Origin of the sequence: Paenibacillus sp. MER 180 (assembly GCF_023713665.1) — a bacterium.
Lineage (GTDB): Bacteria > Bacillota > Bacilli > Paenibacillales > Paenibacillaceae > Paenibacillus_B > Paenibacillus_B suaedae.
This window is the reverse complement of sequence record NZ_JAMAVT010000011.1, coordinates 173,014-221,241: the sequence shown is the minus strand read 5'-3', so window position 1 is coordinate 221,241 and position 48,228 is coordinate 173,014. Positions and strand designations below refer to the sequence as shown.

At 47.9% G+C, this 48,228-nt stretch carries 49 protein-coding genes, 1 rRNA gene and 1 pseudogene (1 of these 51 only partly in view); 12 read left to right on the top strand and 39 right to left on the bottom strand.

Annotated features, from left to right (window positions below; all coding sequences use genetic code 11):
* Positions 1 to 88 (bottom strand): 16S ribosomal RNA (locus M3661_RS19120); the annotation flags it as partial.
* 376 nt (positions 89 to 464) lie between these two features.
* Entirely contained in the window at positions 465 to 1,355 is an 891-nt protein-coding gene (locus M3661_RS19115) for a hypothetical protein (protein WP_072730179.1), read from the bottom strand.
* Between the two features lie 120 nt (positions 1,356 to 1,475).
* On the opposite strand from M3661_RS19115, the gene M3661_RS19110 reads away from it, so the two are divergent.
* Positions 1,476 to 1,877, top strand: a complete 402-nt coding sequence (locus M3661_RS19110) for a DUF2614 family zinc ribbon-containing protein (RefSeq protein ID WP_065291873.1) — start codon at positions 1,476 to 1,478, stop codon at positions 1,875 to 1,877.
* Positions 1,878 to 2,072: 195 nt separating this feature from the next.
* On the opposite strand, the gene M3661_RS19105 is transcribed toward M3661_RS19110, so the two are convergent.
* From M3661_RS19105 to uptA, 15 genes are all read right to left on the bottom strand, one after another.
* The gene (locus M3661_RS19105) at positions 2,073 to 3,827 is read right to left on the bottom strand and encodes a glycosyl hydrolase family 18 protein (protein WP_251487599.1); all 1,755 of its coding nucleotides are present in this window, start codon (positions 3,825 to 3,827) and stop codon (positions 2,073 to 2,075) included.
* Positions 3,828 to 3,945: 118 nt separating this feature from the next.
* Positions 3,946 to 4,386 carry a peroxide-responsive transcriptional repressor PerR gene (gene perR / locus M3661_RS19100; protein ID WP_065291871.1) on the bottom strand — a complete coding sequence of 147 codons (441 nt, stop codon included), beginning with the start codon at positions 4,384 to 4,386 and terminating at the stop codon, positions 3,946 to 3,948.
* A 146-nt stretch (positions 4,387 to 4,532) separates the two neighbouring features.
* On the bottom strand, positions 4,533 to 5,729 hold the full coding sequence (locus M3661_RS19095) for a DUF4097 family beta strand repeat-containing protein (RefSeq protein ID WP_065291870.1): 1,197 nt from the start codon (positions 5,727 to 5,729) through the stop codon (positions 4,533 to 4,535).
* 26 nt (positions 5,730 to 5,755) lie between these two features.
* The gene (locus tag M3661_RS19090) at positions 5,756 to 6,436 is read right to left on the bottom strand and encodes a DUF6677 family protein (RefSeq protein WP_072730175.1); all 681 of its coding nucleotides are present in this window, start codon (positions 6,434 to 6,436) and stop codon (positions 5,756 to 5,758) included.
* Between the two features lie 12 nt (positions 6,437 to 6,448).
* Entirely contained in the window at positions 6,449 to 7,039 is a 591-nt protein-coding gene (locus M3661_RS19085; protein WP_065291868.1) for an RNA polymerase sigma factor, read from the bottom strand.
* Positions 7,040 to 7,197: 158 nt separating this feature from the next.
* Positions 7,198 to 7,929 carry an MgtC/SapB family protein gene (locus tag M3661_RS19080; RefSeq protein ID WP_065291867.1) on the bottom strand — a complete coding sequence of 244 codons (732 nt, stop codon included), beginning with the start codon at positions 7,927 to 7,929 and terminating at the stop codon, positions 7,198 to 7,200.
* A 6-nt stretch (positions 7,930 to 7,935) separates the two neighbouring features.
* Positions 7,936 to 8,388: a GNAT family N-acetyltransferase gene (locus M3661_RS19075; RefSeq protein ID WP_021255270.1), complete on the bottom strand. Its 453-nt coding sequence runs from the start codon at positions 8,386 to 8,388 to the stop codon at positions 7,936 to 7,938.
* 175 nt (positions 8,389 to 8,563) lie between these two features.
* The gene (gene gatB, locus M3661_RS19070; protein ID WP_072730172.1) at positions 8,564 to 10,006 is read right to left on the bottom strand and encodes an Asp-tRNA(Asn)/Glu-tRNA(Gln) amidotransferase subunit GatB; all 1,443 of its coding nucleotides are present in this window, start codon (positions 10,004 to 10,006) and stop codon (positions 8,564 to 8,566) included.
* 17 nt (positions 10,007 to 10,023) lie between these two features.
* A complete protein-coding gene (gene gatA, locus M3661_RS19065; protein ID WP_174809435.1) occupies positions 10,024 to 11,466 on the bottom strand; it encodes an Asp-tRNA(Asn)/Glu-tRNA(Gln) amidotransferase subunit GatA in 1,443 nt (480 codons plus the stop codon).
* Positions 11,467 to 11,505: 39 nt separating this feature from the next.
* Positions 11,506 to 11,793, bottom strand: a complete 288-nt coding sequence (gatC, locus tag M3661_RS19060) for an Asp-tRNA(Asn)/Glu-tRNA(Gln) amidotransferase subunit GatC (protein WP_021255273.1) — start codon at positions 11,791 to 11,793, stop codon at positions 11,506 to 11,508.
* Positions 11,794 to 11,943: 150 nt separating this feature from the next.
* Entirely contained in the window at positions 11,944 to 12,324 is a 381-nt protein-coding gene (locus M3661_RS19055; RefSeq protein ID WP_021255274.1) for a hypothetical protein, read from the bottom strand.
* 159 nt (positions 12,325 to 12,483) lie between these two features.
* The gene (locus tag M3661_RS19050; RefSeq protein WP_251487595.1) at positions 12,484 to 13,707 is read right to left on the bottom strand and encodes a M24 family metallopeptidase; all 1,224 of its coding nucleotides are present in this window, start codon (positions 13,705 to 13,707) and stop codon (positions 12,484 to 12,486) included.
* A 259-nt stretch (positions 13,708 to 13,966) separates the two neighbouring features.
* Positions 13,967 to 14,590 carry an MBL fold metallo-hydrolase gene (locus M3661_RS19045; protein ID WP_251487593.1) on the bottom strand — a complete coding sequence of 208 codons (624 nt, stop codon included), beginning with the start codon at positions 14,588 to 14,590 and terminating at the stop codon, positions 13,967 to 13,969.
* Between the two features lie 23 nt (positions 14,591 to 14,613).
* A complete protein-coding gene (locus tag M3661_RS19040; protein WP_251487591.1) occupies positions 14,614 to 15,180 on the bottom strand; it encodes a thioredoxin family protein in 567 nt (188 codons plus the stop codon).
* Positions 15,177 to 15,794: an undecaprenyl phosphate transporter UptA gene (gene uptA / locus M3661_RS19035; protein ID WP_251487588.1), complete on the bottom strand. Its 618-nt coding sequence runs from the start codon at positions 15,792 to 15,794 to the stop codon at positions 15,177 to 15,179. Before uptA ends, M3661_RS19040 begins: the two co-directional genes overlap by 4 nt.
* A gap of 264 nt (positions 15,795 to 16,058) precedes the next feature.
* Between uptA and M3661_RS19030 the strand changes: the two genes are divergently transcribed.
* From M3661_RS19030 to M3661_RS19010, 5 genes are all read left to right on the top strand, one after another.
* Complete coding sequence (locus M3661_RS19030) at positions 16,059 to 16,517, top strand: cupredoxin domain-containing protein (protein WP_065291862.1); 459 nt, start codon at positions 16,059 to 16,061, stop codon at positions 16,515 to 16,517.
* Between the two features lie 50 nt (positions 16,518 to 16,567).
* Positions 16,568 to 16,903, top strand: a complete 336-nt coding sequence (locus tag M3661_RS19025; RefSeq protein ID WP_370510431.1) for a dehydrogenase — start codon at positions 16,568 to 16,570, stop codon at positions 16,901 to 16,903.
* Between the two features lie 143 nt (positions 16,904 to 17,046).
* On the top strand, positions 17,047 to 18,000 hold the full coding sequence (locus M3661_RS19020; protein WP_251487585.1) for a D-2-hydroxyacid dehydrogenase: 954 nt from the start codon (positions 17,047 to 17,049) through the stop codon (positions 17,998 to 18,000).
* A 2-nt stretch (positions 18,001 to 18,002) separates the two neighbouring features.
* Positions 18,003 to 19,172, top strand: coding sequence for a winged helix-turn-helix domain-containing protein (locus tag M3661_RS19015; RefSeq protein ID WP_251487582.1), 1,170 nt, complete (start codon positions 18,003 to 18,005; stop codon positions 19,170 to 19,172).
* Between the two features lie 61 nt (positions 19,173 to 19,233).
* Positions 19,234 to 20,541, top strand: a complete 1,308-nt coding sequence (locus M3661_RS19010) for an MFS transporter (RefSeq protein ID WP_251487579.1) — start codon at positions 19,234 to 19,236, stop codon at positions 20,539 to 20,541.
* A gap of 587 nt (positions 20,542 to 21,128) precedes the next feature.
* Here M3661_RS19010 and M3661_RS19005 read toward each other — a convergent pair.
* The 9 genes from M3661_RS19005 to yyaC form a co-directional block, all read right to left on the bottom strand.
* Positions 21,129 to 23,225, bottom strand: coding sequence for an O-antigen ligase family protein (locus M3661_RS19005; protein ID WP_251487577.1), 2,097 nt, complete (start codon positions 23,223 to 23,225; stop codon positions 21,129 to 21,131).
* Positions 23,226 to 23,329: 104 nt separating this feature from the next.
* Positions 23,330 to 24,769: a hypothetical protein gene (locus tag M3661_RS19000; protein WP_251487574.1), complete on the bottom strand. Its 1,440-nt coding sequence runs from the start codon at positions 24,767 to 24,769 to the stop codon at positions 23,330 to 23,332.
* A 75-nt stretch (positions 24,770 to 24,844) separates the two neighbouring features.
* Positions 24,845 to 25,522, bottom strand: a complete 678-nt coding sequence (locus tag M3661_RS18995; protein ID WP_021255287.1) for a PilZ domain-containing protein — start codon at positions 25,520 to 25,522, stop codon at positions 24,845 to 24,847.
* A gap of 376 nt (positions 25,523 to 25,898) precedes the next feature.
* Positions 25,899 to 27,101: a class I SAM-dependent methyltransferase gene (locus M3661_RS18990; protein ID WP_251487572.1), complete on the bottom strand. Its 1,203-nt coding sequence runs from the start codon at positions 27,099 to 27,101 to the stop codon at positions 25,899 to 25,901.
* Between the two features lie 13 nt (positions 27,102 to 27,114).
* Positions 27,115 to 27,882: a DUF6483 family protein gene (locus tag M3661_RS18985; RefSeq protein ID WP_251487571.1), complete on the bottom strand. Its 768-nt coding sequence runs from the start codon at positions 27,880 to 27,882 to the stop codon at positions 27,115 to 27,117.
* Between the two features lie 5 nt (positions 27,883 to 27,887).
* The gene (locus M3661_RS18980) at positions 27,888 to 28,559 is read right to left on the bottom strand and encodes an SdpI family protein (RefSeq protein WP_251487569.1); all 672 of its coding nucleotides are present in this window, start codon (positions 28,557 to 28,559) and stop codon (positions 27,888 to 27,890) included.
* Positions 28,559 to 28,840, bottom strand: coding sequence for an autorepressor SdpR family transcription factor (locus M3661_RS18975; RefSeq protein WP_021255291.1), 282 nt, complete (start codon positions 28,838 to 28,840; stop codon positions 28,559 to 28,561). Before M3661_RS18975 ends, M3661_RS18980 begins: the two co-directional genes overlap by 1 nt.
* A gap of 159 nt (positions 28,841 to 28,999) precedes the next feature.
* Positions 29,000 to 29,794 carry an alpha/beta fold hydrolase gene (locus M3661_RS18970; protein WP_065291853.1) on the bottom strand — a complete coding sequence of 265 codons (795 nt, stop codon included), beginning with the start codon at positions 29,792 to 29,794 and terminating at the stop codon, positions 29,000 to 29,002.
* Between the two features lie 473 nt (positions 29,795 to 30,267).
* Positions 30,268 to 30,825, bottom strand: coding sequence for a spore protease YyaC (gene yyaC / locus M3661_RS18965; protein WP_251487567.1), 558 nt, complete (start codon positions 30,823 to 30,825; stop codon positions 30,268 to 30,270).
* A gap of 271 nt (positions 30,826 to 31,096) precedes the next feature.
* Between yyaC and M3661_RS18960 the strand changes: the two genes are divergently transcribed.
* Complete coding sequence (locus tag M3661_RS18960; protein ID WP_021255294.1) at positions 31,097 to 31,321, top strand: DUF1128 family protein; 225 nt, start codon at positions 31,097 to 31,099, stop codon at positions 31,319 to 31,321.
* Positions 31,322 to 31,414: 93 nt separating this feature from the next.
* On the opposite strand, the gene M3661_RS18955 is transcribed toward M3661_RS18960, so the two are convergent.
* Positions 31,415 to 32,119: a copper homeostasis protein CutC gene (locus tag M3661_RS18955; RefSeq protein ID WP_251487565.1), complete on the bottom strand. Its 705-nt coding sequence runs from the start codon at positions 32,117 to 32,119 to the stop codon at positions 31,415 to 31,417.
* Between the two features lie 53 nt (positions 32,120 to 32,172).
* Entirely contained in the window at positions 32,173 to 33,180 is a 1,008-nt protein-coding gene (locus M3661_RS18950; RefSeq protein ID WP_251487563.1) for an asparaginase, read from the bottom strand.
* Positions 33,181 to 33,335: 155 nt separating this feature from the next.
* Between M3661_RS18950 and M3661_RS18945 the strand changes: the two genes are divergently transcribed.
* Positions 33,336 to 34,025 (top strand): phosphatase PAP2 family protein, encoded by a 690-nt coding sequence (locus M3661_RS18945; RefSeq protein WP_251487560.1) that lies wholly within the window; start codon positions 33,336 to 33,338, stop codon positions 34,023 to 34,025.
* Positions 34,026 to 34,116: 91 nt separating this feature from the next.
* The gene (locus M3661_RS18940; RefSeq protein ID WP_021255298.1) at positions 34,117 to 34,500 is read left to right on the top strand and encodes a YtxH domain-containing protein; all 384 of its coding nucleotides are present in this window, start codon (positions 34,117 to 34,119) and stop codon (positions 34,498 to 34,500) included.
* Between the two features lie 95 nt (positions 34,501 to 34,595).
* Here the strand turns inward: M3661_RS18940 and M3661_RS18935 are convergent, their stop codons facing one another.
* The 8 genes and pseudogenes from M3661_RS18935 to M3661_RS18900 all read right to left on the bottom strand — a co-directional run bounded on the left by M3661_RS18935 (position 34,596) and on the right by M3661_RS18900 (position 43,731).
* Positions 34,596 to 35,366, bottom strand: coding sequence for a sigma-70 family RNA polymerase sigma factor (locus M3661_RS18935; RefSeq protein WP_028532007.1), 771 nt, complete (start codon positions 35,364 to 35,366; stop codon positions 34,596 to 34,598).
* Positions 35,363 to 35,821 (bottom strand): anti-sigma B factor RsbW, encoded by a 459-nt coding sequence (gene rsbW / locus M3661_RS18930; protein WP_251487558.1) that lies wholly within the window; start codon positions 35,819 to 35,821, stop codon positions 35,363 to 35,365. The genes M3661_RS18935 and rsbW overlap by 4 nt, the downstream gene beginning before the upstream one ends.
* A 33-nt stretch (positions 35,822 to 35,854) precedes the next feature.
* The gene (locus M3661_RS18925) at positions 35,855 to 36,175 is read right to left on the bottom strand and encodes an STAS domain-containing protein (RefSeq protein WP_397376533.1); all 321 of its coding nucleotides are present in this window, start codon (positions 36,173 to 36,175) and stop codon (positions 35,855 to 35,857) included.
* A 117-nt stretch (positions 36,176 to 36,292) separates the two neighbouring features.
* Positions 36,293 to 37,483: pseudogene (locus M3661_RS18920) on the bottom strand (response regulator); the annotation flags it as partial.
* A gap of 11 nt (positions 37,484 to 37,494) precedes the next feature.
* Positions 37,495 to 38,361: a CheR family methyltransferase gene (locus M3661_RS18915; protein WP_065291846.1), complete on the bottom strand. Its 867-nt coding sequence runs from the start codon at positions 38,359 to 38,361 to the stop codon at positions 37,495 to 37,497.
* 48 nt (positions 38,362 to 38,409) lie between these two features.
* Positions 38,410 to 41,796 carry a response regulator gene (locus M3661_RS18910; RefSeq protein ID WP_251487553.1) on the bottom strand — a complete coding sequence of 1,129 codons (3,387 nt, stop codon included), beginning with the start codon at positions 41,794 to 41,796 and terminating at the stop codon, positions 38,410 to 38,412.
* A gap of 20 nt (positions 41,797 to 41,816) precedes the next feature.
* Positions 41,817 to 42,959: a SpoIIE family protein phosphatase gene (locus tag M3661_RS18905; RefSeq protein ID WP_251487612.1), complete on the bottom strand. Its 1,143-nt coding sequence runs from the start codon at positions 42,957 to 42,959 to the stop codon at positions 41,817 to 41,819.
* A 175-nt stretch (positions 42,960 to 43,134) separates the two neighbouring features.
* A complete protein-coding gene (locus tag M3661_RS18900; RefSeq protein ID WP_251487550.1) occupies positions 43,135 to 43,731 on the bottom strand; it encodes a DUF948 domain-containing protein in 597 nt (198 codons plus the stop codon).
* Positions 43,732 to 43,954: 223 nt separating this feature from the next.
* Between M3661_RS18900 and M3661_RS18895 the strand changes: the two genes are divergently transcribed.
* Positions 43,955 to 44,116 (top strand): DUF1328 domain-containing protein, encoded by a 162-nt coding sequence (locus M3661_RS18895; RefSeq protein ID WP_083189240.1) that lies wholly within the window; start codon positions 43,955 to 43,957, stop codon positions 44,114 to 44,116.
* Between the two features lie 97 nt (positions 44,117 to 44,213).
* Here M3661_RS18895 and M3661_RS18890 read toward each other — a convergent pair whose 3' ends face one another.
* The 3 genes from M3661_RS18890 to M3661_RS18880 form a co-directional block, all read right to left on the bottom strand.
* Positions 44,214 to 45,620 carry an L-cystine transporter gene (locus M3661_RS18890; RefSeq protein WP_251487547.1) on the bottom strand — a complete coding sequence of 469 codons (1,407 nt, stop codon included), beginning with the start codon at positions 45,618 to 45,620 and terminating at the stop codon, positions 44,214 to 44,216.
* A 73-nt stretch (positions 45,621 to 45,693) separates the two neighbouring features.
* Complete coding sequence (locus M3661_RS18885) at positions 45,694 to 46,149, bottom strand: MarR family winged helix-turn-helix transcriptional regulator (protein ID WP_051614034.1); 456 nt, start codon at positions 46,147 to 46,149, stop codon at positions 45,694 to 45,696.
* A gap of 91 nt (positions 46,150 to 46,240) precedes the next feature.
* Complete coding sequence (locus tag M3661_RS18880; protein ID WP_021255310.1) at positions 46,241 to 46,813, bottom strand: hypothetical protein; 573 nt, start codon at positions 46,811 to 46,813, stop codon at positions 46,241 to 46,243.
* Positions 46,814 to 47,062: 249 nt separating this feature from the next.
* On the opposite strand from M3661_RS18880, the gene M3661_RS18875 reads away from it, so the two are divergent.
* Both M3661_RS18875 and M3661_RS18870 read left to right on the top strand, forming a co-directional pair.
* Positions 47,063 to 47,710: a hypothetical protein gene (locus tag M3661_RS18875; RefSeq protein WP_251487544.1), complete on the top strand. Its 648-nt coding sequence runs from the start codon at positions 47,063 to 47,065 to the stop codon at positions 47,708 to 47,710.
* Between the two features lie 163 nt (positions 47,711 to 47,873).
* A protein-coding gene (locus tag M3661_RS18870) for an MFS transporter (protein WP_251487541.1) crosses the window boundary here: on the top strand, positions 47,874 to 48,228 show its beginning. The gene runs 1,094 nt beyond the window's last position; the window shows 355 of its 1,449 coding nt (coding positions 1-355); the start codon lies at positions 47,874 to 47,876; its stop codon lies off the right edge, out of view.

The following is a 48,228-nucleotide window of genomic DNA, read 5'->3' as shown; positions in this document are numbered from 1 at the left end:
TGCAAGCACTCCTTCAAGCCCGCTCGACTTGCATGTATTAGGCACGCCGCCAGCGTTCGTCCTGAGCCAGGATCAAACTCTCCGTTAAAGTTAAGTTTGAACTGCTCATATCTTTTGACGAGGTATTTCTACCTCATTCACAAACGTTGCTCGTTGTTCAGTTTTCAAAGAACAATCTTAGTCAGTAACCAATCTCTTAGTTACTTTCTTTTTCTCACCGCTTTGTCGGCGGCGACTTTTATAATATATCATGTTCACTTCTTAGAGTCAAGCACTTTTTTTAAATTCTTTTTTCGAGCTTCCGAATGATTGCTTATTCAGCTTTCGTTCGAAGTGCTTCTCTCGAAGAGGCGAGTATTAATGTATCATATATTTCAAACCCAAGTCAACACTTTATTTAAAAAAAGTTAAAACGCTGCATGAGCTGTCATGCAGCGACTCAACTTTCTGTGATTGTGCAGCCGTCAACCAGCCCATTCATAGGCCCGAGTATACCCTAGCTTGCCATATGGACTAGCATGCTCAATCAAACGTTCCTTCACACAACCGCGATGTGTAAGCTTATTTAGTAGAGCTGGCATATAACCGGCCATCCACTTGAATTCTTGGTGCTGCATAATATCCGATATCGGAACTGGCCCCTTCGCTTGCTTCAGCCAATTCAGCAATGGAGCGCAGCATTCTACACTCTTCGATGAGAGAGAGAACTCGCAAGCAAGCAACGCAAGTTCAATTCGCTGCGGCATCGTCTCAGAGCTTGCAGTGAATTCTTCGTACATCTTATAGACACCTAGATTTAACTTCTTCACTTGCTGCCATAACGCTTGTCTAGGCATCTCTCCTTGCTCCATTATGGCAAGCGACGCCCAATAATAGAATGCGAAATCCACACATCGATAAGCGTCTAGCATGTATTCCAGCTTCCGTAAATGCTTCGCTTGATTATATGCCTCCAAAAACAGCGCATATGTCTTCATGTATTGCATCTGGTTCGGAGTCTTCTCTTCTTGAATCAATCTTTCCTGCCAACTTGCAAGCAATCCATCGCGATCAACGCGAATATTGCCACGCCCGTAAAACGGAAGCAGTGACCTCGCCTCATCCGAAACGATCCATTCCTCCCACCTATCTGGGTGGATGCAAATCCAGCGTGCAACTGAGCTGTCATCGGCCGATACTTCCATCGACTCAAAAGGATGGGACGGACACGCTTCATCAACAACCAGCACATAGCGATCCCAATCAATATATTGGTGCATATCAGCATCCAATTGGCTGCGATCCAATATATAAAGACCGCTGACTGTAGTCGCACCAATTAATTGATCTATGGAGTTATCCAATACATGTTTCATTCTCGACCCCACGCTTTTTTGGCTTTCTTTTACATCAAATGATAGTTTATAATTCTACATAGAAACTCTCTTTCCTTCTTCCTTCGAAAACATTTTCAATCTTGAAATGGAGAGGCTGCGATGAAACAACGTCTTTTTAGAACAAGTAAAATCAATGAGTTTCGATTGTGGGGACTTGTACTTACATTAGCCGGAATGGGAATGATGGTGCTCGGCACATCCGGCATTCTCATGTGGGGCATACAAGGACGCCCCTTCGCTGGAGTATTCATGGTACTGGGAATGATACTCCTCTTGGGAAGTGTCGCGATTTACTTCTGGGCTGGCATGTTGTCCACTAGTGCTGTAATTCTTGAATGTCCAGAGTGTGGTCGCCAGACCAAAATACTCGGCAGAACGGATCGCTGCATGTTCTGTAGAACGATTCTTACCCTTGATCCGGACAAGGCAACCGCAGAAAACATCGCCCCAGAGAGCAACTTAGATCAAGACAGTAAGAAGGATGTTACCGTATCAAAGTGAGGGAAGAATGACTTACAAAGAGATTTCTCACGCATTGACTCGTTGATTCCCACAACACCAAGACCTGACATCTATGTTTTCACGAGCCTCACTCGCAAGAGTGAACCGAATATAACAGACTTAACGAAGAAACCGCCTATCTGATTAGATAGACGGTTTTCTTATTTCTAACTTATAAAAAGTATCATTGCGTGATTAAGAGTTTCGATATCGAAGAACGTTCCATATGCCTTCATTGGCGAAGCTTCGGGCCCATACAGCGACTCCGCCGAGCTTTAGACGTTCTGCCATTTGAATGCGAGATTGAATCGATTGTTTATCCTCGATCCATATTTTCTGAGTTGCGCCTTCCTCCTCATATTCGACATAATGCTGGCCTGCACTCTCCGAATAAACAGGCTTCAACTTACGATCCTGAATCAAATCTTGAACTTTCTGCATACCAACAGCCTTAGAGGATACTTTCACTTCTCCGCCTTCAGTTGTCTCTGTCCATATCCGTGTGTATAGCGGCATTCCAAGCACGAGCTTATGCGGAGGCACATTATCCTCTTCCATAATTCGCTTCATAGCATTCTCTGTCCATGGCAAGGATGCAACAGAACCAGCAGTTGGACTTGTCGCCCAATGTTCATCGTAAGCCATAACCATCATGAAGTCGACGGAACGCGCCAGCTGTTCCCGATCCAAAAATTGCGACCATCTACCGCTCCCAGACTTCGCCGTCACATCAATCGATGCAACAAGACCCTTCGCATGTAGACGAGGAGTAAGTTCTCGTACAAACTGCGTTAAATTATCGCGGTCTTCAACATTTACGTTCTCATAGTCAATATTAATGCCGTCAACTTTGTATTTCTCTGCGAGCTTAACCAATTGTTCTATCGTTCGGTTACGTTTGTCGAAGGTTGCAAGCGAAGCTGTAGTTCGGTCTGGATCAAAGCTGTTGCTGTACAGCGCCCATACCTGCTTCCCATTCTGATGCGCCCATTGTACAAGACGCGGATCTGCCTTCTCATCCACATTTCCCTCGTTATCAGCCAAGCTGAACCACGTAGGGCTTATGACATTCGTCCCCGGCATCGCGGGCAGCTTGGTTGGATCCGGATTACGCGAGTACACAGCTTCCCAAGCCAAGCTTACTGGTCGCTTCTCCTTTACAAACGCAGGAACAGGCGCTGGCGAGATTGAAGGAACTGCTACACTTCCCTTACGCTGAATCTCGTCTTTAGCAACATAACCGACATTGCCGCCTTCCGCCTCAATCCGGAGCCAGTCTCCTTCTTCACCCCAGACCGTGACTTGCGTTCCACTTGCAAGCTTCTCTAAGGAGGGAGCTTGCTTACTAGCATTTTCACGCAAGGCTATTTTGGCATCATCCTTTTGCTGAATGACGATCCCCTGTTGAAGAGTCTGCCCCGGTGTGCTTAGTTGAACCGCACCATTCGAAGTGTACTGCTTCGCACGCAAGCCGTATACTTCCTTCAACGCAGTCATTGGAACATAAATGTCGCCGCCAATTTGTTCAGCAGCAGCTGACCACTGTTTAGCTCGACCATTCAAGCTTCCCGTTGAGTGTCCAAGCGCAACTGAAGCAACGTCCTTAGAACTTGTCATAATGACGGTTGCGGACCTATTCTCATACACAATAGAAAGCTTATCAGACAATGCCTGAACAGGTATGAGCAGATTCTCACCTTTGCCTTTCGTCCCATATCCCGTCCAGGCACCGTCCCAGATCAAGGGCTGATCTACCTGAGAGATCTGGGAGTCAGCCTTATTCTGACCAGGTAACCAATCCCTGATACCATCCCATCCTTTCCACACGCTCGCTGCCAGGATGGCGAGTCCAATCAGAATAAAGAGACATCCTCCTCCCTTCCCTTTTTTACGGTTCTTTCCGCCGGTTCGATAATGCGGAGCACCTCTCCCCACTCCATTGCTTCTCATATAGTCAACTCCTACTTCTTCAGACTCCATCATTGGATTCGATAAAATAAAAAAGCGCGCAAGCATGAACTGCCGCGCGCATTTACATTTCTGCATTGTATTGAATATCGACCATCACCTATTGCTCCTTAGTCGATTCCACACAGGATTGACATACACCATACACTTCCATCCGATGTCCGCGTACGTTAAAACCAGTAGCCTCTGCAGCCGATTTCTCCACCGATTCCATTAATTCAGGAATAGCGAAATCAACAATTTTGCCGCATCGCTCGCAAATGGCATGATAGTGATCTGTTACATTGGCATCAAATCGACTAGAACTGTCCCCATATGTCAACTCATGAACGAGCCCCGCTTCAATAAACAACTTCAAGTTGTTATATACGGTAGCAACGCTCATGCTCGGAAAATCCGGCTCGAGTGCTCGATATATTTCATCTGCTGTCGGATGATTCATCGCATCCATCAAGTAAGCCAATATCGCATGTCTCTGTGGCGTGATGCGTACTCCGGACATTTTCAGATGTCCCAATGCATGTTGAACCCGCGTTTTCATCTTGTCCACCGCCTTCTACGCTCACATTAGTTCTATACGGGTTATCCCAACAAATCGTAGATTGTAACGATTCTCAGAAAATAATCTCTATATGTCCATTGTACGTGGAAGTTTTTTGTTTTGTCAATCCTTAATACGTCGCGCTGTTACCGTTTTCGTATGCTTATGTCACCATTCGTGTCCAAATTGACTTGATACGTAGCATTTCCTATTGTACCCTCTACTTTATTCTTTACGACATGAAAGGGAAATTCCGAATCTATATCGATGTCTCCAAAACGATTCATCGCTTGCAATGTAACATCAGCCCCCTCTGGTATGCCAATGGCGGTATCGCCCGCCATATTCTGCAATTTCCAGTTGCCGCCGATGTTCTCTGACTCAACAAGCATGTCTCCACTCAAGGTCTCTGCTTGGACTGCACCAGCCGATTCATGAATGTCGATATCTCCTGATTTCGTATCCGCCATCGACTTCCCATTGATGTCGTACATCGTAATATCCCCACGCATGGTAGATACTTTGGCATCACCGCGTATATTTTGCACAAAGAGATTACCATTCAGTGTCTCTCCCTGTACTGGGGCTTCAATATTAAGCAGCTTAATATCACCATTGTTGCTCTTCGCCACTGCTTCGGCTTTCATATCATGGATCGCGATATCCCCATTATTCGTCATCACATCCGTCTTCCACATAACATGAGCCGGAATGGTGATGATCATATCAATGCGGATTGGCCGATTCCCTACTGCAAATTTCGAGCCGTTCGCGGTAATCGTCAATGTATGTTCGGAAGGATTATTATCGATGGTTGCTCCAGACTGGTTAGCCAGCGATTGCGCCTGCTCTCTATCCACTCCGCTTACAATTGCACTTAGCTCAACATCCATATTCTCTACATTCCCAGTCTGAATCCGAATCTCCCCATTGTCATTGCGAACAACGAGCTTCGATATATCCCCTGATATCGAATGTTCCAGCTTCGGCAACCGGACATTTATCCCATTATCACCTGCCATCTCCTTCATCATGGAGAAGTCGAACTGAATTCCTCGTACCCAATCCCGGAACAGGGAAGGCTGAGAAATCATGAAGACGGAGACTGCAATAAAAACAGAAACGAACATGCCTAAAAAATCCAAGCGCAGACGACGATTATCCCCCCGCTTGCTGTGGTACACGCCAGTCCAAATATATTCGATCCCCCATATAATAAATAACAAGGGCCACCATGTTAATAACAATCGCAATGTATGATATCCAAACAACTGATCGCTGAGCAGCATGATTCCGACAGCGACAAGCAGCAGCGAAGCAGTAATTCTCCCTACCTTAACCACTGAAGACCATCTCCTTCGGTTGTCCGTCAGCGTCTCTTATTCGATTCCTTCACAAGCAGAAAGATACCGCCACCAATAAGAAGAGCCGCTCCGGCGTAGGATCCCGCATACGTAAAGAACCAACGAAGCCACGCTGGATCTACGGTTAATAGCAGCATAACTATTCCCCCGAACAGAAGAAAAAGCCCTAAGAGCGGCCCTTGTCTGGTCGGCTCTATGCCACCAAACATCGCTTGATGATTGACACGTTCCGTACATTGCAAGGCATCAAACAAATTAAAAAAGTAAATCACCGGCAGCATTAATCCTAACAATACGACAAGCGGTACATTCACTTTGGCATCTATTGCTGTAAAATACACGATAGCTACGATATCCAAGGCCAGCATCATCATAATAAGCAGCCCGCGCTGCATTAACCCTAAGTAGAAATGACCTGCTCCAGGGAAAATGAAGGACAAAAACAAAGAAAGAAACTTGCTCTTCTTCTGCGGCATTGCTCCATACATCGGAGGCGGTGGTATGGGCGCTCCTGGGCCTGGGCCATATCCTTGATGATTCTCATGAGCATGAGACATGCGTTCTCTCCGCGCTAATTGTTCCAGACGCTTGCGCAAAAACTGCTCATCCTGCTCCTTTTTAGCAGACTGCTCACGGAATCCTTGATTGTGAGGTTCATGTAATTGATCATCTTTTCTATCAGCCAAGTCCTTCCCTCCTTACATAGCTCCTAATCCGGCATGTTCCTGCCACGCTCGCTTAAACAGCATCTTAGCACGATATAATCTAGTTTCAACCGTTCTAACTGGCATCTTGAGCATCTGCGCAATTTCTGCGTATGTTCGCTGGCGCATGTGGTACAACTCCATGACCATACGATATTTCTCTGGCAATGCCCGAAGTGCTTGGTGGACCTCTTCACATTTTTCCTTCTTCATCACGCGTTCTTCCGGCATATCAGCGACATCATGAAGCTGAAAGGATGCAATATGGTGCGGCTCAAGCCGTTCTACCTGGCCTTCCTTCCGCTTTTTGCGCAATATATCAATCATCTGGTTCTTCGTTAGCCGATACAGCCATGTCGTAAATTTCGAGTCGCCCCGAAATGAATGAATATGGCGATAAGCCTTCACGAATACCTCTTGGGCGATATCTTCCGCCAAATAACGATCTTGTACCGTCTGACAAATACACGTTATCACAAATGGACGGTGTCTTTCCACTAAAATACGCATTGCTTCCTCGTTACCTTGCTGCACTTGACTGACGATCAGTTCATCCGAAAATTGAGTTGTCTTACGATACACCATAGTCTCTTCCCTTCTCTACCCAGCAAAATTCATTGTGCGAATTCGCTCTACCGTACGTATTAAGCTTATATTCATTGTACGTTGGATACAGAAATGAAAGAAACCTTCCTGAGTCTAGGAAGGTTTCACCGACTTTAGTCTAGGATCGCTTTGGACTCTTACTCTAAGGTAACAGTGCGAACCCCTTGCACTCGCTCGAGTTGCTCTACAAATACGAACATGTCGAACTGTTTGGGGACGCCAAGAACGAGCTGCAATTCTGCTCGCTTCTCCACCATCGGATCGCCAGGTTGATTCAATAAGCGTTGGAACATCATCTTCTTGACGGTAACATCACGGGTTTCCATGAAGACATGGAGCTCATGAAGAAATTCAGAAGTAGAATCCGCATCTAATGTTAAAACGCGAGTGCGCTTGCCACCGAAGTAACGCTGCTCTACCTTGTTGAATCCGAACAAAATGACGATGACTAGGATTGTCGTCACCACAGCTGCATATTGGAACCCAGCACCTACCGCTAGTCCAATCGCCGCAACTACCCATAGGGAAGCCGCTGTCGTAAGTCCTGCGATTGATTTGCCCGTAAAAATAATTGTTCCTGCGCCAAGAAAGCCAATGCCTGTAATTACTGCTGTAGCGAGACGAGCAGGATCCACACGGACATTTCCTTCGTACACGAAGCTGGAGAAGCCATAAATGGACAACAGCATGATAAGTGCCGAACCAACGCAAACCAAAATATGTGTTCGCAACCCCGCTGGATGATTCGCCTGTTCTCGCTCCAATCCGATCAATCCACCGAGAAGCATCGCAAGCAGCAATCTAAGCGTTAATGAAAAATCATCAATTACCCACGGACTATTTGCAGGTATCTCCGCGAGCAATTCCATATCCGACTACCTCCTTCTTTCCAGGTGACGCAGCGATATGCCCGGCGCAATCTCCTCGTCGCGCACATATCGGAAGCCTTCGCGTTCATACAGTGTCAGCGCAGGAAGATTGCGAGCTCCCGTTGCAATACGGTGCGTATGAACATCTGGCATATGCAGTACATGACCTAACAAACTTGCACCGATCCCTCTCCGAAAATAATCCGGCCGAACCATCAATCTGCAAATCTCCATAATTACAGGCCCTGTCATTTCGATGGATACCGCTCCAGCCAACTGATTCTCATCCCACCACCCATAGAATGTTTCCGTGGTATTATGCAGGTCTTCTACCGTTTCCATCAGAGGGGGGATCTTGTCAAAGCCAATCATGTCCGCCTCAATCCGGTATGCCGCCTGTTGCAGGTTCCAGAGTTGATCCAATGTTGCAACATCATTCATATCCAACTGACGTATCATGTCTTTCACTACCCTTTCGGAATAACAGAGTATACGACTACATGAAAATAACTTGAATCTACACGAAAAGCGGAGATTTACTCCGCTTCCATGCCTGGCTCCAACGTTCAGATATGTTACCCATCCGTCCTACGGAGCCCTAATCGATTCTTCATTTTTTATCTATAGCTTACATTTACAGCTCGCTCAAGCACTGAACAAGCAATTCGTTCACAAGACCCGGGTTGGCCTTACCCTTCGTCTCCTTCATAACTTGTCCAACAAGGAAGCCGATTGCCTTCTGCTTGCCTGCGCGGTAATCCTCCACCGACTGCGGATTGTTCGCGATTACCTGCTCGACGACAGATTTAATGGCGCCTTCATCACTAATTTGGACAAGTCCCTTCTCTTCAACAATAGCCTGAGGAGCTTTGCCCGTCTCCAGCATCTCTTTGAAGACCGTCTTGGCGATTTTGGAACTGATCGTGCCTTTCTCAATCAAGCCGATCATTTCGCCCAAGCCTTGGCCTGTAACTTTTGAAGCATCCGCTTCAAGGCCATTCGCGTTCAAGTATCCGAGTAAGTCACCCATAATCCAGTTGGCTACTGCCTTGGCATCCTTCGTATATTGAAGACTCTCCTCGAACAGGTCAGCCAGCTTCTTCGATGCCGTAATGACTTCTGCATCGTAGCTTGTTAAGCCATATTCGCTCGTATAACGTGCCTTGCGCGCATCCGGCAACTCCGGAATCGATGCCCGCACACTCTCTCTCCACTCGTCATCAATAATGAGTGTAACGAGATCTGGATCCGGGAAGTAGCGATAGTCATGCGCCTCTTCCTTGCTGCGCATCGTGAGCGTACGCCCTTGCGCTTCATCCCAGCGGCGAGTTTCCTGAACAACCTTACCGCCTTCATCCAGGATGTCAGCTTGGCGCTCCTCTTCATATTCAAGACCACGTTGAACGCCGCGGAAGGAGTTCATATTTTTCAATTCTGCCCTCGTACCCAGTTCTTTCTGGCCAATCGGGCGTATGCTGATGTTCGCATCACAGCGAAGGGAGCCTTCTTCCATCTTCACATCGGATACGTCGCAATATTGCATAATTGCCTTCAGCTTTTCCAAATAAGCCTTCGCTTCTTCTGGTGAATGAAGCTCGGGTTCAGATACAATCTCAACGAGCGGAGTGCCGACACGGTTGAAATCGACGAGAGAAGCATAACCGCCATCTACGTGCGTTAGCTTGCCTGCATCTTCTTCCAAGTGCAGTCGGTTAATGCCGATCCGCTTCGTTTCTCCGTTCACTTCAATATCAATCCAGCCGTTCTGCCCAATTGGCTGATCGTTCTGAGAGATTTGATATGCTTTCGGAGAGTCTGGGTAGAAATAGTTTTTCCGGTCAAACTTGCTTACCGGAGCAATTTCACAGTTCAACGCCATAGCAGCCTTCATTGCATATTCTACCGCTTGGTGGTTTAATACCGGCAGTACGCCGGGATGCCCTAAGCAAATCGGGCAAGTATGCGTATTAGGCGGTGCTCCGAATTCGGTAGAGCAACCGCAAAAGATTTTCGAGTTGGTGTGCAGCTCAACGTGCACTTCCAAGCCAATGACCGTTTCATATTTCGTACTTGGCATGTCGTAAGCCTCCTCAATTACAACTGCGGACGCAGCTTATGGAACTCCGTGCGTTGTTCGAACGCATGGGCTGCACGAAGCACAGTCGCTTCGTCGAACGCCTTGCCAATCAATTGCAAGCCAACCGGCAATCCATCCGCCAACCCGCATGGTACGCTAATTGCTGGAACGCCAGCCAAGCTGACCGGAATCGTCAATATATCATTCAAGTACATCGCTAATGGATCATCAATTTGCTCGCCGATACGGAACGCCGTTGTCGGTGCTGTCGGCCCGAGCAAAATATCGAACTTGTTAAATGCTTCGTCAAAGTCACGCTTAATCAAGGTGCGGACTTTCTGCGCCTTCAAGTAATAGGCATCATAGTAGCCTGAGCTTAGTGCATACGTACCCAGCATAATGCGGCGCTTCACTTCTTGTCCAAAGCCTTCACTGCGAGAACGATGATACAGATCCAGCAGATTGTCAGGGTTGTCCGCACGCACGCCGTAGCGAACTCCATCGAAGCGCGCCAAGTTGGAGGAAGCTTCCGAGGAAGCAAGCAGGTAGTAGGTCGCTACTGCATATTCGGTATGCGGCATCGATACTTCTTCCCATGTCGCACCCATATCCTCGAATACTTTCAAGGCAGCGAGCACAGCTTCCTTCACCTTCGGATCGACACCTTGTCCAATATATTCAGAAGGCACGCCAATGCGCAGACCAGCCACATCGCCTGTCAGCTGTGCTGCATAATCCGGAATTTCTACCTTCGCCGAAGTGGAATCCATCTTATCGTGGCCTGCAATCGCTTGGAGCACGAGGGCTGCATCTTCCACATTTCTCGTAATTGGACCGATTTGATCCAACGAAGATGCGAATGCAACCAAGCCGAAGCGAGAAACGAGACCGTATGTCGGCTTCAAGCCAACGACTCCACAATAGGAAGCTGGCTGACGGATTGATCCGCCTGTATCAGAGCCTAGCGCGAATGCAACTTGTCCAGCTGCTACGGAAGCCGCGGAACCACCGCTAGATCCGCCCGGAACACGTTCCAAATCCCACGGGTTGCGAGTCGTGCGATAAGCAGAGTTCTCATTGGATCCGCCCATTGCGAATTCGTCCATGTTCAGCTTACCGATTGTAATTGCCCCCGCTTCCTTCAGCTTGCGGGATACCGTACCATCATATACAGGTACGAAATTATCAAGGAATTTACTTGCACATGTTGTGCGCATTCCTTCCGTTACGATGTTATCCTTAACCCCTGCAGGGATACCAGCCAATAAGCCGATCTGTTCTCCTGCCGAGATGCGCTTGTCGATTGCGGCTGCCTCGTTACGGGCACCCTCTTCATTCATAGTAAGAAATGCTTGCACTTGCTCATCCGTGCTGGCAATGCGTCGGAATGACGCGTCCACCAATTCAGAGACGGAGAGCTTGCGCTCTTGTATTGCTTGTCTTGCTTCCGTTAATGACATCTCAAGTGGTGTCAATGCGGGCATCCTCCCTTATTCGCTTTATTCCAGAACGGCCGGTACTTTGAACTGACCATCTTCTTCTTCCGGTGCGTTAGCCATTACCTTCTCTATCGGCAGTGAAGGACGCGCTTCATCCTCACGCATCACGTTCCGTATAGGTAGAACATGAGTCGTTGGCGTGACGTCATCGGTATTCAATTCATTTAATTTTTCTGCATATTTTAGAATTGCGTTCAGCTGTTCCGTGTAACGCTCTTTCTCTTCATTGCTCAAGTCGAGTCTTGCCAACTTAGCAACGTGCTCGACGTCTTGTACGTGAATGCTCATCGGCAGCCTGTTCCTCCTTGCGCCATCAAGGCCAAATTCATCCCCTTATTATAGCTTAGAAGCGGAATCAACTCAACGCGTCATTCTGATAAAGTAATGGATGCAAAAAAAACACCGAAGCACCGGAATGACCGGTGATCGGCGTCTTCTTTAAATCCAAGCTCTTAAATTCACTTGGCGAATGAACTCTTCTTGTGACATTGCTCCGTCCTGTTCGCTCTCTTCGCTATCAGGCTCTGCGTCTGCGTTCATAATTCGACGGAATAATGATTCATTATGGGTCGCCAGTGCATAATCGATAAGTGCTTCCCGTTCGATGCGGTCCGCTTCCTGCTGCAGCAACCGTTCCTCTTGATCGACATCGGATGCTGGCACGAAAAAGTTGCGGTTTGCTCTCGGAACTCGGATGACATAGTCGAATGCGTTGTCTGCATTGCGGTCATAGGCAATAATATAGCCGTATTCCCCGATAGGCAAATGTTGTTCGAAACGGTCGGCAACAATGACTACTTTCTCTCCCAAAGGCAGCATTGTCCATGCCTCCCATCCGTTAGATGTATTCTATATGGTACTAGAATTTATGGTTCCTGTAAATGTATACGTACGAGTATCGCAATTGGTCACAAAAAGAAGCCTCTCTATCCTGCATACGATAAAAGCTGTACATCCGACTCTAGCTATTGTCTATGTTCACAAAGAAATGATTCGCAATCCTTCCTCCGCAGTCGTTAGCTTCTCATATCCATCAGCAGTAATCAGGTATGTATTCTCTATACCTACGACACCGCGTCCCGGGAAAGTGAATTTAGGTTCGATAGCAATTACCATCCCCTCCTGAAGCGGCTGCTTGAACCCGCGGGCCAAAACAGGCCATTCATCAATTTCCATACCAATTCCATGTCCAAGAAACTTGACTTGATCCTCACCATACCCCATAAAATGCTCTTGCAATCCATACGATTTCGCCATATCAACCGCATCTTCGTACAATGTCTCGCATACCGTTCCCGGCTTCAAGTGTTCCTCAGTTGCACGCAATATCGCTTCCGAAGCATCATAAGCACGCTGGAGTTCATCGTCCAGTTCCCCAATGACAAGGGTTCGGGTCTGATCAATTACATATCCATCGATGCAGCAGCCGAAATCGATCAGAATAGGTTCATTCACTTCAATCGCCTTACGGCTAGATCCTTGTGGACTTGCAGGTGTCAGTCCAAGCCCTCCAGCGGGACCGTCGAAATAAGTCGGTTCTGCGCCTGCACTTCCTGATGCCACCATGCCAGTTATTAGTTCCTGATTGAAGCCGCGCATTCGGATCATTCCAACATGACCCTGCAGTCGGAATTCTCGTTCAATGTACGCAATGAGTTCTAGTTCTGTCATTCCCGGCTGGATGTAATCTGCCGCAGCAGCAAGCACCTTATGTGCAGCAGCTGCGGCAACCCGAATGCGATCCAGTTCATCAGAGGACTTAATCATTCTCAGTTCCCGGAATAGGATCGATCCGTCTGTCCAATTCGCATCTGGAATGACCGTTCTCAATCTCTCATACTGCTGAACAGGTAGAACATCGAACTCTGTAGCAATGACGACAGCTTCCTTAACTTGGAACAGCTCCGCATAGTAAGAGCGGATCGTCTCACCAAGCTGACGGAATGAACCGAGCGGAGCAACGCGAATGATCGACTCCTGCTGTGCACGCAGATAGCTGCGTTTCACCAAATAGACAGGTTCGCCGCATCTCGGTACGAGCACATAGCCGGTCTGCATGGAGCCGGTTAAGTAATATATATCCACGTTGTGTGTAACTAAGTACAAATCGATACCAGCAAGCTCCATCTTCTGCTGCAGGCGAGCGATTCGATTGCGATGCTCTTCGATAATTGCTGCATCTATTCGCTGTTCGGAATGCATCAATTGACTCCTCCTCGTATTAGGAAATGATATCTGCCGTTTTATTTGCACTTGTATCTGTTATGTAAAAAGAAGGACTGCGATACATAGTAGTAGGCAGTCCCATCGTTGCTGTATGCTTCCCTGATCATATCACGAGCGAGGTTTGGCTAGCAAAATGGATCTATGTATATTGGATAAAGTGAGCATCAAAAAGCGCTTGGTCTCCTTGTTCATCAGGAATCAGGAGTGCCAAGCGCTTATGTACTGCAAAATCGTATTAGACAAATGGGTTGTGCTTCTTCTCGTATCCAATTGTTGTAGTCGAACCATGTCCAGGGTATACCGTAACTTCGTCGCTTAGTGTGAACAGCTTCTTATGAATAGAGTTCACCAGTGTCTTCATGCTGCCGTCTCTCAGGTCTGTTCTCCCCACACTTTCCCGGAAAAGAACGTCACCTGCGAACAAGTGCTTATCATACAGGAAGCTCACACTGCCCGGCGAATGACCAGGTGTATGCATCACGTAGAAGGAATAACCGATCAGCTTTAGTGTATCCCCATCTTGCAGCAAATGTTCCGCTGGCTTCATGGACATTGGCGGAGACATTTGCGGCCACATGGTCGAGCCATTAAGTTCCGGTGTTGTCAGCCACTCTGCCTCAAGCTCATGAATGTACACCGGGCACGGATGTGCCTTACGCACAAGATCCACACCGCCAATGTGATCGAAATGCGCATGTGTCAACAATATTGCCTTAACGTTTAGTCCATCGAGCGCTTGCAGCAACCGATCTGGATTCATGCCCGGATCAATGACAACCGCTTCTTTCGTATCTTCATTTGTCAGTAGATAAGCGTTTGTTTGGACAGGACCTAAATTGAAACTTTGAATCGTAAACAATGTCTTGTCAGCTCCTTGCTATATTAAAAGCCCGACAGCAGTTCTCTCAATTCAGACGTAATTCGAGCATGATAGCCCGTTCCCTCGCCGTATTGTTCGAGAATACGCTGTCTGACTACTTTCAAATTATCTTGATAATCCGGAGCTTCACGATCCGGGTTCTCTTCCTTGAATCGGATCATATGTGCCTGTACGTCACTTGGACGAGGTCCCCATTGACCGAGAACGTAACCGCCCGTATCAGCGAAGATGACGATTGGAACGGAGCGTCCGCCCATCGTCAGGAATTGATCCATAACCTCAGGGAACTGTTCCATAATTAAGACTTCTGTGTCAATGCTTGCTGCTTCCATAGCGCGGAACACAACAGGCACATTACGTACCGCATCTCCACACCAATCTGCCGCCAAGATTAAGCAGCGGATATCGTCCCGATATTGAAGCGATTCGAAAAACCCCTTCTCTTCTTCACTGGACCAAGCAAATTGATCATACCAGGAAATGAAGGCTTCCTTGTTCTTCTGCATGGAGTCGATAAATGCTTGTGGTGAAATTCCTCGGCCTATCACATTCGCTACATGTTTGCTCATTTCGGGTTCCCCTCTCTTCGCTTGGATTTCATATATTTGATAACAAAATATAGGATAAGGCCAGCAAGTGCAACCAAAATAAATGGCTGAACATAAGGTGCCGCCTTCTCATTAATATGTTCCCACTGATCTCCAAGCGCGTACCCCAAATAAACAAATAGGATGGTCCATGGGATTACAGCCAGCGTTGTCAGAAGCGTAAATTTTCCTACCGGCATCTTGGATATTCCTGCTGGTATGGAAATCGCGTGACGGACAACCGGAACGAATCGTGCAGAGAAGATTACGCCTGTTCCATACTTCTGGAACCACTCTTCCGACTTCTCAATATGGTGCTTGCGTATCAGGATGTACTTCCCGAACTTCTCCAAGAAGGGCCGCCCGCCATATCTGCCGATTGCATATACGATGAGTTGCGCAAAGACACCACCAATTGTGCCGAAAATAATCGCAGCGATAAAACTGACCTTGCCAATCGATACTAAATATCCGCCGTAGGCTAACACGATTTCACTCGGAATGACTTCAATCATGAGCCCCAGCATTATTCCCCATTCCCCAAGCTGCTGCACCCAATGAAGCAGCATATTGATCATATCATGTATCCATGCCATAGCTCGTCTCTCTCCCTTTTTAATTCCCAGCTTATTCTAACATATGGATCGCCATGACTCCAATCATCACTTTGGCTTGTTCGATCTTGATGCCTCCTTACCCCTTGGGATAACACAAGTCATGCGCTACCCTGGCCATGCATACACTTGGACTAAGCACAAGCTTGTACCTTGTATCTTCTCTAGTAATGGCTGCCTGCAAATGAAATGTTATGAGCAAGCACTAATAAGTGATACTCAATTGGGCAAAGGAGGTTTCACAATTTGACACGTTTTTGGATTGTCTCTCGCAAACAATTGCGAATTGGTGCAATCGTCTTCTCCGCCATATTAGTAGCTGCAGCGTTCTGGCGCTATGAAACCGTGCGGTCGGAACGAGCAGTTGAGGCAGCACCTCAATCGACTCGAATTCTCCACATGGTAACAGGAGAGGTTAAGTCCAAACTGGATAATGGGAAAGAAATCGAAGTGTATCAATTTATTCCGGGTACCGTTCACGCCAAGGCCGGTGAGCGAGTAGAGCTTCGTATTCGCGGAATCAACGGAAAAAAGCATGATTTCGAAATCGAGAGCATGAATGTAAAAGGCAGCATCGAGAAAGACAAAGAAACCGTCATCACCTTTACTGCCAAAGAAGGCATTCATCGCATCGTCTGCTTAACCCATCCGGATATGCAGCATGAAGGCCCTATGGTAGGGTATATCGTAATCGATTCGAAATAGCGCGTGGCCACAAGGAACCTGGGTAGGATGCCTGCATATGATGAACATATATGCAGGAAAGGAGTCGTCATCCATTGAAAGCCCCGAAGGAGCCTCATACAAGGCCTCTCCCCACAGCCAGAAGAATTCGCCGTGCTTGCAACAATGAGTTGTATCGAACCATTAAGCGGATGAACGTCTGGATTCCCGAAGATCTCGTCAAACAAGGAGAAGAACTATACTATCGCAAAGTGATTGAGAACTTGATCTGGATTCACGAGAACGGTGCCAACCGCAAGAAGCTGTCCGATTGGTGGGACGAGACCGTCTGCGAAGAGCTTGCCGCACTGTGGAATGTAGATCAAGCGAAATTATCCTCCAGCTTTCGGCAAGCATTCGGAGGCTAACTGCTATAATCGCTCATGCAGGCTGTCGGGTTACCATCCGTTCAGCCTATTTCTAATGTCCAGCAACCTACGGAGCACTCATAGACGCACCAATCGGATTCGAGTTATGATGTTAGAAAATGGACGCTAAGGAGGACCTCATCTTGAAAAATATCGTATGTGCACTAGCTTTGCCGCCAGAATTTCTAGAGGGCATTCGCCTCGCTGCTCCCGAATACAATGTCATTGCTGGACGTGCTAAGGAGCTCGATCGAGACGTATTCCGACAAGCTGAAGTTATTTTCGGTTGGTCGCCTGCTATCATCGAGGAATGCCTCCATGATGATTCCCCGCTTCGCTGGATACAGCTGTGGACGGCTGGAGCCGATTATGTTCCGATGGATACACTCCGCAAGCACGATGTAATGTTGACTACGGCGGGGGGTGTGCATCCCGTCCCGATGATGGAGACGGTATTCGCGATGCTGCTCGGCTTCACTCGCAATCTGCCACAAGCGATTCGCAACCAAGATCGACACGTATGGGACAGTAAAGGGAATTATACGGAACTGCTGGGCAAGACCATGGGGATTATCGGCATCGGGCAAATCGGGGCTGAGGTTGCACGAATTGCCAAGGCGTTCGGGATGCGTGTTCTAGGCGTACGCCGCTCCGTTCAACCGACTGATTATGTCGACGGCTTGTACACGTTCGAGCAGCTGAATGAAGTTCTATCTGAATGCGACGTAGTCGTCAACATACTGCCAAAGACATCTCAGACGATAAACTTATATGATGAAAATAGGTTCGCTGCCATGAAGCAAGGGGCACTGTTTATCAACGTTGGACGCGGTGCATCGGTGAAGACGGATGCTCTTATTGGCGCCTTGAACAGCGGCCACCTCGCGGGCGCTGGCCTCGATGTGTTCGACATTGAGCCATTGCCTGAGGATCATCCGTTATGGTCCATGGACAATGTCATCATGACTCCTCATATTGGAGGCAATACCGATCAATTGAAGGAACGAGCTACGAAGCTGTTTATCGAGAATCTCAAGGCCTATATCGCACAGGGACGTCCTGCTTGCAGCATTGTCGATTACGACAAGGAATACTGAGAATGCTGATTATGGTGGCCGGGCTTGCGTTTGAACCTCGTGATTATTCTGTCAGCTTTCAGGCTGAGACAATCAACTTGCTTGCGAAAGAATACGCGCTGCTCGAATTTCTGTACCGAAATCGCGGCAAGGTCTTTAGCCGGGAGCAGCTGCTGGATCAGGTATGGCCAATGGAATATCCGGGCGAACGAACGGTAGATGATCATGTGTATCGGCTCCGAAAAAGAATGAAACCATGGAGCGGAAAAGTTCAACTGATCACCGTGCGGGGGCTTGGCTACAGCCTCACAATAAAAGAAACGCTGGGACTTGCGGTTCCGTCGCTGACGGACAGTGGATTGCAGAAGCAAATCGGGCAGTTGTTGGACACCTATCTCATGTTAGGGCAAAGCCAATCGATGTTAGCCCTTGTTAATCAGCAAGAGCTTCTTGGCGTGAATATCAGTCCCTCCCATCAAATGTTTCTGAGGTTTGTGCGGGCAGATCTGGACTGGTTTCTGGAAAGCGATGCGGAGAACCCAGATAAATTATATTGGCTGCTGATATTTTACTACTCTTTTTACATGGAACCGGCAAAAAGTCTGAATTACTTTGAACGGACGATTGAATCGGGGATTTTACCGTTTGAGATGCATCGTGAGCTGAAAGTGTTAAATATCCTCGGTCTTTATGCAGATAACGGTCGTGTTGAAGAGGATCTGCAGCGAGTGCAAGAAGCTTATCGGATCATTGAAAAGGAGCAAGGTAAGCTGGATACCTTCAAGGTTCATATTGCCATGTCGGAAATGCATATTCATTTGGTCGCAGGCAGTATCCAGGAGGCGGAGCGGTGCTCTAGGAAGATCGAAGACATGCTGGCTGAAGCTCCTTATTTGCGGGAAATCAGCGCCTACCATGGTTTAAGAGGGAAATTGATGCTGCATCAAGGCCGCCCCCAGGAAGCAGCAGCTGCATTCGAATATGGCCTTGAGGCCGGCGAAACGGCGCATCATGTACCGCTGCTCGCTCGGTTGATCATTGGTACGCTCCATTTTTTGAAAACGTCGTATCACGATCCCAAACTGCTGCAGACCTTCCAGACTCGATATGATGAATTTGAACGGGGGTATAAGCTGGAGGCATATAAACAGCCCATAGAACAGATGATTGAGCGGATTTTAGGTTCTGTCTGATAATCCCCTGATATTTCTTCGTTAAAGTGAGAGTAATTCTAATTTAACGGAGGAAATATGCATGTCTACCACATCTGTATCAAACGGGCGCCAGGTATCTATTTGGCAGAATCGGATTTTTACTAAAATGTACTCGGCTTATGCCGTCTCATCTTTCGGCGAATGGTTCGACGTCTTTGCAATTGAGATTCTGGTGGCATACCGCTGGCATGCGGATCCGTTTATGATCGCCTTGATTCCGGTGATGATCGCTCTCCCCGGCATTCTGTTCGGATCTTTCGCCGGTGTAATCGCCGACCGCTGGAAGAAGGTCAATCTCATGCTGTTGGCCGATGCAGCCGAGACGCTGCTCACCATATTGCTGCTGTTTGTTCCCGGCATGTACTGGATGCTGCCTTTGCTTGCGTTTCGCGCCACAATGGGAGTATTCCGCGTTCCAGCGCATCAAGCGTTAACGCGCCAGGTGGTTCAGGAGAATCAACTGCTCAAAGCAACCTCGTATAACGGGCTCGTCAATCAATTTTCCAAAATCGCGGGGCCCCTGCTCGGCGCAGTGGCTTTAACAGTGATCTCCCCACAATTATGTATTTTGGTGAATGCCATCACGCGCTTTTTCTCCTGCATCTTGCTATATACAATGCGGCATATCGATGAAAATGCAAAAGCAGAGAATCGGGAGAATTCTGATGACTCGGAAAACGGCGCAGAGACTAAGATGAGCTTCGCCCAATTATGGAAGCAAGGGTGGGCATTGCTGCTGCAGCGCCGGATTCTTTTTAGTAGTTTTATCGTGAATATGATCATTATGCTGATTATTTTGATGATCGATTTCCAGTTTCCGACGTTGTATCGGGAAATTGCCCCTCATAACGAGTCTCTGCTTGGCTGGATGGTGGCTGCCACAGGAGTCGGAGCGTTTATCACCATCCTGCTGCTGAACCGTCTTGGCAAAGTAAGGTACGGACCTGGTATCGGAGGAGGAGCCGCGTTGATTGGAGCTGCTTTTGGAAGTATGGGACTCTTAAGAGCGGATTCGCAAGAAATATGGAGCATCGTCTTGGGACTTGTGATCGGTATTGGAAACGGGCTGTCTATCGTGACTTATAACTATGTCCTACAGAAAGAAACTCCTGAGGGTATGACAGGCCGGATCTTTGGCATTCAAAATATGTCCGCCAGCACGATGATGGTAGGTGCGCCTTTAATCGGAGGCTTACTGATTCGTGGAATGGGTGTGAGCAAGGTGTTTTTCTTGCTGGGAACAGTTGTCTTCATCATTGGCGTCATATGCCTGAGTTTTCAGCACGTATTATGGCCGACCAGGTTCCAATCAACGCAGCCGCAAGAAATGCAGGAGGTTTCCGGGTAGCGGTTTATGCAGATCAAAAGACTCCAGTATGGAGCCTGAAAATAAGCCAACTTTCCGTCTTATGGATGTCATTTTCATATCGTTTATCGTGCTGGCAACATTTACGTACTCGCTCCAGCGAAGGTACGTACCGCTGATTTCAACCGGATGCTGCGGGACGATGCTATTAATCTGATCGTACCGCCTTGGAGTGGCGAATATTAATTCAGCGGAAAGTTCAAATCGGCCTCTGTTCGCATTATCTGCGACGAGGCCGGTTTTTTCTTGAGTTGTTCGAGATTCCGCCCCTATCGGCATGCCGGCAGACACAGCATGTTCACAAAAAAGCCTAGAGATCTTAGACATACATCCGAGTCTTACCAAGCTATTTACCTTCGGAAGTTTCTGCCGTCAGCACGATTGAGGCCAGCTTTCCACCAAGTTCATTATCTGTAACATTCACTGAAATCCACGGTTGCACATTTTCCTTCAGTTCGTCATACACGGTGGACTGAGCCGTCTTAGAGTCAGATCGCCTTCAATTTTATGAGAATAGTCCGCGTCAAATGAAGGCGACCAGCGCTCGAGTGCTGGTTAACGTCCATGAACTACTGTCCCCTCGTGATCAACGACACGATCGAGCTGTAAGCCCGCCTCGCTTCCTCCGTCATAGCGAAGCGCTTGCCGTTCGCAGGATTGCGCATGAGAAGAACATGATGTGCCTCCGCTTCATATTGTCGGAACATCTTGCCTGCTGCATTCGCATATGCAGTCGCTTGAAGGCGATCTGCACTGTAGTGCGCCGCAAGCGCCAGCTTCTCAATGGCTTCGGTCTGCAGCACGCGATCGAAGCGGTCGCTGCTAACCGCCGCCTCCCACCAAGCGGCGGCGTCATCGGCGCGGCCAAGGCGTGCACTTGCCAAGGCGAGCGTACGGTAGAGCCCCTTGCCATCGCGTTCGTAGCGCAGCCCTTCCTGCAGAAGGGCAAGCGCCTCCTGCGGAGGCAAGGTTCGGCTCACGGCGATGCGAAGCGCCGTGTTCGCGGGCGCCCAGCGCAGCGCAGCCACTTGCTGCGCATGCGCGCGGGCCATGCCGACAGGGCCTGTGGCCTTGTCGGCATCAGCGCTGGCAGCCGCGGCGAGCTGTTGTGCCACGAGGTGGCACGACGCGAGCACGATTGCGGCTGCCAGCGGAGCGGCAAGCAGCAGTGCCGCGAGACGCTTCCCGCGCTTCGTGCCCACCTGCCACAGCGCGAAGCGCATCCTTGGAGAGCCATGATTGAGGCTCTCATCGTACAAGCCCAGCGTTAGCAGCACTGCGAACAGCAGCGTCACTAGCCCATACGACATGTCGAAATCAATCAGACTATGTGCAAGCAGCATCGCTGCGGCCAATCCGAATCCGGCATGCCGACGCCATGCTAGCAGCAATGCTGCTAATACTAACCCTATTGCAGGCATTGTAAATACCAGCCCTACATCAAGCAGCATATCCAGCACGCTGCTGTGCACTTCCTTGCCAACATACGGCTCGCTCTGAATGCGTGCAAACTGCTGCCGCCATGAATCTCCGCCTGCGCCGAACCAAGGATGTTCCTTCCACAGCGTAATTGCATCCTTATAGAACAATGTTCGCGCTCCTGCAGTAGCATAATGATCCGTAATCCGGCTGCTTGCCCCTGTAGGCAGCAAGTGAATGCCTGCTATCATAAGCATTGGAAGTATGATGAGAATCAACCCATTTCGTAGCCAACGGTTCTGAGATAGACTCAGCATTACGCCGCTGAACAGTACAATTGAACCGATCCAAGTGAACCAAACAGGCATCGGCAGCCACCCATCCCCACTCTGCCACATCGAGGCACTCCACGCGGCCGCTAGGAAAGACCATGCTCCGAACCACAAAAACGTCGTCACGTACTCCGCACGAAAGCCGCGAGCGCTCCAGATTCCAACCAGCAATACGATACCAAATACGATCCAGGATCCCCTTGATTCAGTAAGACCAAGGACGACCAAATGGGGAACAATCGGCACAGCCGCAAACAGCCATTTGGTCGAGATTACCCGTACATGAATACTTCCACTCCGTTGGCTTCGAGCTTTAGCCGCCGCACAGGCTGCGCCGTTCAAGTGCAGTAACGCGAATGCCCCGGCAAGTACACCGAGCGTATTCGGGTATTGGACAACCCCACCTAATCGAAATCCAAACGCCGACAATTCTGAATTCTGACTCACCATCACACCTGATTCATTCGGTATCCATCCATAGAGCATGCCAAGAGCGCTGCCACTGATTAGGAATCCGACTAACATGATTGAACCTGTAATGAGCCGCTTAGCCTGCCCCCCCCCTCTGTGCAGCATAATGGCGAGCAGTATAATCCAAGCTTGCAGCATCGCGGTTCTTAGGATTTGCATCTCTGTGCCATATACGGTTGCAGGCCCTAACACCCAGCTAATGAGGTAGCCAATGAGCAGGGGAAGCGGATATATGAGTGGCAATGGAAGGACTGCATCCCACCTCCATGCGGCAAGCATACATACAGAAGCTGCACAGAGCAGGAGAGATAGCATTCCCACATCGCGATCATAGAACAGCCCCTGCTTCCATAACGCAACAAGAAGCACAGCGAAGATTATCCCGATTCCAACATACAAAACAACAAAATTGCCATGGCCATCTTGTTGTAAATCCACCTTCATCTGCACTCCCCCTTCTTTCCCGATTCTACCAATTCTATATCTATTATGATGGACAATCAAAAAGAAGGCCAACCCTTAGGTTGACCTTCTAACGATACTGCTTGTTATTCTGCGAGAATCGCCATCACGATCTTAGCGCGAACAAAATTATTGTCACCCTTCGTGAACAGCCATTGCTGGGCGTCCACAATCTGATAGGATGATTCGCCTCTTGCGGCAGCCAGCTCCTTCAATTCACGAATGACTTTCTCTTTGCCGGACAGTTCAATCGCTCGCTCCAGCGTGACCGTCGTTCCATCGAACAGATAGAGACCATACTGTCCTTCATCAAATCCTTTAGATTGGCCCTTTTGTTGATCAATGATGAATGTAAGGCTGCCCCCACTTGTCAGTTCTCCCTTACGAGCATTACCTGATGCAACCTTCTGTTCGAGCTCTGCATAGGAAGGCAGATACTGTTCAAATGGAGCCATGTAATACTCACCGGAGCCAGCTGGCATCACTTCAAAGCCGTTATCTACTTCTGGATAAGTACCGGCAATGCCAACTTCGCGCGGTTTGCTGATGTACATGCTTAATGTTCCATGCGCAGGAATACCTTGTCGTTGATCATCCGCAGTAATCGTGATTTTCTCGATGCCCTCTGCGGAATCGGCTCTCGCACGCAACAACAGGTTATCCCCATTAATCTCGCATGAGACCAGGCCGTTTGCCGAGACTGCAGTATAGAATAATTCATCGTTGTCTAAATCCTCAAAATACCGTGACAGCACGATACTAGCTTCCCCGCCAGGCATCAAATGCACAGTACGATCAAAATTATTTTTCAGGCTGGGTGACTGATTGATTTTATAGTCCTTATAGTATGTAGCGGATATATCTTTACCGTTCGTATCTTTTATTGTTACTTTGAATACCCATCTAGTATCCACTGCGTTCTGAGCCACAGCGCTGAAAATATATCTTTTCTGATTAACAGGTGTTATATTATTGAATCCATTTCCAGAGCGAAGCTCGTTATAAGGTACCGGTAAGTTGGATCTCCAATCTACATTCTCAAATATATATTGGAAATCATTGATTTCAGAAGACCCCAGCTGCACATAACTTTCCTGTTCAGGTTCTCTAATCCGAGGAATAATATTACCCTGTGAGGGGTCGACTACCGCAACGACAAACTTATGATGAAGTACCGTTCCATCCCCTTGGGTCCATTTGAACTCGACCGTAGTCGATCCTGGACTATGCGGCGTCACCACGTATTCTTCGTTAGGTAAATCTACCTTTACTTCGGCAATTGCAGGATCAATGTTCACCACTTCCTGATACGTAACATTCGTAACAGATGGCTGAATTAACTCGGCCCTAATCTTCTGACGCCCTTCCTGATTCATTGCAACGTCTGTGAATACCTCAAATACCTTAGTCGGGTATCGATTATTTAGCCCAGCTGCTGACGTCGATGTTGGTAAGGCGCTTAATAGGAGCACGATGCCAAGACATCCGATTAATAAGTTCCTTACATGACGAGAAGCGCGCTTCAAGCTGCTCCCTCCCTCCCTTTCTCTCCTACCATTTCTATTCTATGTAATGGTGAAGTACATTGCTATTTTAGCATGTTATGGGCGAGCTGTTATTGAATTTTTTGATTTGCGATCAATATGTGATTTAATCTGTTCCCGCATAATAAATGCACGCAGGGACCGTTGTGCAGGATCACTGGTTACCTGAAGCTTGGCTCCATAGAAGATATCGTCTTCCCGACTCGCCATACGAGCAATCGTTAAGCGGCAAGGAACAGCAAATCCAAGCTGCAGTTCAGCCTCTAATTCGCTTCCTTCCACGAATGAAGAGTTCCCCTTAATGTTGAAGCCGATCCCATTCAAACTAATATCTTCGATATGAATCGGTATTGGCGTCGGCGTAATTGCCATTCCTTCCGCTGGTCGTGGAGGCAATACGTATCCGTGCTTGCGCACCTCTATTCGCGGAAATAAGCGTTGGTCTGTAAATTTGCGCTGTTGATGCGGCGGATGAATAAGCATCAACGACCCTTCATGCCGTGCCACAGCCTGAGTATGGAAATTAAATATGCCTACCGGCGAATATATGGTCACCTTCAGCGCCTCTCCAAGTTCAAACCGCTCGAATTCTGGCAGTTCTACCTCCATGACATCTCCTTCTAAATAAGACAATACTCCCGTTGCAATGCAGTTGTCGCCCTCAAGCACTGTACGACTGTGCAAAAGCGACATTAACAAATGCTCTGGAGCATCCGTTACATAAGCTCCCGTCATTGACCGTTCAACCTCCTAGGTTCTTCGTTCGCAGTTTATCCCCTTGCTCCGCTTCGCTTCGTTTCATTATTCACGTTAATCTTGCTCTTGCTGTATGAAGATCGAGCCAGACATAGGCGTCCTGCTTGTTCTATTGCAACAACTCACTTTGCCCTGTTCTATAACCATGCAGCTATAGATTCTTTTAATGGGCATTGATTTGTTACTGTTCCTGTTCCATACTACCTTCCTTTATATATCGTCCAAAACGGAGGGAATTTGAAGAGAAGCATACTGCTGGATAGAGTCGCTCGACCAAGGAGTTCATGTATGCAGCTCACTATCCCCCACATCAAAAAGAACCCTCTACAACGGAGAGGGCTCTAGCCTTAGATACTTATACTGTGCGCTTGCAGCCACGAGCTTCCAACAGCTCCTGCAGGACATGCTCCAAGTACGGATCTGCGTTCAAAAACTGTCTGAACGTCTCATACTCGTTCCACATTTGCGGGTCAGTCTTCTCTACCTGCCCAGCAGGTTCTTCACCGCGAACCGCACGAATCAAAATATTCTTGGGTGTGTGCTCTATATCAATAAATTCGAGCAATTGTGTACGATATCCTACGCAATCAAGCAACTTCGCCCGCAGTCCATCCGTCGCCAAGGCACTGAAACGTTCCTTCAATATGCCGTGTCTCAACAAGGGCTCCAGCACGCTCTGCTCCACCTGACGGTTCAATTCATGCTGGCAGCATGGAACCGACAAGATAACTTGAGCTCCCCACCGTACAGCCTTGTTTAGCGCTGCATCTGTCGCGGTATCACAAGCGTGCAGCGTCACCACCATATCGACCTCATCGGCACCTTCATATTGGGCGATATCCCCCATTTGGAAGGAGAGTCCGTCATAGTCAAGGCGCCTAGCAAGCGCCTCGCACCGTTCGATGACGTCCCGCTTCAAGTCCAACCCTACAATGTGAACCGGGAGCTTGGATTCTACATGCAGAAAATGATACAGCGCGAACGTTAGATACGATTTGCCGCAGCCAAAATCGATAATGCGAACCGTACGATTGCTCGGCAGATGCGGCAGCACATCCGCTACCATTTCGAGGAAGCGATTGATTTGGCGGAACTTATCATATTTCGCTGCAATCACATTTCCTTCCTTGCCCATGATGCCCAGTTCGACCAAGAATGGAACCGGAACTCCCTCGTTCAACACATATTGCTTCTTGCGGTTATGTGACACTTCAACCTTGCGCACAACTGCCGCTTGCTTGCGAATCGTTACCTTGAATTTCTTGCTGATCAACACTTGGTAATCGCCCTCTGTTGTCCGCAACAGTCCCTGCTTGAATGTACTCTCGAATAAAGACATCACCTTCGCAGCCGCTTCTGTTAACGGGACATTATCATGCGTCACCTTATTATCATAATGATACTCGAACTGGATCTGAATCTGCCCGCGCAACTGCACCGGCTTGAGCAGCACCTTGGTGTAGCCCTCCTCAGGCTTGCGCCGCAGCTGGCTAAGCACTGCACTGCTTAAGATTTGTTCTGTAATCACTCGTTCAACTAACTCTGTTAATTGTTCCATCTGCTTATAACTCCTACCGTTCCATTTGCCATGCTGTACTCTTACTTACGTCTTCTCTGCCCGAGATGACCTCTTCTCGGCTTAATCCGCCTTCTAGAAGCGTCTCATCCGACATTGCATCAAGTCGTTCATAGAACTTCAACGCTTGCGTATATCGACTTGCTGCCTGCTCAGGATGATGCCGCTCTTCACTGTTCAACCACTCAAACAAAGAGTCCTCTGCTTCAGCCAGACGACCCTCCTTCTCAAACCAGCGCCACATCTTCTCCCTTAAGCGATTATCAATATGATAGCCTTTGATTACCTGATATATCGCTTCCATCGAGTCTTGAACCGGAAGCAGCCTCCGATCACTACCTTGCGAGGTCGCTTCCAGCAAAAGCTCGTACGACTTCATCAATCGCAGAATATATATTGTCTCGTCATTGTCAGTTCCCATCATGCTCTCACCATATCGCGGCACTTCGGCAGCGCCAAACGGCGACGACTCATTATCATGCCTGCTTCGTTCCCATTCCAACTTAGCCCGCTCATACAGTACAATCGCCAATGCTTGGATCTCATCTGCATGCAGCCGCTCTCCCGTCCGGAACAGTCGTATGATGTCCTCTGCCGGAAGCTTGTCAGCCAGTTCCCCGCTAATCCGAAAACGGCGCTGCAACAATTCATCCCACTCGACAATCAGTTGCTCACGCTTCTTCTTTTCCTTTAGTCCAAGCGCTTGACCAAACATACGAGTCATCTCTTCAATTAAACGGAGTAAATAATCACGTTGGTGCATCACCATCACCTCGGCCGTATTTTAGATTGAAAGACAAGGTAGGAATAAATCATGGGGACAAAGACTGATACCGCTATTACAAGTAAACCGATATATCCACCCCAGTGGAGGGGCAGCAGCCATGCTCCAGCACATGCTAGTAAACCCGATATAAGCCACACCTTGCCTGCCAGACGATGCGTTTTGCGCCATACCTGTTCGTCTGCAAGCGTCCACGGCGTACGGATACCGAAAAAATAGTTGAACCGCACACGTCCAAACATGTTGCCAAGGAACATCCACAACAATCCGAGCGCAGTTAAAATCAGAGATTGCACTGGAAACCCGTTAATTAGATGATAGCCGATCACAACGCCGAATATAGCTTGCAGGAACACAGACAATGCCCAGCCGAACCATATGTATGTGGATTCGAATTTCTTGTAATTGTGCTGCTGCGGATCTGCACGTCGAATGAACGGCAAAAGTACGGGGATCAGTATTAAGATAGCAGAGAATATGATAAAAACTATCGTCTTCTCCATTGTCCCGTCAGGAGCGCCATAGTAGTTGAAATGGGATACAATCCTCTCTGGAAGCTTCGGATATGCCAGCCACATCAGTCCAGCTACAATCACATTGTACACAAACAATACAAGAAATGCCCTTCTCTCCAGAGTGTGATCCAGTAGTTTCATTAATCATCCCTCCCTCGCTTCCCCTGGTATGAAATGATATCAAGAAACCAGCCGAGAGCCTCCTGCAATACGGTTGTATTGAGTGAGTACCATATATGCTGGCCTCGCCGCTCATCAAGAATGAGCTTCGCTTGCTTCAACCCATTCAGATGATGAGAGATGCTTGGCTTCGTCATATTAAAGTGATCGGCGATGTCTCCTGCCGTCATATCCTTATCCTTCAACAAGGTTATAATCTGTCGCCTGGTCGGATCTGCAAGTGCTTTAAACGCCTCATTCATGTCAAAGCCTCGCTTCATGTACATAATATTCGGATTCAGACATCCAAAAAGTAAGTCAAGTATAGCGAAAAAGGGGAGCTTCCTCAAGTGAAGCTCCCCTAAACGTGGTCATCCATATCATCGTTGTCCCCTAATACATCAGAACACTTCTGCTGCCTATTACTGAAATACATTAGCTAAATAGGTGTGCAGCGCATCCGCAAGTGTCGCTGGCGTCTCCATCATACTCATATGACCCGCCTTCTCTATCGTAACCTGCGAAATATTGTCCCCGCTCGCCGTAAAGGCTTTATCTGCTGTCACAATCTGATCGTGCTCTCCCGCTACTAACAGCACGGGTAACTCAGTTGCTTGCAATACCGAAGTCCGATCAGTTCGCTCTCTCATCGCAAGCGCTGCTCCAGCAGCTCCTTGCGGCGGTGTGCAATATCCAATCTCCTTCGCCCTGCTCACCTGCAAGGCATGCTCTTCAAGATGCTGTGGCGCGAACAGCTTCGGGATTAATCCGTCCACAACAGGAACGATACCTTGCGATTGCAGCTTCTCGACAACGGCCAAGCGATTCTGCTTGCCCTCTTCGGTATCCGGCAAGCTCGTGGAATGGATCAGCCCGAACCCATGCAAGCGGCTGCTATAGCGCTGAGCGAACGACAGCGTAATATATCCACCAAGAGAGTGACCAAGCAGCACAAATTGCGATAGCTCGAGCTTATCGGCAAGCGCAAGCACATCGTCAGCCATTTGTTCAATGGTATATGCGCCTACAGGTGAATCTGACTTGGCATGACCTCGCAAATCTGGAGCAATGACGCGATAGTTCTGCGCCAGCATCGGCATTATCGCTTCCCAATATTTCGAACTTCCACAATAGCCATGAAGCAATAGGACAGCAGGGCCTTGTCCTTGCTGTTCTACATTCATCGTAAAGTTAGCATCCACCTGTATTCTTGTCATCGCTTATCCCTCTCTCCTTTTGGTACGTTCTCAAATTCGCAAGCCTTCATTTTATGCAGAACCTGCCGAAATATGCACCTTTAATTACCATTACACAAAATTTTCAAAAAAGCTTGTCCGAAGCATTCTTTCATTCCAAAAACATCCATACATATATAGTATATTACACTACCCATAAATGCCTGAATCAGCAGCCAACTCCAAGCATTGCCCGCACCAGTAATCTGCGATCTCGAATAGAGGGGGGGTGAACAATATGCAAGGGTTCGAACTTTTCTTTGCCACGAGTGCATTTATTCTCGGGTTAGTTCAGCTCATCATCAAGCTGACGGACCGGGAAAGTAAAAAATGATCCGTTCCCCCAGAACGGATCGGTACAGCTTAACACGCACATCTGTATGAACCCGAATGATGGAGGCGGAGGGCGATCCGGCTCCATCTTTTTTTGGCCCACGACATCATTTGTATGGAGGTTATTCGGTATTTATGCTTGGCTCGGGAAGAAATGATTCGATGATAGCATCCGCTATTTCGTCCGCCATCTTCATGACGTGATGCAAGGAAGTCGTCTGCAATGTCCAATACGGCTTCGGGCCATTCACATTCACGACACAAGCAATGCTGTATTGACCCACTGCTGGCATAGCTAAGCCGACCGATTCTGCTGGCTGTAAGGAGGAGTGGCTGACCAGATATTGTCCTACGGAGCCTGGATGTCCGAGGCAAGCATCGATTGCAACCGTCACAACATGATCCCGCAGCGCAGATAACCGGGATTGCAAATTCGTGGCATCACATGGCTCTTCCATCGTCCCTACCACCTGCAATCCACGCTGCGCAAGTCGGGTGCCAACCAAGGGTCCAAGCGCATCTCCTGTGGATCGGTCGGTACCGATGCAGACGAACATAACATCCTGACCTTGATGCTTGTCCGCGACTTTCCGCAGCCAATCTTGGAGACGATCTATCGTGCAGCGCGTTCTCTGGCCGCTCTGTTCGTATACCTTATTCATATTGCCGTTGACTTGCATGGGCGGAGAGCTCCTTCTGTTCTTTGTACTTCTTGATCAATCCTACTTCATAATTCATTCTGCTACATGATTCAATCTGCTTCATGATTCACATTCTACTGTACAATTCCACTGATGCCAAGCAAGGCACAATAAGGAAGGAAGGATAAGAAATGCCTCGGAGACGAACATTGAATTACGCGAGGATATCGTTTTGTTTCCACTGCTTTCGTGATACAATACGGACATGTTGAATAGGACGTTATTGCAATAGCGTCTAAGGAGGAGAACCATGGTTTCCAATGAAAGAACGCAAGCCAATGTAGAAATGATGATTGATGTGATCAAGGATAAATTGAAGATGGCTACGGCAGCAGCGATGCAGTCCTCTGCGTTCTCCGTAGAGCAATATGACGACATCAAGGATATTTACGATATCATTATGAGCAAGCCTGCTTTCAGCATCAGTGAAGTAGAGGCGATTGTCTCTGAGCTCGGCAAATTACGCCGTTCCTAACACTTTGTCGTATCGCATCACCAGTTGCAACCAAACGAAAAATAGCTCCTAGCGCACAGTGCATAAGCAAAGCGGCTCGGGAGCTATTTTTATTTATACCGTAATTGTATTGAGCGACGACCGCAAAGCCCGCAGACGTTCAGGGTCAATTGGTGCTAGGGCATGACCGCCCATGCGTACATTCGATCCAAAATGAACCTGCTTCACTCCTGCTTCCCTTGTGAAATCAACCACCGTCTCCGCGGTCAGTCCACTGCCAGCCAGAATCCCCAGATTCGAGCCAGCAACCTGCCGCACCATGGACTGGATACACGCAAGGCCTTGCAGAGCGCTTGGCTGACCGCCCGATGTCAGTACAGTAGTCACCTGTGGGTAAGCAAGCAGAACATCCAAGGCTTGTAGCAGGTCGGCAGACTTATCGATCGCGCGATGGAAGGTCAGCGGCAAATCGCCGGCCGCCTCCAACACTCTCTCAAGCAGATCAACGTCTACCTTCCCTTCCGGTGTAAGCGCGCCAAAAACAATAGCATTCGCTCCAGTTTTACGTAACAAGCGAGTATCGCGCACAATTGTTGCTCGATCGTCCGCATCATACACGAATGAACGGCTATGCGGCCGTACCATCACATTAACCGGAATACTTACGGAAGCTATAGCCTCTTCAACGAGCCCGAGACTAGGGGTTAGTCCCCCTTCTGAAAATGCAGTAATCAGTTCAATGCGATCCGCTCCATGCAGCTCCGCTTCCTTCACCTCTTGCACTGTCGTACCGATAACCTCTAAGAGTATGGGATTCATTAGCTCACCTCTTCTATGATGTCATACTACAACGAAATTGCGCATCATACCTCTCACTTCAATGCTTGAAGCTGAAATACCGTCTTCTGTTCACCGACCACACGGCCGTTGTCGTTCCGAATTGTGCCTGGGAACACGCGACGAATACGCTCAATTGTCGACTTCTCCTCATAGCCAATCTGTTCGAGAATCGATGCAACAATATGCGCCCATTCCTCATCTGAACCATCCGCTACCTTGAAGGCGAAGCTCAGACCTTCACGACGAAGTCCGAAGGCAAATATCCCTTTGAAGCCGCCCTTGGCTATGATGTTCTTATCTTCCATCAACAGCGAGTCAACCCGATTCGTACCGCCAACTAATAATGGATGCTCCTGCATTGCATTGCGAATGCGCTCTGCAGCCTGGCGAGTCGGTTCATCCTTAATAAGCTCTGGGCAGGCGATCTTCACATACGCCGTTGCGAGTCCTTGAAGCGGAAGTGCATACACCGGGAAACCACAGCCATCCGTACCTGCATGCATCTGTTCTGGATCAACACCTGCCATCTCGCCGATTGTACGTGTAATCTCTTGCTGTGCGGGATGTTCAGGTTCCGTATAAGTCGCCAGATCCCAGCCCATCATATGGCTCCATGCAAGGACGCCGAAATGCTTGCCCGCACAATTATGATACGCTCTCCGGCGTTCTCCTCCATCGCGCAAATACTGCTCTTTCACTTCTTCGTTCAATGGAAAAGAGGGCGAGCAAATCAAATGATTCTCTTCAAGTCCCGCACACTGCATAATGTGTTCCATCGTATCAATATGAATGGATTCTCCTCGATGAGACGCTGTCATCAACGCTAAATCTCGAGTTTGCAGCCCATAATGCTCAAGTGTCCCACTGCGAACAACAGGGATCGCCTGCAATGGCTTGCCTGCCGAACGCAGGAACATCGGTGTATATATATCTCCGAGCGCATATTGAGGCTGCAGATGGCGATCGACACCACAGATTGCACCGCGATGCTCGCACTCCAGCCAGCCGTTACGTGTTTCCTCCACTAGACGTTCATTCATGTTCGTCTTCCTTTCATTTCTTCCAGTTGCAACAAAGCATGGAAATATGTTATTGATATTACATATTTACCTTTTGTCCATAATCCGTGCTTTAAGAAGCATCAGCGGACATCTTGTAATGTAAACATACACCTAAAGGAGAAGTGTTGACAACTGTGAAACAACAATATCGGGGCGTTACGCCAGAAGCAAAACGCAAGTTCGCACTAAATCTTCTGGGGGGAGCTGCCGCGACACTTATCTTGGCTATCGTTTTCTTTTTTATCACTAGAAGTGTTCTTCTGAATCAAACGACTGACTTCGATCGCTACGTAACGGATACGGTACGCCAAGCAGCCTCCCCTACCTTAACAACTGTCGTCACATGGATCACCCATATCGGATCTAGCCGTGTCGTTGTACCGTTGGCTGGCATACTTATTGTACTCCTTGCCTTCGTGTACAAGCGCAGATGGGACGCCATAAGCCTTCTGACTGTCTCGCTGGGAGGCGCCTTGGTCAATGAAGGCCTGAAGATCTGCTTCCAGCGGGCAAGACCAGACTGGGAACACTGGGTCGTTGAACATGGCTACAGCTTTCCAAGCGGTCACTCCATGGTTAGTACTGCCTTCTTCGGCATGATTGGATATTTAATATGGGTTCACTTAAAAGAACAGGGCAAGCCTGCCGGATATGTGCTTGTACTTACGGTATTACTTATTGTATGCATCGGGCTTAGCCGCATTTATTTGGGTGTTCATTACGTAACCGATGTGCTGGGCGGATACACGGCAGGTGCAATCTGGCTTCTGTTTACCATTATGGCGATGCAGTGGCTGAGAGACCGCAAGAGAAGCGCCCGATAGGTACAGATAATGGGTGCCTCTGTTTCAAACCTCCTAAAATTGTGTAATCCTCTAGTAAGACATTCGACTACACACAAAAGGAGAGGTTAGTATGAGTCAAAACACAGAATGCAATAACGCAAAAATGGATTGCAACACATTTGTAAAGGGACTTCTCATCGGGGGCGCGATAGGAGCGGCGGCAGCTCTGCTGCTTGCGCCGAAATCCGGACGCGAGCTGCGCTCAGATATAAGCGATAAGGCACAGCAAGTAGGCGGCAAAACAAAAGAAATGGCGACAGATCTTGGATCCCGCACAGCCGAAACCGTAAAAACGGTTGGATCAAAAGCGGGTGCAGTCGTTAGCAGCGTGAAAGAAGCATCCAAGGAATTCGCTGCAACCGTAAAGGAAGCAACAGCCAACACTGCAAATCAGCTGAAGGAAGCATCTGCAGACGTAGCAGAGGAAATTGCGGACGAGTTGAAGAAGGAATAGTGAACGGTGTCTAATTTTTATGAGAATGCATCCAAATTATCATAGCAGACACAAAATGAAGATGCTGTCTATACAGACTAGCATCTTCATTTTTTCTACGAAGAATTATTCGATGTCAATATATTCTTAAGTTTCTCCGTTGCACGCCGCTGGATGCGCGACACGCTCATTTGGGAAATGCCGAGACGATCCGCAGCCGAACGCTGTGATAATCCTTCATTAAATATAAGTGCCAATACATTTTGTTCTTCCGGCTTGAGTTCCTTCATAGCCTCCATCAGATCCATCTTGCGTTCCACCGATTCATAATCGTCGGCTTCAGAGCGAATCAGCTCTCCCAATGTCGCAGCACTCTCATCCTGCGATAATGGGGTATCTAAGGAGACGTAATGATAGCACTCTCGACCGGCTAGAACTTCGACAGTTTCTTCGACGGACAATTCCAACTTCTCCGCAATCTCATTTACATTAGGCGACCGCTCAAGCTTCATTGTCAGCTCATCAATGGTCTGCTGTACGAGCGCACCTTTTTCCTTAATCCGGCGTGGAACTTGTATATACCATGACTTGTCCCGCAAGAAGTTCTTCATATGCCCAATCATACTTTTCATCGCATAAGCTTCGAACGGAACACCTAACGAACTATCGAATTGCTTCAATAAGCGGATCAATGCCATATTGCCGACCTGCATCAAATCTTCATACAAGTCCGGACGGTTGCGTGAAATCTTGCCTGCGGCCATCTTGACCATGGGATCGTATCTCTGAATGAGGATCGTTGCAATCTCATTATCGTTTGTAGCTTGATATTCATGTATGAGCCGTGTTGCTTCCTCGGATGAATGTTGTTGAGGGACAGCACTCATAGAAGTTCCCCGCTTCGCTGCAAGCGCTTCTTCATCTTCACAACGGTGCCGTGACCATCGACGCTCATCACTTCAACCTCATCCATCAACGCCTGCATTAAATAAAATCCAAGACCACCGGCCTGAATATCTTCAACCTGCTTGTCATGCAAGCCTTCCACCCCACTGGTCTTGCTTGCTGCATCAAAGCTCGCTCCCTCATCCTGTACGATGATCCCAATCTCATCCTCAGCAACCTCAAACAGTACTTCAACAACTCCACCCTGCGAATCATACGCATACAGCACTGCATTATTGCAAGCTTCCGAAATCGCTACCTTCATATCTTCTATATCCTCATAGGAGAATCCGATACGGCTTGCGATACCATACAAAGTCAACCGTGCCAACTCCACATATTCGGCTTGTGCTGGCAATGATAACTTAACGCGCTTCCATTCTCTTGCGTGTTCCATAATTCTGATTCAGTCCCTTTCATCGTTCATTTGTTAGGCTTGTGGGGTCAGAAATTTCGAAATACCTGTCATATCAAATAGTTTTTGGACATGTGTCGGTACATTTACAATACGGAAAGCTGACTTCTGCTCATGACGCATCTTCAATATCGAAATCAAGATTCCAATCCCTGTGCTATCAATATACGTCAGCTCTTTCATATCTAAGGTAAGCTCTGTGTTCGCATCGTTCACAATCGGTTCCATCGTGGAACGAAACTCTTTCGCTGCTGCCAAATCCAAGTCTCCACAAGTCTGGACAATTACTTGCCCCTCTTGCTGTACCGTCTTAACTGCAAACTTTTTTCCGTTCATCATGTTCCTCTCCTATACATAGGTTAACTTGTTAAATGTACTTTATTGGTAAATAACCTTCTTCATCTAAATCGAAACAATGGGAAAAGAATGCGACGGCTACTCGCCACATTCCTTCAACCATACGTCAAATGTAAATAGGGCCCCTTCTGGTACCGGTATGGCACGAATATCCCCGTCCATCAATTGGACAAGCGACTTGCAAATGGCAAGCCCCAATCCACTTCCGCCATACTTGCGGTTCATAGAAGAGTCAAGCTGTGCGAATGGCTGGAACAGCCCTTCCATCTTATCGACTGGAATACCGATTCCTGTATCCCGTACATCGAACCGGACATGGAACTTATTGCCTTCCCCCGTGCGCTTCGTTTCGATGATGGACACATAAATGCTGACATTCCCACGATTCGTAAATTTGACTGCATTTCCTACGAGATTAATAAGGATCTGCCTGACGCGCAGCATATCTCCATACAATAACGATGGCACATCCTCATCCATTGAATACGACAAGGTCAGATCCCGCTTATTCGCCTCGACCATGAACAGCTCATAAACCTCTGTAATGAGCGAGTTCGTATCGAACGGAAATTCTTCTAATTCCAGCTTGCCTGATTCCATCTTGGTGAAATCAAGAATATTATTAATCGTCCTGATCAGTGTATCGGCGCTCTTGCGGATCAACTCCGCATAGTTCGATTGCTCACTTGTCAGCTCAGTGTCGAGCAGCAGATCAACCATTCCGAGCACCCCGTTCATCGGCGTTCGAATCTCATGGCTCATCATTGCTAAAAACTGTGTTCTAGCAAGTGCCGCGCGCTCCGCTGCTTCCTTAGCAGCTGCCAGCTCACTATTCATCCGCTCAAGTTCCTTCGTCTTCTGATGGAGAAGCATCTTCTGCGCCTGCAGCCGCTTCTGTGCCAGGAATATACCAACGAAGCTATGAATCTTCGACTTCAAAATATGAGGGACGAATGGCTTGACCATATAGTCAACCCCGCCCGCTGAGTATCCAGCAAATAAATGCTCGGTTTCCTTATAGTTCGCCGATACGAATATTATCGGAATATTCTTCGTCTTCTCGCGAGCCTTAATCCATTTGGCCGTCTCGATCCCATCCATGCCTGGCATTTGAACATCCAGCACAATAACGGCGAATTCCTCTTTCATTAAGTGGCGCAAAGCTTCCTCGCCTGAAGTAGCCTTGACCAAGCGATAGCTTTCCTCGGACAATACGGCCTCAAGTGCAAGTAAATTCTCGCGCCTATCGTCAACGAGCAAAATATTGATTGGTTCCAAGGTGTTCACAATTGTGCCTCCTATCGTATTTTACGATAAATCTTCTCGTTACGATCGATCTCCTCGTATTGAGATTCTCTCCCTGTAAAATGCAAGGATTCCTTGCCTCCGACAATAAGCACACCTAGTGGCGCCAAGCTCTCATAGAAAAGATCATGAACCCGGTTGCGCAGCGGCTCATTAAAATAAATCATTACATTGCGGCATAGGATGACGTTAAACTCATTGAAGGATCGATCCGTTGCCAGGTTATGCTCTGCAAAAATTACATTTTTACGCAAGTAAGGATGAATGACAACGCCCTCTCCAGAAGCCGTATAATATTCGGAGAAAGAGCTTGTCCCGCCCGCCTCCAAATAATTTTTGGTGTATGTGCGCATTTTGTCCATCGGGCATACGCCTTCTTTGGCTTTCTGCAGCGATAGCGGATTCATATCGGTTGCATACAGCCTGGTCTTCTCATACAGTCCTTCCTCATGAAGCAGTATCGCCATAGAGTATACTTCCTCTCCTGTCGAGCAACCCGCATGCCATATCCGAATATACGGATACGTACGCAGCATAGGGACGACCTGTTGACGAAATGCCAAGAACATGGAGGGATCCCGGAACATTTCGGTAACGGGGATTGACAGGCTGCGGACAAAACGCTGCAAGCAATCCCGATTATAGAGTACTCGGCCCTGCAGCTCCGAGATCGTGTCTACCTTTTCCTCATGCACTTGATGCCAAATGCGCCGTTTGAGCGAAGGATACGCATAGTCCCGGAAATCATAACCATAGACTCGATAAACCCCTTCTAACAGCAATTCAATCTCAATGCGTTCTCGGTCCGAATCCTGGGGCCTTCTTCTCTCATCATGTAAACCGAGCCCGTTTCCGTTCATATCTTATCCTTGCTCCTTCATTCTTCATGTCAACATATTGCTTACCTGTTATTTATATAACCATACTCGCATCAATGAAAGCAGCTGTTCCGTCTGAAATGGCTTGCTGACATAGTCTGACGCTCCTGCCTCAATGCACTTATTGCGATCTTCTTTCATCGCCTTCGCCGTCAGTGCTATGATCGGCAGCTTCTCGAATCGAGGCTGTTCGCGAATGCGGCGCATCGCTTCATAGCCATCCATCTCCGGCATCATCATATCCATGAGAACGAGGTCGAAATTCTCTTCCCCATCCAATGCTTCAAGTGCTTCGCGTCCATTTTCAGCATACACGATATTCATATCGTACTGCTCTAGCACGCTTGATAGCGCAAATACATTGCGCACATCATCATCGACGAGCAGTACCCGCTTGCCTGACAGCAGCATATCACTTGGTCCCTGGTTTTCTTTTTCATCGCTTAGCTGAACTTCCTCCGAACGCTTCAAGAGAATCATCGTTTCTTGCAGCAGACGTTCAGGAGACTTCACATCCTTAATAATGATGCTCTGTGCGCGCTTCTTCAGTTCTGTCTCTTCCTTCGCATCCAGCAGTTTGCCAGTGTATACAATGATTGGGATACGACGGATTCGGGAATGGTGACTAATCTCATCCATTAATTCAAATCCTGTCATATCAGGAAGCAGCAAATCCAGCACCATGCCGTCGAACTTCTCTTCCCCGAGTACCTTGAGTGCTTCCGTCCCGGTTGAGACCGCGGTAACGGCTACGTCCGCTCCTTCAATTAAGGCAATTAGAGACTGTCGCTGCGGACCATCATCTTCTACGATCAGCAGCTTCTTCTCTCCAAATGGCCACTTATGTCCGTCCACTTCTTCAGAAACAGCGACTTCCTTGAGCAACGCTTCTTCCCAAGCAGTAAGAGGCATACCCTCATGGTTCGCAGATACCTGCGGCATATGAGGCTTGACGAGCTTACTGCGTTCCTCTGATGTATGCCCCTCTTCGCCCTCTACGGTTAGTGCCGCTTGGGCTTCTGCGATCGCCTTTTCATACAAAGCAACGGTGGAGTTAACTGGAATCGATGATGGCTCTACCGCCTTCATCGGCAGGAAGAAGGTAAACGTACTGCCTTCCTTCTCTCGACTAACCAACTGCAGCTTGCCGCCAAGCAGTCTTGCCAACTCTCGGCTGATGGACAGACCGAGCCCTGCACCGCCATAATTTCGGCTAGTTGTTCCATCCAACTGCTGGAACGCTTCGAAGATCAAATCTTGTTTATCTTTCGGAATGCCGATCCCGGTATCTACAACATGTATCGCCAAATAAGGCTCATCCGCTTCCTGAAGCGGGGAAGGCAATTGCTCCGGCTTCGCCTTCGTAATGTGAAGGGTTACTGAGCCCTTCGTTGTGAATTTAAATGCATTGCCAATCAAATTGCGTACAACCTGCTTCACTCGATGCCCATCAGTTACTAAGGAACTTGGCAGATCTGGATCTATCTCTACCTTGAACTCAAGCCCTTTCTGCTCTGCAATTGTCTCAAAGCTGTCGCTCATAAAGGAGGCCAATTCGCTCAAATAGACAGTTTCAAAATTCAACTGCATCTTGCCTGCGTCGATCTTGGACAAATCCAAGATTTCATCAATCATTTTAAGCAGATCCGAACCGGACATGTTAATCGTACGCGCATACTCGACCTGCTTATGTCCCAAGTTCCCTTCCTTATTCTCCGCCAGCAATTGGGACAGCACCAGCAGGCTGTTAAGCGGAGTTCGCAGTTCATGAGACATATTAGCGAGGAACTCAGACTTGTACTTCGAAGCCAAGGCCAACTGCAATGTCTGGCGTTCCAATATCGTTCGCGCCCCTTCGAGCTCTTCGTTCTTCTCTTGGGTTGCCAGCATCTGTTCTTCCAGCGCACGTGTCTTCGCGATCAGTTCCGTATTGTAGTGTTCCAGTTCTTCCTGTTGACGCTGGAGCATCTCCTCAGAACGCTTCAATGCTTCTGTGTGCGATTCCAGATGCTCGTTCGAGCGCTTCAATTCTTCCTGTTGTGTCATCAGTTCCTCAGACTGGCATTGCAGTTCTTCGGTAAGCGCCTGTGACTCACGCAGCAATTCCTCCACACGCAAGCGTCCGGAGATCGTATGCACGATGACCCCAAGCTTCTGTGCGAGCTTTTCGAGCAGTCGATGCTGTACAGGTGACATCTTCGTCAATGATGCCATCTCTAGCACCGCAATCACTCTGCGTTCGAACATAATCGGGAATAAGATAAGCTCAATCGGTTGAGATTGACATACGCCCGATTCAATTCGAATGGAGCAATCCTTCATGTCGCTTATAATGATTGGCTTCTCATCCACGACACATTGACCGAGCAGGCCTTTCCCAACAACCATTGTTCGCTCAGCCTTCAAATCGTCAGTAGCTGCATAAGTACCGAACAGTTCGAATACATCTGGTTGATCCGTCTCATTCCGAATATACAGGGCGCCATATTGTCCACCAAGTGTCGGCACGAACTCGCTAATGAACATCTGCCCAACCTGATTCAATGTAGCGGCTCCATTCAGAAGCTCTGTAACACGTGCTGCATTTCCATCGATCCAAGCTTGCTCTTCTTGAGCCTTCCGATACAATTCCTCATTCTTCTTGCGTGCTTCCAAGTCTTCTGCCATCCGCTTGAACACTTGAATGACTTCTCCAATCTCATCATTCGTATGCGGCTCAAGCTTGCGTACAATACGAAGCCTTCCACGGGCAAGACTGCGCATCATGATGGACATCGTATTCAAATTCCGTGTCACACTCGGGATGACCCACAACATAATCGCGCAGGAAACGACAAGCCCCAGCACCATTATACCGGCCGTCAAAGTAATCGACTGCTCGTAATGCTTCTTCGCTTCCAGCACCTGATTGTCAATCGACATCTCATGATGATTGGCCAAATCGGCCACACTGTTTTTCAAGTTGCGTTGATATTCCAATCCCTCTTTATTTCGCAATGCGTTGGCTTCTTCATATTTATTCTTGGTGGCGAGCTCTACTGACTTGTTGACGAATTCGTCGTACTTGTCCCAATCGCGTATCGCCAGCTCGATGAGCTTCTTCTCTTGCGCCGTTGAATATTGTGCCGTCAACTCCCTGAACGATTTAACAATATCATCACGGTAAATCTTCCCTTTTTGCAACAGTTCTTCGCCGTTAACATTCGGGTTTAGCATATCGGTCACCAGCACGCTGGCGATATTGTCCATGTCGTCCCGAATCAAAAAGGCAAGTTCCACTTTGCGAAAGCTGTCCGAATAAATCTCATCCAGATCCTGCTGCAAGCTGCTCATGCGATCATAAGACACCCAGCCAAGTCCGGATATGATAAGCATGAACAGAACGAAGCCAGCGATTAATTTCGTGCGTAACTTCACTGTCTGCTCCTCCTTCTAAATCAATGAACATCCACCCAAATCAGACACTTGTCATCCTCACTGTCCTCATCAGAACCAGGTGCAAACAGCTCGTCCCATGAGCTGCTCTGCAGCGTCTTCTCGTGTCGAAGAATATTGGCAATGCGCTCCATAGCCTCTTCCACGCTGTTGCCCGCCGTTTCCATTAACCCATCCGTATACATTGCAATTCGAGCACGTGAGTCGCATTGTACTTCTTTGGTCTCTACTTCAAGCTCTGGGAACATGCCTACTGGATATCCGGTAGATTCCAAGGTTATGAGCTCACCACCCTCCATCATGACAACGCCAGGAGGGTGTCCTGCGTTCGCATACTGGATGCATCCCTTGTTCGTATCAACAACCACATATAATGCCGTCATATAATAGAGCATTAAATTCCCGTTCATATGAAGCTGATGGAATTTCGTATTCAATCGCTTAAGCACAAGATCCGGCTGTTCGATCTGCATGACAGCGTCCCGAAGAACGGAAGCAATGAACATACACAGCAGCGCAGAGGATACGCCATGTCCCATAACATCGATTATGATAATTCCATATCTGCCTTGGCCCAGCGGGAACCAAGCATACAGATCCCCCGCCAGCTCCTCAGAAGGCTGATATAGTGCGTTGATCGTAATATGTTCATCTTGATAAGGCTCTGTCAACACAGAGCTCTGCACCTTCGCGGCCAAGCTTAATTCATCGCGAATATGGCGATCACGTTCCTTATGCCAATCCTTCTCCCGCTTCAAGCGCAGCGCTAGCCGAATTCGAGCCAGCAGCTCCACCCGGTTAATCGGCTTCGTGACGTAATCAACCGCACCCGCATCCAATGCCTCTGCGAGCATATTGGAATCCCCAATCGCCGTTACGATAATAATTGGAATATCCCGAAGCTCAGAGTATTGTTGGATCGTGCTGCAAGCTTCCAGTCCATCAATCTCCGGCATCATCATATCCAATAAAATAAGATCAATATCCGGTACATACATAGGCCCAAGAGGCCCATCCATCCCAAGAACTTGATACATCTCATGGGCTGACGAAGCAGTCTGCACTCCGTCATAGCCAGCTTTACGAAGGATTTCCCGAATGAGCATGACATTCGTCGGATTGTCATCAACGACGAGAACGTTCATCATACTCTCCTCCCCTCATCGATTATGATATAGTTCGTGCCTTTTCGACATAGCCCCCCATAATTCCCAACTACCACTATACCGGAAAAGGCCAAAGAAGATCATCTCTTTTTGTTACTTGCCTGTGAAAAAAAACGAGAGCCGGTTAACCAAACTGTTAACCGACTCTCCCGCACTATGCGCGCTGTCTCCACAATTGCCACAGCTTCGTCCCAATATCGACCCATTCCTTCCAATCCTGCTGTTGGCTAGCTGTGGAATGGGAATGGCCTTGTCCCTGCGGTGATTGTTCACGTTCTTGCTTATGCTCGGCTTCACCCAGTGGCTCCTGTGTTATCACAGCAGTATCCGCCTGCAGCGGTGCTGATACAGGTGCAGACGCTGCTGCCTGATGCTCCTTAGACACTCGTCTATCAGGGGTGGGCTTACGTTCAAATCGCCCTGCGGCTCGACGTACCCCCTTAACCAGTCCTACTGATACCTGCTTCGCAGCGATTGAGATCTCGTTCAAGGCTTCACCGGCATGTTGAACAGAGTCCATCACTGGCTCCATCTTCTTTAATTGCTCAGACAGCTCTAGAGAGAGTTCATTCGCATTTTTGGCGACACCTTGCAAGTCGCCACTCAATAAATTCACGGTCTGCTGTACTTGCTCAAGCGTATCGGCAGCCCGCTCCAGAGAGCGCTTGGCTGACAGCAGTGTTTGAATCAGATAGAATACCAGCACCGCGAACGCTGCTGCTGCAAGTAATGCACTAATTTCCAATAACATAGATGAATACCGCCTTTCTCCGCATTCCCAAGCATAACACATTTTTCCGTATACCAATTATGAATAAATACCCTGAAAGCAGAACTGTGAAACAAAAATACCCAATTGTTTAGCTCTCCTCCAGCTGTGGTAATCATCATGCAAGCCACGACAATCGAGCAGCATAGACAAGCTACTCGGCCCAAACCTATTTTCGTAGCATTCTATCAAGGAGGAACTGCTTATGCTTACATGGTCAGCAATATTTTTAGTAATCGCTGTAATTGCAGGAGTGTTTGGTTTTTTTGGGATCGTCGCAGCAGCAGCATCCATCGCCAAAGTACTGTTCTTTATCTTCCTCGTTCTGTTCATCATCTCCCTTGTGACGGGAAAACGAGTGTCATAATCGCCACATCGCTCTATGCAACATACAAGAATAACAAAAAAGGCTCGTCCGTATGACGAGCCTTTTGTAATGCTTAACCGTTCATATCGATATTCAACTAAGATTCTTCCTCGGAAGGTGAACGGCTCTCACCACGGAAAAATGCTTCCTTGTCCCACTGTCTTAGCCAACGAGAGGATAATACGCCCGCCAGCATGGATCCATTTACATTTAGCGCGGTGCGCCCCATATCAATTAGGGGCTCTACAGAAATTAACAGTCCCGCCAAGCCAACCGGCAAATTCATCGAGGACAGCACGATTAGTGCAGCAAATGTGGCTCCTCCTCCAACACCCGCAACACCGAAGGAACTGATCGCAACAACCGCTATGAGCTGCAGAATAAACCATGGATCGAGCGGATTCGTTCCCACAGTAGGTGCAATCATGACGGCCAGCATGGCAGGGTATATGCCGGCACATCCATTCTGTCCCATTGAAGCGCCGAACGACGCACTAAAATTCGCAAAACTCTCCGGTACTCCAAGTTTATCCCGCTGTGTCTCCACATTGATTGGAATAGAACCTGCACTTGTACGTGACGTAAAGGCAAATACCAAAGCAGGAGTTGCGAGCTTCACGTATCGTGCAGGCGATATCCCCGATAACCCAAGAAGCAGCAGGTGAATGATAAACATGACAATCAGTGCAACGTAAGAAGCAATTACGAATCGGCCCAACTTCCATATCTCCGCTGGTGCTGTCGTAGACACAACGCGAATCATCAACGCAAGTACACCATACGGCGTCAATCGAAGCACCAATGTCACCATCCGCATAACAACCGCGTGTAGCGAATCAATGATAGAGGTGAACGTGCGCCCATGCTCAGGCTTCTTCCTAGCCACACCTAATGCTGCAATTCCAACAAAGGCAGAGAAAATAACAACTGCAATGGTAGAAGTTCTTCTTCCCTCTGTCATATCGAGAAATGGATTCGTAGGTATGAACTCCAGTACCTGCTGCGGGATCGTCATATCACGCACTTCTCCGACCTGTTCACTCAAGTGCTGCCCACGTTCTGTCTCTTGTTGTCCCGCCTCCATATTCACGGCGGATAAATTGAAGGCCAGCGCAGATGCGATGCCGACAGCAGCTGCAACGGCAGTCGTCGCGATCAGGATGCTTATAATCACTGCACTCATCCTGCCAACACCCGTTCTCGTCGTCACATGCAAGATCGCGGAAATGATAGATACGATAATCAGCGGAATGACGACCATATGCAGCAGACGTACATAGCCACCACCCACGATATACACCCAATCGTTGAGCACACGTACAATATCATGCCCAGCTCCATATAGCTGCTGGAGAATCGCTCCATATACAATCCCTAAGCCGAGCCCAGCAAATACCCGCTTCGTAAAGGACACATGCCTCTTCTGCATGACATACAGCATATAGAGGAGTCCAAGCACAACAACAGCATGAACGATCAACCACCAACCGTTGCTCACGGTCATTTCACTCCTTGGTCGCAGGAGGCGCGGACATTCTCATGTCCATAATTCCATCCAGCATCATGTGATGCTATTATTACTCCCCAACTTGTGATATTTCATCCAGATTGAGGTTGACTTGCTGACAGATGTGAATGAAATGAAGCAACTCTTCATCCGGAATACCTTCGAAGAAGCGTGAGAACACAATCTCTCGCTGGATTTCTACCGCCTTGACCTTCTCATGCCCAGCTTCTGTAAGCTCCAAATAATTAATGCGACGATCAAGTGCATCTCGATTGCGTGTAACATATTGCAGCAAGGTGAGCTTATCGGTTATGCCCGTCACGGCTCCCGGTGTCAAGCGAAGCTCCTTTGCTACATCTGTTACTTTCATTGCCCCATTGCGAAATAGAAGATTCAGTACAGCAAATTGAGTCATATTCACATTGAGATTATGCAGTTCCAAATGCCGATCCCATTGGGTGCGCATCCCACGCAGCATAGAGCGGAAATTCATCTGCAATTGGAGCAGTTGTTCACGATTAGGCAAACTGTCACGTCCTTTTCTATCGTCCTATCTAACTTACCAACCCTAACATGAACCTAGCAATCGGCAGCAAATAGGCTTATCTTACTCCGTACTAAAGCTTCAACCCAAAGCGGAACTTCCAGCCATCCTCTAAGAACTTCACTTCTTTTACTTTAACCAAATGCGGCAGCTCTGACGATAGGGAAAATTCCTTCGTCTGCAATGAAAGCCATGAGAGAGGGATTGAAATGTCCTTCACGCGGGCATCAGTCGGCACTACACGTACCGATTGACTGCTATCATCCCACTCCAATTGGAATGTAATCTTGAGTTCTGCTTGAACATAAGAGATAGGCTCCAATTGAATCGTTGCTTCCAATTCATTGTTCGCAAGCTCTGTCTTCATCCCACTAATATTCCACTTTTCCTTCAACGAGCGATAAGGTTCTGTCTCCTGCATATGCTTGGATACCAGTCCATTAATCTCTTCTTCGCTAAATTGTATCGTAAGAGAACGATTGTGCACGATTTGCTCCAAACGTTCTGACAAGGACACATCCACTTGAGGAGGCCAGCCTAATACCGTAGTCGGTTGAATGTAAAAATACGCCGCTCCAGCAAGCAGAATAAACAATACGATGACCGTCAACAATCCACGGCGCAGCCATTTCCACAATGTCTTCACTCTTATCATCCCTTCCAAAATATTGTTTCACTACCATGTAAACCGGTTACATACTAAACAAGGCGGGGGGAACATTCCTTATGTCACCTATAAACGATACCTTCATGTCCTCATCGCAAACTTCAATATCCTCGAGAAGGCCTAACATAAAGTGGGTATCTGACAACAAATCCAGTAACAAGTAATCGGAATGTTCACCTTAGCAGTAAACCATACCATTGTATAACCATGAGAGAGGAGAATTCAATAATGAAGAAATTAGTGGCAGTGATGGCTATGACTTTAACGTTCAGTACGATAGCTGCAACAGGAGCATTTGCCGCACAAGCAGCAGATACAACTGGAGTTGTTACGACAGAAACCAAGTTCGTAGACCTGGAACAAAACACGACTCTCTATGATTCGATCAGCGGTAAAAAAGTAGGCCTCTTGGAGCCTCAGGTGATTTCAATTGAAGCAGCATCGAAGGATGAGCACAATACGACTTGGTATCGGGTGTTTACATGGATGGGAACAGCGTGGATAAAAGACCCGAATGCCTACTCCAAACTCGTTGCAGTCGGCCCCAATACAACCATATATAACATGCCTAACGGCAAGCAGACGGGCAATCTTGCAGCGCAGACACTTCCTATTATCAATGAGCAAATTGATGAGTCCGGATTTACCTGGTATCAGATCAATAGTTATCAAGGCAAAGCATGGATACTGAATCCAGAACAAAGCCAGCGTGTCAAGTTAACAGCAATAACTCCACTCTATCAAGCCATTGATGGCAAGAAGGTTGGAGAATTGAAGCCGCAGACGGTAAGTGTGCGTACAGTGAAATATGATGCAAAAGGAAAGCGCTGGGCCAATATCCCGACTTGGAAGGGAAACCTGTGGATCAGATGGTAATCTGCAGCTCCTGCTAAGCGAATATTCGAATTTACAGGTATTGACATAAATAATTGCTGTGAATATAATAGTCGTAACAACTATCTAGGACGACGAAGAGACATAACCATTGTATTGCATCCATACATAACGGTTATGTCTCTTTTTCACCCAATTAGTTGCTATGACTACTATTGTCAAGGCAATTATAACTTTTGAACGGAGGTGTGTTGGAATTCGTTCTGCAGACACCGGAATTTTTCAAGTTCCGTATCGGGCGTTGACAATCGGCATTATACTCATTTTATCTACTGTCGCCTTCGAGGGTCTCGCCATTACTACCATTGCTCCCACACTCGCACACAGTCTGCAAGGCATCCATTTGTACGGCTGGATCTTTAGTACCTTCTTATTATTTCAACTTATCGGTTCCATGGTTATCGGCAAACAAATTGATCGGCATGGCGTGATTGCATCCGTTCTCGTCTCTTTCTCTATCTTTGTCATTGGCATCATCATAGCTGCTCTCTCCTTCCATA

Excerpts from the sequence above, each read along its gene's own strand:
- M3661_RS19115 (WP_072730179.1), bottom strand. The coding sequence starts at position 1,355 with ATGAAACATGTATTGGATAACTCCATAGATCAATTAATTGGTGCGACT.
- M3661_RS19110 (WP_065291873.1), top strand. The coding sequence starts at position 1,476 with ATGAAACAACGTCTTTTTAGAACAAGTAAAATCAATGAGTTTCGATTG.
- M3661_RS19105 (WP_251487599.1), bottom strand. The coding sequence starts at position 3,827 with ATGAGAAGCAATGGAGTGGGGAGAGGTGCTCCGCATTATCGAACCGGC.
- perR (WP_065291871.1), bottom strand. The coding sequence starts at position 4,386 with ATGAAAACGCGGGTTCAACATGCATTGGGACATCTGAAAATGTCCGGA.
- M3661_RS19085 (WP_065291868.1), bottom strand. The coding sequence starts at position 7,039 with ATGGTGTATCGTAAGACAACTCAATTTTCGGATGAACTGATCGTCAGT.
- M3661_RS19080 (WP_065291867.1), bottom strand. The coding sequence starts at position 7,929 with ATGGAATTGCTCGCGGAGATACCTGCAAATAGTCCGTGGGTAATTGAT.
- M3661_RS19075 (WP_021255270.1), bottom strand. The coding sequence starts at position 8,388 with ATGATACGTCAGTTGGATATGAATGATGTTGCAACATTGGATCAACTC.
- gatB (WP_072730172.1), bottom strand. The coding sequence starts at position 10,006 with ATGCCAAGTACGAAATATGAAACGGTCATTGGCTTGGAAGTGCACGTT.
- gatA (WP_174809435.1), bottom strand. The coding sequence starts at position 11,466 with ATGTCATTAACGGAAGCAAGACAAGCAATACAAGAGCGCAAGCTCTCC.
- gatC (WP_021255273.1), bottom strand. The coding sequence starts at position 11,793 with ATGAGCATTCACGTACAAGACGTCGAGCACGTTGCTAAGTTGGCAAGA.
- M3661_RS19055 (WP_021255274.1), bottom strand. The coding sequence starts at position 12,324 with ATGCTGCCTTTGGGAGAGAAAGTAGTCATTGTTGCCGACCGTTTCGAA.
- M3661_RS19050 (WP_251487595.1), bottom strand. The coding sequence starts at position 13,707 with ATGCATTCCGAACAGCGAATAGATGCAGCAATTATCGAAGAGCATCGC.
- M3661_RS19040 (WP_251487591.1), bottom strand. The coding sequence starts at position 15,180 with ATGAGCAAACATGTAGCGAATGTGATAGGCCGAGGAATTTCACCACAA.
- uptA (WP_251487588.1), bottom strand. The coding sequence starts at position 15,794 with ATGGCATGGATACATGATATGATCAATATGCTGCTTCATTGGGTGCAG.
- M3661_RS19025 (WP_370510431.1), top strand. The coding sequence starts at position 16,568 with ATGCAGGAAAGGAGTCGTCATCCATTGAAAGCCCCGAAGGAGCCTCAT.
- M3661_RS19015 (WP_251487582.1), top strand. The coding sequence starts at position 18,003 with ATGCTGATTATGGTGGCCGGGCTTGCGTTTGAACCTCGTGATTATTCT.
- M3661_RS19010 (WP_251487579.1), top strand. The coding sequence starts at position 19,234 with ATGTCTACCACATCTGTATCAAACGGGCGCCAGGTATCTATTTGGCAG.
- M3661_RS19005 (WP_251487577.1), bottom strand. The coding sequence starts at position 23,225 with ATGAAGGTGGATTTACAACAAGATGGCCATGGCAATTTTGTTGTTTTG.
- M3661_RS18995 (WP_021255287.1), bottom strand. The coding sequence starts at position 25,522 with ATGACGGGAGCTTATGTAACGGATGCTCCAGAGCATTTGTTAATGTCG.
- M3661_RS18990 (WP_251487572.1), bottom strand. The coding sequence starts at position 27,101 with ATGGAACAATTAACAGAGTTAGTTGAACGAGTGATTACAGAACAAATC.
- M3661_RS18985 (WP_251487571.1), bottom strand. The coding sequence starts at position 27,882 with ATGCACCAACGTGATTATTTACTCCGTTTAATTGAAGAGATGACTCGT.
- M3661_RS18980 (WP_251487569.1), bottom strand. The coding sequence starts at position 28,559 with ATGAAACTACTGGATCACACTCTGGAGAGAAGGGCATTTCTTGTATTG.
- M3661_RS18975 (WP_021255291.1), bottom strand. The coding sequence starts at position 28,840 with ATGAATGAGGCGTTTAAAGCACTTGCAGATCCGACCAGGCGACAGATT.
- M3661_RS18970 (WP_065291853.1), bottom strand. The coding sequence starts at position 29,794 with ATGACAAGAATACAGGTGGATGCTAACTTTACGATGAATGTAGAACAG.
- yyaC (WP_251487567.1), bottom strand. The coding sequence starts at position 30,825 with ATGCAAGTCAACGGCAATATGAATAAGGTATACGAACAGAGCGGCCAG.
- M3661_RS18960 (WP_021255294.1), top strand. The coding sequence starts at position 31,097 with ATGGTTTCCAATGAAAGAACGCAAGCCAATGTAGAAATGATGATTGAT.
- M3661_RS18955 (WP_251487565.1), bottom strand. The coding sequence starts at position 32,119 with ATGAATCCCATACTCTTAGAGGTTATCGGTACGACAGTGCAAGAGGTG.
- M3661_RS18950 (WP_251487563.1), bottom strand. The coding sequence starts at position 33,180 with ATGAATGAACGTCTAGTGGAGGAAACACGTAACGGCTGGCTGGAGTGC.
- M3661_RS18940 (WP_021255298.1), top strand. The coding sequence starts at position 34,117 with ATGAGTCAAAACACAGAATGCAATAACGCAAAAATGGATTGCAACACA.
- M3661_RS18935 (WP_028532007.1), bottom strand. The coding sequence starts at position 35,366 with ATGAGTGCTGTCCCTCAACAACATTCATCCGAGGAAGCAACACGGCTC.
- rsbW (WP_251487558.1), bottom strand. The coding sequence starts at position 35,821 with ATGGAACACGCAAGAGAATGGAAGCGCGTTAAGTTATCATTGCCAGCA.
- M3661_RS18925 (WP_397376533.1), bottom strand. The coding sequence starts at position 36,175 with ATGAACGGAAAAAAGTTTGCAGTTAAGACGGTACAGCAAGAGGGGCAA.
- M3661_RS18915 (WP_065291846.1), bottom strand. The coding sequence starts at position 38,361 with ATGAACGGAAACGGGCTCGGTTTACATGATGAGAGAAGAAGGCCCCAG.
- M3661_RS18905 (WP_251487612.1), bottom strand. The coding sequence starts at position 42,959 with ATGAACGTTCTCGTCGTTGATGACAATCCGACGAATGTCATGCTCATT.
- M3661_RS18900 (WP_251487550.1), bottom strand. The coding sequence starts at position 43,731 with ATGTTATTGGAAATTAGTGCATTACTTGCAGCAGCAGCGTTCGCGGTG.
- M3661_RS18895 (WP_083189240.1), top strand. The coding sequence starts at position 43,955 with ATGCTTACATGGTCAGCAATATTTTTAGTAATCGCTGTAATTGCAGGA.
- M3661_RS18890 (WP_251487547.1), bottom strand. The coding sequence starts at position 45,620 with ATGACCGTGAGCAACGGTTGGTGGTTGATCGTTCATGCTGTTGTTGTG.
- M3661_RS18875 (WP_251487544.1), top strand. The coding sequence starts at position 47,063 with ATGAAGAAATTAGTGGCAGTGATGGCTATGACTTTAACGTTCAGTACG.